The sequence below is a fragment of the Sphingomonas hankookensis genome (genome assembly GCF_022664465.1).
In the GTDB taxonomy this organism is placed as follows: Bacteria; Pseudomonadota; Alphaproteobacteria; order Sphingomonadales; family Sphingomonadaceae; genus Sphingomonas; species Sphingomonas hankookensis.
Genome location: NZ_JAKREV010000003.1, coordinates 55,538 through 111,506, shown reverse-complemented (window position 1 = coordinate 111,506; position 55,969 = coordinate 55,538). Strand labels below are relative to the sequence as shown.

The following is a 55,969-nucleotide window of genomic DNA, read 5'->3' as shown; positions in this document are numbered from 1 at the left end:
CATACCGAGGCGGCGGTCGATGTGTCGCGCTTGGCCGGACTCAATCCTTCGGGCGTGATCTGCGAGATCATGAACGAGGACGGGACCATGGCGCGGATGGACGACCTGGTCGGCTTTTCGCAGCTGCATGGCCTGAAGATCGGGACGATCCGCGACCTGATCGCCTATCGCCGTCGCCACGACCATCTGGTCGAAAAGCGCGCGGAGACGGTGTTCGAGAGCGAATGGGGCGGCGAGTGGCGCGCCATGTCGTTCTGGAACAAGGCGACGGGCAGCGAACAGGTCGCGCTGGTCAAGGGGCTGATCGATCCGCGCAAGCCGACGCTGGTGCGGATGCACGCGCTGTCGCCGTTCGCCGACCTGTTCGGCGAGGGGGGCGAGCGCGGCGGCCTGCTGCGCCAGTCGATGCGGATCATCGCCGAGGAAGGGGCGGGCGTCGTGGTGGTCATCAGCAAGCCGCGCCCCGACGCGCTGGCGCTGGCGATCCGCGCGCGCACCGGCGATGCGATCCCGGACATGGAGGAATTGCGCGACTATGGCGTCGGCGCGATGATCCTGAACGAACTGGGCGTCGAGGACATGGTGCTGCTGACCAACACCCACCACACGCTGGTCGGGCTGGATGGATATGGGCTGAAGATCGTCGGCGAACGGCCGATCGTGGAGAATTGAACATGGCGAAGGTGCTGATCGTCGAGGCGCGGTTCTACGACCATCTGAACGACCTGCTGCTCGACGGCGCGCGGGCGGCGATCGAGGCGGCGGGGCATGAACACGAGACGGTGACCGTGCCCGGCGCGCTGGAAGTGCCCGGCGCGATCGCGATCGCCGATGCCGCCGAGACGTATGACGCGTTCGTCGCGCTGGGCGTCATCATCCGTGGCGAGACCTATCATTTCGAGGTCGTCTCGAACGAGAGCGCGCGCGGGATCATGAACCTGTCGCTGGAGGGCGTGCCGGTCGGCAACGGCATCCTGACCGTCGAGAACGAGGCGCAGGCGCTGACCCGCGCCAAACGCGACGAGAAGGACAAGGGCGGCGAGGCGGCGAAGGCCGCGCTGGCGATGCTGGAATTACGCGAGCGGTTTTCGGTGTGAGCACCTAAATCCTCCCCGCGGAGCGGGGAGGATTTTAGATTGGCGCGGTTTCGCCCACCGGCCCTACCTCCGCCGGCTCTCCGCGCGAATAGACGCCGGTGAGCAGCCCGGCGGCCAGCACGCGGCCGGCCATCGCCTCGACCACCGCGCTGCGGCCCGGATTGGGATCGAGATGCGGCGCGTCTTTCAGCGCGAACAGCTGAAAGGCGTAGCGATGCTCGCCATGCCCGGTCGGCGGATCGGGCGGGAGCCAGCCTTCGCGCAGATAGCTGTTGCGGCCGACATCGCCGTGCGTCGCGTCGCCGTCGCCATCGGGGCGGATCGCGCCTTCGGCCAACTGTCCGTCGGCCGGGGCGATATCCCACAGGATCGCGTGGACGAGCGGCTGGGTCGACGGTGCGTCGGGGTCCTCGACGATCAGCGCCAGCGCCGTCGCGTCCGACGGCACGCCGCGCCAGTGGAGCGGCGGAGATACGCCCTCGCCATCGGCGGTGAAGCGGTCGGGCAGGCGCTGCCCGTCGGCAAAGGCGAGGCTGGCGAGGTCGAGGCTGTCGAAACTGCCGAGCGCCGGATCTACGATCGTCAGCTTGGAGGCACCGGCGCGGACGTTCCGCAACAGCGCACCGAGCCAGCCGGGGACATGTTCGAGCATGAGGGTCCTTTCCTTGGCCGTTGCCATCGATAACCGGCGAGCGGCGGGTCGGGGTCCGTGCGCCGTCCAATAATTCGAAAGATCGATGCAGCGAACGGGCGGGTCCGGGCGTTAACCGGTCGGGGAAAAGCAACCAATCGACAGGGTGGCGATGATCGACTGGCGGCGAAGCTATTGCGGGGAAGCCCCCGGCGCAGGCGACTGGCTGTCGCGGTGGAACGGTGATCCGGTGCTGATCGCGCTGCTGGTGGCGGCACTGGTCGCGGCGGTGCGGTTGCCCGCTGGACGGCGCGCGTTCGGGATTGCGGGCGTCGCGACGCTGGCAGTGGCGTTCGTGTCGCCGCTGTGTGCGCTCAGCGTCGCACTATTCGGTGCGCGGGCGGTGCATCATCTGTTGCTGATCGGCATCGCCGCACCGCTGCTGGCGATCGCGTGGCCGCCGAAGCTGCGGATCGGCGTCGCGTTCGCGCTGCCGCTGTCGACCGCGATCCTGTGGGCGTGGCATGTGCCGGCGCTCTACGATGCGGCACTCGGCCATGTCGGGCTGTACTGGCTGATGCAGGCCAGCCTGCTCGTCAGCGGCTGGCTCTTCTGGGCGGCGGTCCGGCGGGCGGCGCCGATGGAGGCGGTGGCGGGAATCGCCGGCGGGGCGGTGCAGATGGGGTTCCTCGGCGCGCTGCTGACCTTTGCCCCTCGGCCGCTCTATGCCACCCACCTGTCGAGTACGTTGGCGTTCGGCATCGGGCCGCTGGGCGACCAGCAACTGGCCGGATTGATCATGTGGGTGCCGGGCATGGCGCCCTATGCGATCGCCGCGGCATGGGTCGCGGCGCGGCGCTGGCGGGCGATGGATGCGCAGGTGGCGGCATGATCCTGGCGTGGGTGAAGGGGCTGCACATCGCCGCGCTGATCCTGTGGTGCGCCGGGCTGGTCGCGCTGCCGCTGGTGCTGTCGAAGCACGACGTGGCGGAAGAGCAGGCGGACTATGCCCGGCTGCGGCGGATCACCCATTATGGCTATACCCGCATCGTCACCCCGGCGGCGGTGCTGGCGATCGCCGCCGGGACCGCGCTGATCTTCCTGCGGCAGGTATTCGAACCGTGGATGTTCGCCAAGCTGGTCGCTGTCGGGCTGCTGGTCGCGCTGCATGCACTGGTCGGCCATGTCGTGGTGCTAATGAGCGAACGGCGCGGCGAATATGCCCCGCCGTCGTCCAAACCGCTGCTGGCGGTGGTGCTGGCGACGATGACCGTCGTGCTGACGCTGGTGCTGGCCAAGCCGGTGATCCCCGACCTGACCCCCGCCTGGCTCGACGGCCCGCAGAACCGTCAGCTCCCGCTGGAGGCGACCCCGACTTGATATTCGAACACCAACTTGCCGCCATGCCAGCCGGTAAAGCCCGTGAAGCCGACCGCGAACAGCGAAAGCAGGATGCCGTAGGGCAGGATCGCCTGTTCGTATCCCGCGCTCAGCCGGTAGCCCCAGTTCGCGCCGAGGATCGACAGCAGCATCACCGCGATGATGAAATGCGTCCAGCTGGATGCGCGGGCGCGGATGCCGGGCACCCACAGCAATTCGACCGTGCCGGCGATGCCCGCCAGCACGCCCAGCAGGAACCCCGCGCCCGAGGCCCACAGCGCGGCGCGGGCCCAGAAATTGTCGCCGGTCCACCAGAACAGCGCATCGGCGCCGAACGTGCAGGTGGTCAGCGCCACCGGAAAGGCGACCAGCATCGCATGGATCGGATGCCCCGCGACCGCGACCTTCGATTCGGTGCGGTGAAACGCCGGATTGGCCTCGATCGGGTCCACCAGCCGTTCGTCGACCACATTTCCACCCGGTTCGCCCATGTCGTATTCCCCCTTCGCCGCCCAGTCGGTGCAGGGATAACGGTGCTGGCGCTCGGCGGTTGCGCGGGACCGTTGTCGGTACTCGACCCCGCCGGGCCGCATGCCGCGTCGGTCGCGACCTTGTGGTGGGTGATGCTGGGCGGCGCGGTGCTGCTGGCCGGGCTGGTCTTCGCGCTGCTGGCGGTCGCGATGGTACGGCGGCACCGCGACGACCGGGTGGCCGACCGGACGTGGATCGTCGGGCTGGGCCTGGCCATGCCGAGCGTGGTGCTGCTGGCGCTGCTCGGCTATGCGCTGTTCGTCGGCGGGCGTATCCTGCCGACCCCCGCGCCCGATACGGTGACGATCGGGGTCGAGGCGCGGCGCTATGCCTGGGCATTTCGCGATCCGGCCGGGCGGGTGAGCGAGAACGTGCTGCACATCCCCGCCGGGCGCCCGGTCGACCTGGTCATCACCGCGACCGACGTGATCCACAGCTTCTGGGTACCGCGCCTCGCGGGCAAGATGGACGCGATCCCCGGCCATCCCAACCGGTTGCGCATCGTCGCCGCCCGGCCGGGACTCTATCGCGGCGAATGTGCCGAATATTGCGGGACGGGACACCGCGACCATGGGTTCACGGTGATCGCGCACGACGCTGCCGGATGGACCGCACGCGAACGGGGGGCACGATGAAGGCGCTGAGGCTCCACCGCGAACTGACCGCGATCTGGCGGACCGAGCCGGGCCTGCGCGGACAGCTGCGGTCGGTCAACCATTCGGACATGGGCCGGCGTTTCATCCTCGGCGCGTTCTTCTTCTTCGCGGTCGGCGGCGTGCTCGCCATGTTGATCCGCGCGCAGCTGGCGACGCCGCACAGCGCGTTCGTGGGACCGGCGGTCTATAACCAGCTGTTCACGATGCATGGCAGCATCATGATGTTCCTGTTCGCCATCCCGATGTTCGAAGGGCTGGCGATGTACCTGCTGCCCAAGATGCTGGGCGCGCGCGACCTTGCCTATCCGCGCCTGTCGGCGCTGGGATGGTGGTGTTACGTGTTCGGCGGCAGCATCCTGATCGCGGCGATGCTGGCCGGGGTCGCGCCCGATGCCGGCTGGTTCCTCTACCCGCCGCTGTCGGGCAAGACCTATACGCCGGGGATCAATTCCGACGTCTGGCTGCTGGGCGTCACCTTCGTCGAGATTTCGGCGATGTGCGCCGCGATCGAGATCGCGGTGTCGATCCTGAAGCTGCGTGCGCCCGGCATGCGGCTCGACCGGATGCCGCTGTTCGCATGGTATATGCTGGCGACGGCGGGAATGATGATCTTTGGCTTTCCGCCGCTGATCCTCGGATCGATCCTGCTGGAAGTCGAGCGTGCGTTCGGCTGGCCGTTCTATGCCCCCGAACTGGGCGGGTCGCCGCTGTTGTGGCAGCATCTGTTCTGGCTGTTTGGCCACCCGGAAGTCTATATCATCTTTCTGCCCGCCGCTGGCGCAGTATCGACCATCCTCCCCGTCATGGCGCGGACGAAGATCCTCGGCTACGGCGCGCTGGTCGCGGCGGTCATGGCGCTGGCGTTCCTCAGCTTCGGGCTGTGGGTCCACCACATGTTCACCACCGGCATCCCGCACATGGCACTGGGGTTCTTTTCCGCCGCATCGACGCTGGTCGCGATCCCGACCGCGGTGCAGGTGTTCGCATGGCTCGGCACGCTGTGGGCCGGGCGGCCGCAGTTGAAGCTGCCGATGCTGTACCTGATCGGCTTCTTCATCGTCTTCGTGCTGGGTGGCCTCACCGGCGTCATGCTGGCGGTGGTGCCGTTCGACGCGCAGGCGCACGATACCGCGTTCGTCACCGCGCATCTCCATTACGTGCTGGTCGGCGGGTTCGTGTTCCCGATGCTGGCCGCCGCCTATTACTGGCTGCCGCATTTCACCGGGCGGGGCCGGGTGATGCGGCTGGGCGAGGCGGCGTTCTGGCTGATCCTGATCGGGTTCAACCTCACCTTCTTCCTGATGCACCTGACCGGGTTGCTGGGCATGCCGCGGCGGATCGACACCTATCCGGAAGGGATGGGGTGGACGTGGCTGAACCTGCTGTCGTCGGTGGGCAGCTTCCTGATGGCGTTCGGCTTCGCGCTGTTCGCGATCGACGTGGCGCTGCAAATCTGGCTGGGGCGGCTGCACAAGCGCAACCCATGGGGTGCCGGTACCCTCGAATGGGCGATGGCGACGCCGGCGCCGGCCTATAATTTCGCAAGTCTTGCGGTGGTCGAGGGGCGTGATCCGCTGGAGGACCGGCCCGACCTGCCCGCGGTACTGGCGCGGGGAGACGGGTGGCTGGGCCATGCACGCCATGGCTGGCGCGAGACGATGGCGGTCGACATGGTCAGCGGCGCGCCCGATCATATCGCGATCCTGCCGACCAATAGCTGGCTGCCGATCACCACCGCCGCGACGCTGGGCGGTTTCTTCCTGTCGATGCTCGCCGGGCTGTATCCGCTGGCGCCGCTGTTCCTCGTACTGGTGGCGATGCTCGGCTGGCGCTGGGCATGGAGCAACGGCCAGCGTCGCGATTTCGGACCGCTGCCTGCCGGGCCGGGCGGGGCGATGTTGCCGATCGCTGCCGAAACGCGCGGGACGACCGGATGGTGGGGCAGCGTCTTCGCACTGACCGCCAGCGGGACGCTCTTTGCCTCGCTGCTGTTCGGCTATGCGTTTCTGTGGACGGTGGCACCGGATTGGCCGCCGCCGCAATTGATCGCGCGGGCACCGTTCGAGCTGGTGCTGGCGATCGCCGGCGCGGTCGTGGCGGCAGTGGCGGTGCGGCGGGGTCAATGGCCGGCGGCGTTGGCCGGGCAGGGGGCGATCGTAGTGGCAATGGTGCTACTGATCGCGCTGCGGCTCCCCGCACCGACCTCGCACGCCTATGCCGCGACAGGGGCGACGGTGGCGGCCTATGTCATCTTCCATGCCGCGCTGGCGGTGGTGATGCTGGCGTTCCTGCGCGCGCGGATCAGCGCCGGGTTCGTCGGCGGCCAGCGGCAGGGCGAGCCGCGCATCGTCCGGCTGTGGAGCGATCATGCCGCCGGGGCCGGGATCGTCGCCGCGCTGGTCATCGCGCTGCCGGGGTGGTTCGCATGATACAGCTGCTGCGGATGACCGCCGGGCTGTTCCATTGGGCGGTGGCGTTCGGCGTGCTGTACGGCCTGCACGGGATCGGGTGCAGTGCCGGGTGGGAACGGAGCATGGTTGCGGGGACCAGCCTGCACCGCTTGTTGTTGGTCCTCGCATGGGCAGGCGGGATCGCGGCCGGCGTGGCGCTGACGCGATGGTTGCGGCGGACCGCCGGCGCCGGCCTGCTGGACCGGATCGCCGTCCTCCTCGGCTGGGTCGGCGTCGCGGCGGTCGTCGTCGGCGGGTTGCCGATCGTGACGATCCCGGCCTGCCTGTAAGGATACGATCCCGCATTGTTGCGTTGCAACATGCGTATCCGATTCCGGTGGAGCCGTCCGATGTCGTCAACAACCCCTCGTCTCGCCCTCGCGCTGCAGGGGGGTGGTGCGCATGGTGCCTATGGCTGGGGCGTCATCGAGCGGTTGCTCGACGAGGATGTCGAGATCGTGGCGGTCAGCGGCGCGTCGGCGGGGGCGCTGAACGGCGCGGCACTGGTCAGCGGACTGGTCGCCGACGGGCGGCAGGGGGCGCGCGACGCGCTGGAGCAGCTGTGGGACAATGTGTCGCGCAATTCGCCGTTGCAGGCGTTCGACGTCGACCTGTGGACCGCGCCGCTGTTCGAGCCTTTGCTGCGCCGCTCGCTCGAATTCAGCAAGCTGGTCGGGCGGTATTTCGCGCCGCTGTCGCCGGGGTTGCGCAACATGGCGGCGCTGCGCCGGGTGGTCGGGGGCAGCCTCGACCTCTCGCTGCTGCGTGATCCCCAAGCGATCCCGCTGTCGATTGCCGCTACCCGGGTGTCGACCGGTGCGGCCCGCTTGTTCCACAATAGCGATATCACCCTCGACGCGCTGATGGCTTCGGCGTGCCTGCCCGATTTGTTCGGGCCGGTGACGATCGAGGGCAAACCCTATTGGGACGGCGGTTTTTCGGCGAACCCGGCGTTGGAGCCGCTGATCTTCGACGGCCATGGACAGACCGACCTGCTGATCGTGCAGATCACGCCGTTCGCGGCGCAGGAGACGCCCGACACGCTGGTCGAGGTGATGGGGCGGATGAGTGACATCGGCTTCAACGCGTGCCTGCTGCGCGACCTGAAGGCACTGACCGAGGTGCAGTCGATCGCGCGGCGCGCGCCGCCGATCGACGAGAAGTTCACTGCGCTGGCCGACACCAACCTGCATCTGATGGAGGCGCCGCACGCACTGGCGGCACGCGGACCGAGCGGCAAGAGCGACACGCGGCGTTCGCAGCTGGAGGCGTTGCGCGAACTCGGTCGGGTCACGGCCGATGCGTGGCTGCAGGAGCATGGCGGGAAGCTCGGGCGCAAGTCGACGCTGACCGCCTTGCCGGATACCGTCGCCGCCTAGGCGGTGACGATCGCGTCACTCTGCACCGTGACCGGCCACGGCGTCAGCGCCTGACCGGGACATGGGCCGCCGAGGCATTTGCCGTCGCGGATCGCGAACAGCGCGGCGTGCCAGCTACAGGTGATGGCGCTGCCGTCGGGCGTCAGATAGGCGTCGAGCGTCTGCGCCAGCGGCAGGCCCATATGCGGGCAGCGGTCGACATAGCCGAACACCTCTGCCCCTTGGCGCACGACGAAGCCGTGGAAGCGGCCGGCGCGCAGTTGCAGGACGTAATTGCGCGCCGCGCCGTCGGCGATGTCGGTCAGCGGGCCGATGGTGACGCCGGCGGGGGTCGCGAAGACGCGTTCGTCGCTCATCCGGGCAGCTGTGCCTTGGCAAAGCCGGTCCAGACGTCGTCGTAATCGAGCTGCATCGTCGGCGCGGCCATCGCCCAAGCGGTCGGGCGGACGACGTGGCGGGTTTCGAACATGAACGCCATCGTGTCGGCGATGCGGTGCGGTTGCAGGTCGGCGGCAACCGCCTTTTCATAGCTGGCCTGATCGGGGCCGTGGCCGTTCATCTGGTTGTGGAGCGACGCGCCGCCGGGGGCGAAGCCGCCCTCCTTCGCATCATAGGCGCCGGTCACCAGCCCCATGAATTCGCTCATGACGTTGCGGTGGAACCATGGCGGGCGGAACGTGTCCTCGGCCACCATCCAGCGCGGCGGGAAGATCACGAAGTCGCAGTTTGCGGTGCCGGGCGTCTCGCTGGGCGCGGTCAGCACGGTGAAGATCGACGGATCGGGATGGTCGAACGACACGGTGTTGATCGTGTTGAAACGGGTCAGGTCGTAGCGGCACGGCGCGAGGTTGCCGTGCCATGCCACCACGTCGAACGGCGAATGGTCCAGAATGGTGGTCCACAACCCGCCCTGGAATTTCTGGATGACCTCGCAAGGATCGTCGCGGTCCTCGAACCACGCGGAGGGCGTTTCGAAGTCGCGCGGGTTGGCGAGGCCGTTGGCGCCGATCGGCCCCAGGTCGGGCAGGCGGAACAGGCTGCCGTAATTCTCGCAGACATAGCCGCGCGCCGTTCCGTCGGGCAGTCGAATACGGAAGCGGACGCCGCGCGGGATCAGCGCGATCTGGAGCGGGGCGACGTCGATGCGACCGAGTTCGGTGTCGATCGCCAGCGCACCCTGCTGCGGCACGATCAGCAGCTCGCCATCGGCCGAGAAGAAGGCGCGGTCCATATCCTTGTTCGCGGCATAGAGATGGATGCCGACCCCGCTCTGCGCCGCCACGTCGCCGGTCGCGCCATAGGTGACGAGGCCGTCAACCCAGTCGGTCGGCTCGCCCGGCATCGGCAACGGGTCCCAGCGCATCCGGTTGGGACTGGGCGGGGTGTCGATCGGTGCGGATTTCAGGTGCGGTGCGCCGGTATAGGGCACGAATGCGCCGTGGTTGGCGGTCGGACGCAGGCGGTAGAGCCACGACCGGCGGTTCTCGGCACGCGGCGCGGTGAAGGCGGTGCCGGAGAGCTGTTCGGCGTAGAGGCCGAACGGCACGCGCTGCGGGCTGTTGCGGCCGATCGGGAGCGCGCCGGGTACGGCCTCGGTGGCGACGTGGTTGGCGAAACCGGGGTGGTAGGTGGAACCGGACAAGACCCTCTCCCTCATCACTTCGTCATTCCGGCGCAGGCCGGAATCCATGGATAGGCGACGCCGCGCTTCTTTCGATACCGGTCGTTACCATGGATCCCGGCTTGCGCCGGGATGACGGTGGTTTTTGTAGCCCGCCGGGCCGTCAGTCGCGGCGAAGCCGCGCCTTGTGTTCCGGCTCCGTCGCGCTGGCCGGTCGACGGCAGCGCCTGCGCGCTGCACCGCGACCGAAGCGTCGCTTCGGTCTGGGTCAGGCGTCGACCGTAATGACCCCGCGCCGGATCTGATCCAGCTCGATGCTCTCATACAACGCCTGGAAATTGCCGTTGCCGAAGCCCTCATTCCCCTTGCGCTGGATGATCTCGAAGAAGATCGGCCCGAACATCGGTTCGGTGAAGATCTGCAGCAGCAAGCCTTCCTCGCCAACATTGCCGTCGATCAGGATGCGGTTGCGGCGCAGGCGTTCGAGGTCCTCGCCGTGGCCGGGCACGCGCTTGTCGACCAGTTCGTAATAGGTTTCGATCGTGTCCTGCAGCTTGACGCCGCGGGCGCGCAGCTTTTCGACGGTGTCGAAGATGTCGTCGGTGGTGAAGGCGAGGTGCTGGATCCCTTCGCCATTATAGTCGCGGATGAATTCCTCGATCTGGCTCTTGTCGTCCTGGCTTTCGTTCAGCGGGATGCGGATCGCCTTGTCGGGCGCGATCATCGCCTGGCTGAACAGGCCGGTCGCCTTGCCCTTGATGTCGAAATACTTCTGCTCTTCGAAGCCGAAAATCTGGTTGTAGAAGGTCGACCAGGTCCGCATCTGCCCGCGCTTCACATTGTGGGTCAGGTGGTCGAGCAGGTCGAGCCCGACATTGTTCTGCGCTTCCGCTTCGACGGCACCCGGCACCTGTTCCCAGTCGTCGTACAGCGATCCGGCGGCACCATGTTGGTCGACCAGATACAGCAGCGACCCGCCGATCCCCTCCAGCGCATAGCCTTCGCCCAGCGCCCCGCGCGAGGAATCGGCCGGCTTGGCACCGCGTGCCACCGCCGCGTCGAACGCCGCCTTCGCATCGGCCACGCGGAACGCCATGCCGGATGCCGAGGGGCCATGCTGCGCAGCAAAGTCCGCAGCATGGCCGTCGGGAATGCGGTTCAGCAACAGGTTGATGCGGCCCTGCTTGTAGCGGACCACGTCGCGCGTGGGATGCTTCGAGGCGGCGACGAAGCCGAACTGTTCCAACTGCTGCGCCATGCGATCGAGGTCGGGCGCGGTGAATTCGCAGAATTCGAACCCGTCGAGGCCCATCGGGTTCACGTCCATATGTTCCATGACAGCATCCTCGCAAAAATCGTATCAATTGATACCAGTTTGATCCGATGCGGTCCGCGAGTCAAGCGTCTCCCATGGTGGCGGCGACCATTGCGCGATGAGGTGGTCGACGAAGGCGGTCACTGCCGGGCGCGGTGCATCGCCATGGATCGCATGGATCGCGAGATCGCTCGACCCTTCCCATTCGGGGAGCACCCGCACCAGCCGCCCGTCCGCCAGCGCATCGCCGACGTCCCAGAGCGATCGCAACGCGATGCCGACCCCCGCCAGCGTCAGTTCGCGGACGATGTCGCTGGAATTGGTGCGAACATGGCTGACCCCGGCGACCTGCGCCCGGCGCGTCGGGCGCAGCAGCGTCCAGGGCAATTGCCCCTCGGCGGCGAGCAGCCGGTGTCCGGCAAGCGCGGCGGGGGTGGCGGGCGCGCCATGGTCGGCGAGATAGGCGGGGCTGGCACACACTACCCGGCGATTGCCCGCCAGCCGCCGTGCGACATGGCCGGCCGGCGGATGCGCGGTGATGCGGATCGCGCAATCGATCCGTTCGGCGGCAAGGTCGATGCTATGGTCGGACAGAGACAGTTCGAGTTCGACCGCCGGATGGTCGCGCAGGAACTCACCGAGATGCGGTGCGATGTGCAGCCGCGCGAACGAGGTCGGCGCGGCGATGCGCAGCGGCCCGGCGGGGGTGGCCACCGCGCCGGTCACCCGCGCCTCCGCCGCCGCCAGCGCCGACAGGATCGTGGTCAGGTCGGCATGCAACTGCGCCCCGACCGGGGTCGGATGCAGCCGCCGCGTGGTGCGCTCGATCAGCCGTGCGCCTAGCCGGTTTTCCAGCCGGGCGAGGCGTTTGGACACCATGGCGGGCGAAATGCCGAGCACCCGCGCGGCGGCGGCAATGCTGCCGGTGTCGAGGATGGCGACGAACAGCGCATGGTCGGGATCGGTGGACATTCGTTCCTCGGCAGAATGACTGACGTTCGACTATGGTTGCTACCGGTGGGAAAGGCGAGGCGGTATGTTCAGTCCCGACAACCGTCGTCCCGGCCTGCGCCGGGATGACGATGGGAAGATAGGGCGTATTATGTCGCAAATGGTCGAGCGCGCCGGGCTACAGGTCGCCGCCGAACTGGCCGCCTTCCTGGAAGGCGATGCGCTGCCGAGCAGCGGCATTGCTGCCGATTCCTTCTGGGAAGGGACGGCGGCGATCTTCGCGCGGTTCGCGCCGGAAAACCGCGCGCTGCTGGCAAAGCGCGATGCGCTGCAGGCGCAGCTCGACGCATGGTTCGCCGCGCGACGGGGGCAGGGGATCGACCCGGCCGAACAGGAAGCATTCCTGCGATCGATCGGCTATCTGGTCGACGAACCCGCACCGTTCACGGTCGATCCGGCGAATGTCGATCCGGAGATCGCGACGCTGGCCGGGCCGCAACTGGTCGTGCCGATCCTCAACGCCCGCTTCCTGCTTAACGCCGCCAATGCCCGTTGGGGCAGCCTGTACGACGCGCTGTACGGCACCGACGCGATCCCCGGCGACGCGGCGCCCGGTGGCTATGATGCGGCGCGGGGGGCGGCCGTGATCGAGCGGGCGAAGGCGTTTCTCGACGACGCGGTGCCGCTGGCGAACGGCAGCTGGCGCGACTGGAGCGGTGAGGCGCCGTTGCTGGCCGATCCGGCGCAATCCGTCGGGCGCGCGGGCGACAATTTGCTGCTGCGCCATCATGGGCTGCATATCGAACTGGTCATCGACCGCACCCATCCGATCGGGCGCGGCGATCCGGCGGGGCTGGCCGATATCCTGCTCGAATCGGCGCTGACCACGATCTGCGATCTGGAAGATTCGGTCGCGGCGGTCGATGCGGAGGACAAGGTCGCCGCCTATGCGAATTGGCTGGGGCTGATGAACGGCACGCTGACTGCCAGCTTCGCCAAGGACGGGCGGAGCGTCACGCGGACGTTGGCCGAGGACCGGCGCTATACTGCGCGCGATGGGAGCGCGCTGGTACTGCCCGGCCGGTCGCTGCTGTTCGTACGCAATGTCGGTCATCTGATGACCACGCCCGCGCTGCGCCTGCTCGACGGGAGCGAAGCACCCGAAGGCATTCTCGACGCGATCGTCACCAGCCTGATCGCGTGTGCCGACGTGAACGGCGCGCGCGCCAACAGCCGCGCCGGATCGATCTACATCGTCAAGCCCAAGCAGCACGGGCCGGACGAGGTCGCCTTCACCGACCGGCTGTTCGATGCGGTCGAGGATTTGCTGCACCTGCAGCGGTACACGATCAAGGTCGGGGTGATGGACGAGGAACGGCGAACCTCGGCCAATCTGGCGGCGTGCATCCATGCCGTGCGCCACCGGATCGTGTTCATCAATACCGGCTTCCTCGACCGGACCGGCGATGAACTGCACAGCGCGATGCAGGCCGGACCCATGATCCCGAAGGGCGAGATGAAGGGCGCCGACTGGATTGCGGCCTATGAGGATCGCAACGTGCAGATCGGGCTCGCCTGCGGTCTGGGCGGGCGGGCGCAGATCGGCAAGGGCATGTGGGCCGCGCCCGACCGGATGGCCGACATGCTCGATCAGAAGATCGCGCATCCGCGGAGCGGGGCGAGCACCGCATGGGTGCCGTCGCCGACCGCCGCGACGCTGCACGCGTTGCACTATCATGCGGTCGATGTTGCGCAGCGACAGGCGGACCGGGCAGGTGAGCCGGTGGCGTCGCTCGGGCGGCTGCTGACGCTGCCGCTCGCCACCGGGCGCAACTGGGATGCCGCGGAGGTCGCGCGCGAACTCGACAACAATGCACAGGGTATCCTCGGCTATGTCGTGCGCTGGGTCGATCAGGGGATAGGCTGTTCGAAGGTGCCCGATATCCATGACGTCGCCCTGATGGAGGACCGCGCGACGCTGCGCATTTCGTCGCAGCATATCGCCAACTGGCTGTTGCACGGCGTCTGCACCCCGGCCGATGTTGACGCCGCGTTCGACCGGATGGCGGTGAAGGTCGACGCGCAGAATGCCGGTGACCCGGCGTACCGGCCGCTCGCGGGGGGCCTCGCGCTACAGGCGGCGCGGGCGCTGGTGTTCGAAGGGCTGACGCAGCCGAACGGCTACACCGAGCCGTTGCTGCATGCCTATCGGGCACGGGCTAAGGCGGCGGGGTGAGGGGTACTTGGGGTCCATTGCTCGGCCCCGCAAGTGAGGACATCCGCTCATGCCCACTTGCGGACATTCGCCATGCGGCTAGCCTACCCACATGCCTGCTGCATCCCCGCCAATCCCTGCCAGAATTCCTGCTCCGCTCCAAGACGAGGAGCGAGGGTTCATCAAAGAGGTGGTCGAGCGTTTCTACGGGTCCGATGCCGTCGTCCGAAACTATGGACCCCACCCGAACCGGTTAGAGCTTCATGTCGAAACCAACGCTGGTCCGGACATGAGGAAATATGACTGCCTTGGAGTACTGCTGACCCGCATTGATCGGCATCAAGTTAGCCTGGAAGTGACGATGCGCGGCACGAAGGCGCAGGGGAGCGCAAAACTCGCATACCGGCAAGGGGTAATCCTCTAACGTCCGCAATCTATCCAAAACGGTCACCCCGCCGTCGGCTCCAGCGCGTTGATCGCCGCGTGCACCCGCGCCTCGATCTCCTCGCGCGGCAATCCTGCCGGGATGGGATCGAGGAAGCGGATCGTAATCACCCCCGCCCGGCTCGACCCCTTGCGCGGCATGCAATGGCCGCTGTCGAGCGCGACCGGTACGACCGGCATGTTCAGCGCCTTGTACAGCCCGGCAAAGCCCGATCGCAGCGGCGGGGCCTCGCCTACCGCCACCCGCGTGCCTTCGGGAAAGATCAGCACTGACCGGTTCTCGGCACGCGCGACCGCCGCTTCCTTCAGCATCACCCGCAGCGCCTTGGACGACGCATCGCGGTCGACGCCGATCGCGCCGTACGCCCGCGCCGTTCGGCCCCAGAAGGGCATGTCGATCAGTTCGCGCTTCATCACGATCAGCGGGCCGTCGATCCGTTGCGCCATCTCCAGCGTCTCGAACATCGCCTGATGCTTGACCGCGAACAGATAGGTGCCCGGCGGCCGCGTCCCCTCCACCCGCACCCACACGCCCAATATCCAGCGCGCGAGGAAACGGTGCACCGCGATCCAGGCATGGGCATGGGTGTGCATCGCGTCGCGCCCGAACCGCGCGGACAGCGGCGCGCTCAGCACGATCGGCACCGACGCGCCATAGAACAGGATGCGGAACAGCCAGGTACGGACCCACGCGATCACAGATCGATCCCCAATCGCATCACCAGCCCACGCACGACATATTTGTTATACTCACCGAACAACAGCGCGAAACCGGGACTGCCCGCCACCGGATCGCGCACGATCTCGACCGAATTGCCCAGCGCATGGCGCAGCTCCATCGCCGCGCGCGCCATATGCCAGTTCGACGTCACCAGCCGGACCGAGCGATAGCGGTTGCGCCGCACCCAGTCGGCGGTCTCGTCGGCGTTCGATCGGGTATCGACGGCTTCGTGGCCGAGGTCGACGCAGCAGCGGAACAGCCGGCGCGGCGCGCCATTGGCGGCGGCCAGCTCGCCCGGACGCACATCGGGGTCGACGCCGGTGACCAGCATCCGCTTCGCCTCGCCGCGCTCTATCACTGCCAGCCCGCGCTCGATCCGGCCGGGACCGCCGGTCGGCACGACCACGCCGTCGGTCCGTTGCGGCTCGGCGAGCGGCGTGGGCAGCGTCACCGCGAACAGCGCGAAGCCCAGCGCATAGAGCAGCAGCAGCACCGCAAGGACCCGCCGCATCACAGCACCCGCGCCAGTCGCCGCAGCACCGCGACCCGCGCCGCCAGCATCGCCAGCAGCGTGAAGGCGAACGGCAGCACCGCGACCACCGCCCAGTCGAGCGGGGCGAGCGTGATTCCGTCGACCAGCTGCGAATCGAGCGTCGCCATGCGTTCGCCCAGTGCCGCCACGACCAGCCCGCCGGCCAGCACGCCGATCGCGCCGCCGGTCAGCGTGTCCTGTCCGATGCGGCGCTGGAACAGCCGCGCGATCTGAAGGTCGGTCGAACCCAGCATGTGCAAAATGTCGATCGTTCCGCGGTGCGTATCAAGCCCCGCCCGCGCAACGAGCAGCACGACCGCCGCGGTCGCGCTGGCCATCACCAGCACGAGGCCGAGCGCGGTCCACCCGATCGCGCCGACGAACGCGCGCACCGGGGCCAGCCAGGTGGCGTGGCGATCGACGCGGATGCCGGGGCCGACGCTCTTGGCCAGCGCCTCGACCCGCGCCACCGCGGCATCGTCGCCCGATCGCAGATCGACATCGATCATCGCCGGCATCGGCAGGTCGGCGTCGAGCCCCGCCTCGCCCAGCCATGGCCGCAGCAACTCGGCCAGCCGCGTGCGATCGACCTCGGCGGCACGCACTACATCGGCCGACGCCTTCAGCCGGGCGAGCAGCCGCACCGTCTCCGCATCGCGGGTCGCCGCGTCCCCCTCGATCACCTGCACCGTCAGCCGTGCCGCCAGCTGTCGGTCGAGCGTCGCGCCGGCATTGCGCGTCGATAGGCCCAGCGCGGCGCTGAGCGTCGTCAGGAAGATCATGATCGCCATGATCCACACCATCGCCCGCCGCCCCTGCCGGTCGTCGAGCAGCGGTTGTACCCCTGCGCGCCGCATTATGGCGTCGCCGGGGGGTAGCGCAGCATGCCGGTCGGGTCGGCCAGCCGTCCGCGCTCCAGCCGCATCAGCCGGGCGTCTGGCACGCGGTGAAGCAGATGATGGTCGTGCGTCGCCATCACTACCGTCGTACCGAGGCGGTTGAGCGACGCGAACAGCTTGAGCAACCGTTCCGCCATGTCGGGATCGACGTTGCCGGTCGGTTCGTCGGCGACGAGGATTTCGGGCCGGTTGATGACCGCACGCGCGATCGCCACCCGCTGCTGCTCGCCGCCCGACAGCGTCGGCGGACGAGCATCGGCGCGGTCGGTCAGCCCGACCCAAGCGAGCATCTCGCCCACCGGCTCGGCGATATCTTCCTCGGGCATGCCGGCGACGCGCAGGGGCAGCGCGATATTGTCGCGCGCCGACAGATGCGGGACCAGCCGGAAATCCTGGAACACCACGCCGATCCGCCGGCGAAAGCCGGGCAGCCGCCCGCGCGGCGAGGTCACCATATCCTCGCCGAACAGCCGGATCACCCCGCGGCTCGGCCGCTGCGACAGATAGAGCAGGCGCAGCAGTGACGTCTTGCCCGCACCCGATGGTCCCAGCAGGAAATGAAAGGTGCCGGCGTGCAGCGAAAAGCTGACGTCGCTCAGCGTTTCCGGCCCCTGGCCATAGCGCAGGCCGACATTTTCGAACTGAACGATGCTGGCCACGAACGCCCTTGCTTCCACCGGTCCATCGCCCATCGCACATGGCCGCGATTGTCTCAAGCGGCACGCAATCGCGCCTTGCCATCGATGCCCGGTCCGCCGTAGATTCAACGCTATTATTCGTCGCGCCCCGTTGGCCCCGCATCGGCGGCCCGGCGCGACCCATCCGGGGGGCAGGGGACGCGATGATCCTCGAATGTACGCAATGCCATATGCGCTATCTGGTCGCCGATTCGGCGATCGGACCGGCGGGGCGCACGGTGCGCTGTGCCGGATGCCGGCATAGCTGGTTCCAGCCGCCGGCGATGCTCGACCTCGGCACCACCGCCGCAGTGACGCCGCCGCCCGAACCGGCCCGCGTCGCGCAGCCGGCGATGGCCGAAGCCGACGCCCCCCGCGCCCGCCCGGCCCCGGTCGAGCCACCTGCCGACGCGCCTTATGTCGAGGCACCGCGCGCCGCCCCGCTGCGCGCCCGCACCGCCGAACCGCGCCGCTATGTCGATCCGGAGGCCGAGCGTGCCGAGCGCGGTGAACAGATCAACGCCTTTGCGCATCAGGCGCCGTTCGTGCCGCGCCGCAATCCCGCGCGCCGCCGCACCGCGATGGCGGTCGCCGCCGGCGTCGCGATGCTCGCGGCATGTGGCGGTATCCTCTACACCGGTACGCCGGGCATCGCCGAACAGCTGGGCCTGCCCGTCGCGTCGAGCGCCGACAGCGCGCTGAAATTCGCGATCAACACCCCCGAACGTCGACTGTTGTCGAGTGGCAACGAATTGTTCGCGGTGTCGGGGCGAATCCTCAACGAAACCGGCACCCGCCAGCGCATTCCCGACATCCGCGCGGTGCTGAAGGACAGCCAGAACCGCGAAGTCTATAGCTGGACGATCAAGCCGCAGACGCGGGCGATCGGCCCGAGTGGCAGTCTGACGTTCAACAGCGCGGCGCTGGACGTGCCGGCGAATGCGAAAGAGCTCGAGCTGAGTTTCGCGTCGGGGTTGTAGGGAAGGCCGCGGAGGCGACACTGCCAACGCGACACTTCTCCGGCGTACGGCGTTTCAGCAGCGTATCCCTCGAAAGCCGAAATACAGACCACGCTGGGCAGTGCCATCGCGCTGCCTACCGGTATCCCCGCGCAGGCGGAGATCCAGAGCCACGAGTGTCGCCATCCGTAACCCTGGACCCCGCCTGCGCGGGGGTACGGTCGGCGGAAGGTAATTTGCGAGTGGCCAAGCCACCACCGTACCCCGGCGAAGGCCGGGGGCCAGTTGGGAAGCGCTGTCGATGGAGTCGCCGACGTCTCCCAACTGAACCCCGCCCCACCGGGGTACGGCGTGAGTCGGCAACAGCCGCCTACGCCGCCAGCTTGAACCGCAACAACCGGTCCTCCAGCGCGATCAGCGCTTCGGCCCCGCCGCCGACCGCGCGCACGATCTCGGGATGCTGCGCATCCAGCCCGCCGGTCAGCGACCCGAACGCCGGCAGGATCAGCTTGCGTGCCGTCGCCACGAAACACCGCCGCGACACGCCACGTCCGCGCAGTTTCAGCCGCAGCTTGGGGTGGAAATGCCCCGATAGCTCGGGCCGCAGCTCCCTCGGATCGGCTTCGTGGCGCAGCACCAGCCCGTCGACCACCGCTTCATCGACCACCCGCCCGCCGCAATGATCGGCGACGACCCGATCGTGGTTGCCGGTGATCCAGGTCCAGTCGGCGCCACCGGTCAGCGCACGCAGCCGCGCCTGCGCTTCCTCCGACAGCCGATCGCACCCGCCAACGTCGTGGAAACTGTCGCCCAGACACCAGATTTCCGCCGGCTGCGTCCGCGCCACCACCGTTTCGATCCCTGCCAGCGTTTCCAGCGTGTCGTAGGGCGGCAGCATCTGCCCGAACTGGGCGTACCAGCTCGCCTTTTCGAAATGCAGGTCGGCGAGCAGCAGCGCACGTCGATCGGGCCAGTAGAGGGCACCGGCGGACAGGGCGTCGAAGACGTGGCCGGCGAACGAAAGGCGAACCATCGCCCGCCTATAGCGCAGCCGGTGCGGGGCTCAAGCCACGGGGGCGAAACGATCGAAGATGCGGCAATACACAGACTCCATCGTCACCTCGCGTCAAGCCCGGGGTGACAACCCGATTGTCGACCGCCCTTACAACCACACATCCACGACATGGATCGCCAGCCCGACCGTGCCGCCAACCAGCGTCCCGTTGATCCGGATGAACTGCAGATCGCGCCCGACCGCATTTTCCAGCCGCCCGGTGATCGTCTGCGCATCCCAGCCGCGCACCGTGTCCGACACCAGCCGGACGATGCCGTCGCCATAGTCCGCTACCGCGCCGACGACCGCACGACGGACGAAGCGGTTGACCTTGGCCTTCAACACCGGATCGGACTGGAGCGTCTGGCCGAGCTGGCGCAACGCATCGCCGATCGGCCCGGCCAGCGCCCGGTCGGGGTTGCGCGCGGCGTTCAGCATTCCGCCGCGGATCTTTTCCCACACCCCCATCCACCAGCCGGCCAGCGCGGGGTTGTCGATCAGGTCGTTCTTCAGCCGCTCGACCTTCGCCTGCATCTCGGGGGAATGCTGCAGGTCGTGTGCCAGCAGCGCGAGCCCTTCGTTGGCCTTGGCGCGCAAGGGGTGGGCGGGGTCCTCCGCCACCTCGGCCAGCATCTTGTGCAGCCCCTTCACCACCGACGTCGCCAGCGTTTCGTCCAGCCCGGTCCAGCGCAGCACCGCGCCGGCGCGCTTCTGCACCATCGCGCGGACGAGGTCGTCGTTTGCATCAAGCGTCTTGGACGTCCAGCGGATGATCGCATCGACCAGCGGCAAATGCCGGTCGTCGGCGATCGCCGCCTCCAGCGTGCGGCCGAGCGCGGGTGACACCTGCATCGCCCGCAGCCGATTGGCCAGCGCGCCGCGCACCATCGTGCCGAACTGATCGGGGTCGAGCCCTTCGAGCACGTTGACCGCGAGGCGCGACGCCCCGTGGCGCAGCCGCCCGCTGCGCGCCGCCGGATCGCTCAGCCACTTGCCCGCCGCACCGGCCGCATCGACCCGGTGCATCCGCCGGGCGACGACATGCGCGGTCAGGAAATTGTCGCGCAGGAACAGCGCCAGCGTATCGCCGATCCGATCCTTGTTGCGCGGAATGATCGCGGTATGCGGGATCGGCAGGCCCAGCGGATGGCGGAACAGCGCGGTGACCGCGAACCAGTCGGCAAGGCCGCCGACCATCGCCGCCTCGGCAAAGGCTTGCACAAAGCCCCACGCGGGATGCACCCCCTCCATCCGCCGCGACAACAGGAACAGCGCTGCCATCGCCACGAGCATGAACGTGGCGAGACGTCGCATCCGGGTAAGCCCGACGGGAACCGCATCGCTGCCGCGGACGATGCTTGGGGATAATGCCATTCCCGAAACAATCGCCGGGCGCGGGGAAAGTTCAATAGGGTGGGGGCGGGAAGTAGGCGCGGGTAAGCGAAATCGGTGACTGCGAGCGTTACCTCGCGCAGAACGTCACCTTTCAGCCTCAGCCGTCACCCCAGCGAAGGCTGGGGTCTCCTGCGGCTCCTGCCCCGCGCCATCACGGAGAGACCCCAGCCTCCGCTGGGGTGACGCTTTTGGCGTGAAGAAATACTGGCCCGCCGTTCGGTTCGAGCTTGTCGAGAACCGGCCGCCTCCAGGCACCGCATTCTCGACAGACGCTTCTCGAACCGAACGGGGTAGTTACATCACTCCGCCGCCGGCAGCGACTTCGGCCCGTCGCCCGGTGGCGGCAACGGTGCGCCCGGCTTGTGGTCGATCGCCAGCCCGTCGGCATCGCCCGGACGATAGGTGAGCAGCCGCCGCGAAAGGCGCGGGCCGACCCAGCGTTCCAGCCCGACCGCGAGGCTGAACGCGCCCGGCACGATCAGCAGCGTCAGCAGCGTCGACAGCGTCAGCCCGCCGATCACGGTGATGCCCATCGGCCCGCGGAACGACGAATCGCCCGACAGCGCCAGCGCGGTCGGCACCATGCCCGCGACCATCGCGACCGTGGTCATCACGATCGGCTGCGCACGCTTGTGCCCGGCGTCGAGGATCGCGACCTCCTTGTCGACGCCCTTGTCCATCTCCTCCAGCGCGAAGTCGATCAGCAGGATCGAGTTCTTGGCGACGATGCCGAGCAGCATCAGCAGCCCGATATAGACCGGCATCGAGATGGGATTGCCCGTCACCCACAGCGCCAGCAGCCCACCCAGCGGGGCCAGCAACAGCGACCCCATGTTCACGAACGGCGGCATCACCCGCTTGTAGAGCAACACCAGCACGCCGAAGACGAGGAAGATGCCGGAGATCACCGCGACGATGAAGTTCTGGATCATCTCGCCCTGCCACTTCGCCTGACCGACGGTCAGTTCGGTGACGCCCAGCGGCAGGTTCTTCATGGTCGGCAGGTCGTGGATCGCCTTTTGCGCGACGCCGGTCACGACGCCGGGCGCCAAATCGGCCCCGACGACGAGGCGACGCTGCTGGTTGATCCGGTCGATCTTGGTCGGGCCGGCGCCGAAGCCGATATCGGCCACCACCGACAGCGGCACCGATCCGCCGGTCGCGGTCGGCACCGGCAGGTTCTGGATCGTCGACAGCCGCGAGCGGGCATCGCGCGACAGCGCGACGCGGATCGGAATCTGCCGGTCGGACAGCGAGAAGCGCGCGCTGTTCTGGTCGATGTCACCCAGCGTCGCGATGCGGATCGCGCCCGACAGCGCGGCGGTGGTCACGCCGAGGCTGGCGGCCAGGTCGCTGCGTGGGCGGATGATGATTTCCGGCCGCTTCAGGTCGCCCGACACGCGCGGTGCGACGATCATCGGCAGCTTTTCCATCTCCTTGACCAGCTGGTTCGCGGTTTCGTTCAGCTTGACCGGATCATCACCGCCCAGCGTGACCGACAGGTCGCGGCTGCTGCCGCCCCAGCCGAACTGCGACCGGAACGACACCCGCGCATCGGGGATCGCTGCCAACTGCGGCGCGAGGCCACGTTCGAACTCGGTGCTCTTGACCGACCGCATCGCATCGTACGACGCATCGTCGAGCAGGCCGAAAGTGTGGCGCACGCGTTCGCCGAAGCTCGGCTTGTCGATTAGTTCGGCGGTCACGCGGCCATTGCCGGCATAGCTCGACGAATAGACCGACTTCACCAGCGGTTGTCCGGCGAGCAACGTCTCGACCCGCTTCACGACGGCGGCGGTCTGTTCCAGCGTGGTGCCCGGCACCATTTCGACGCTGGCGGTCACCCGTTCGCGATCCTGCGGCGGCTGGAACGTCTGCGGCAGGATCATGAACATGACGACGGTCAGCGCCAGCGCCGCGACCGCGCCGACGATCGTCGACCAGCGGTGACGCAGCGTCCAGCGCAGCACGCCCATGTAACGGTCCATCAGCCAGCCCTCGCCATGGCTGGCCGACCCGTGCGCCTTCAGGAAATAGGCGGCGATCATCGGCGTGATGAGGCGCGCGACGGCAAGGCTCATCAGCACCGATGCGACGACGGTCAGGCCGAAATTCTTGAAGAACTGGCCGGAAATGCCCGGCATCAGCCCGACCGGCAGGAAGACGGCGACGATCGCCATGGTCGTCGCCAGCACGGCGATGCCGATCTCGTCCGCCGCGTCGATCGACGCCTGATAGGCGGATTTGCCCATCCGCATGTGGCGCACGATATTCTCGATCTCCACGATCGCATCGTCGACCAGCACGCCCGCGACCAGACTGAGCGCCAGCAGCGTCATCTGGTTCAGCGTGAAGTCCATCATCTCCATGAACCAGAAGGCGGGGATCGCCGACAGCGGGATGGCGAGGGCGGAGATCAGCGTCGCGCGCCAGTCGCGCAGGAAGATGAAGACCACGATGATCGCGAGCAGCGCGCCCTCGACCATTGCGTTCATTGCCGAATGATACTGGATTTCGGTGAACTTCACCGAATTGGACAACAGCGCGAAACGGACCTGCGGGTTGCGCTTCTCAAGGTCGGCGAGGCGCTTTTCCGCCTCGTGGAACACGGTGACGTCGGACGCACCCTTGGCGCGCTTGATGTCGAACGCCAGCACCGCGCGGCCATTATATTCAGCGCGGCTCTTGGGTTCGGCATAGGCGTCACGGACATCGGCGATATCCGCCAGCCGCACCGACCGCCCGCCGGCGACCGGCACCTGCGTCTGCGACAGGGCATAGGCGGTGGCGGCATTGCCCAGCACGCGGACCGACTGCTGCGATCCGGCGATCTCCGCCTGTCCGCCCGCGGCGTTCAGATTGACCTGACGCAGCGCCTGGTTAACTTGGCTCGCGGTCAGCCCCTGCGCCTGCAACCGTGCCGGATCGAGCGTGACGCGGATTTCGCGGTCGACGCCGCCGACGCGTTCGACGGTCGCCATCCCGCTGATCGCCAGCAATTCCTTGGCAACGGTATTGTCGACGTACCAGCTGAGCTGTTCCGGGGTCATGTCGTCGGCGATCGCGGTCCATGACGCGATGTCCGAATCGGTGGTGTTGGCGCGATAGACCTGCGGTTCGAGGATGCCGTCGGGCAACTGGCTGCGAATCTGGTTCACCGCCTCGCGCACGTCGTTGACCGCGCGGTCGATCGGCGTGCCGATATCGAGCTGGATGACGGTGGTCGAGCTGCCTTCGGTGACGCTCGATTCGATCTGGTCGATGCCCTGCAAGGCGCGCACGGCGGCTTCGACCCGCTGCGTCACCTGCGTTTCGAGTTCGGTGGGGGCGGCGCCCGGCTGGCTGATGACGACGATCGCCACCGGAAATTCGATGTCCGGATCCTGGTTCACGTCCATCCGCATGAAGCTGACGATCCCCGCCAGCGTCAGCGCGAGGAACAGCACCAGTGGCGGTACCGGGTTGCGGATTGACCACGCCGATATGTTGCGGAAACCCATCGCGCTATTCCTTGCGAGCGGGACCGGCGGCGGCGCGTACCGGCACCACCTGCTGCCCCGGATTGAGGAACGCGCCGGCACTGGCCACCACGCGTTCGTCGCCCATCAGTCCCGACGCGATCAGCGCGCCTTCGTCCGATACCTCGGCTACCTTCACGTCACGGCGCACGGCCTTGTCCTGCGCATCGATGACATAGACGAAGCTGCCCTTGTCGTCGCTCAGCACCGCCGATTCGGGCAGCAGCGGCGCGGTCGACGCACCCGCGCCGATCCGCGCGCTGGCAAAGCCGCCGGGCCGCAGGGCGGGGTCGTAGCGCAGCGCGATGCGGACGATGCCCTGGCGCGTCTGCGGATCGATCACCGGCGATACCTGCCACACCTGCCCGTTGAACACGCGGGTGTCGCCGACCGGCACGACCTGTGCCGGCACGCCCGCGCGAACCGCGGCCAGATCGGCCTCGGACAGCTGCGCCCGCATCTCCATCTGCCCGCCCATGGCGATGCGGAACAGCACGCCGCTGCTACCACCGATCACCTGACCCGGTTCGACCGCGCGGGTCAGCACCAGTCCGGCGGCCGGCGCACGGATGTCGAGCCGCTGGTTGCGCGCCTGCGTTTCGGCCAGCTGCGCCTGTGCCACGCGGACGCGGGCGTTGGCGGCGTCGCGCGTCGCGGTCTTGCGATCGATATCGGCCTTCGACACGAAGCCGCGTTCGACCAGCTGGTTCGAACGATCGAGTTCGGTCTGTGCGATCTGGGCATCGGCGCGCGCGACGCGGACCTGTGCCGCCAGCGACTCGGCGGTCTGCGCCTGCACCGACCGGTCGACGGTGGCCAGCACCTGCCCCGCGCCGACCCAGCTGCCCGGTTCGACCAGCACGCGGGTGACGAGCCCGCCTTCGCCGACGACGCCGACCGGCATCTCGCGCCGTGCGGCCAGCGATCCGGTGCCGGTGACGGTGCGCGTCACCGTTTCGCGACCCGGCACCACCACGGTCACCTTGGGCAGGCTCCCCGCCGCAGCGGCGGGTGCCGCACTCTTGGCCGCGGGCGCATCGCCGCCCTTGCGTCCGAACGCCCACACGGCGCCGATCACGACCAGCAACACGATCACGATCCCGACGATCACCGCACGGCGGCGCGAACGCGGTGCCCCCTCCGGTCCGGTCAGCTGCGCGCGGTCGCCCGCGATCGTCGTCGATTCGTAATTCATCCACCCCATCCCATTGGAGGCCCCCAGCCCCATCCGTGCTGTATTACCTCAATACAGCACCCATCTCAAGCATAGACATCGCGTTTTTCGATAAGAACAACAAGTCTGGCATCGATTGCGTTCAGCCTGCGTTTTGACGCGCGTCCGTAACGACTGTCGCCGTTGCGATTGTATTCGAAAGGGAAAGCCGATGCTCCGTTCCGCCCTGATCCTGGTTGCCGCCGGGAGTGCGCTGCCTGCCGCTGCGCAACAGGTCGTGCCCGCCGCCACTCCGATCCTGACCGACGCGACGCTGCTCGACGTGGTGGCAGAGGGGAAAGCGACGCGCGTGCCCGATATCGCCACGATCCGCGCCGGCGTGGTCAGCCAATCGCCGACTGCCGCCGCGGCGCTGGCCGACAATGCGCAGCGCATGACCCGCGTCGTCGCCGCGTTGCGCAAGGCCGGCGTCGCCGACCGCGATATCCAGACCGCGCAGATCCAGCTGCAGCCGCAATATCGCTATGCCGAGAACCAGCCGCCCGCGATCACCGGCTATCAGGCGAGCAACAGCGTCTCGGTCCGCTTCCGTGACGTGGGCAAGAGCGGGACGATCCTCGACGCGCTGGTGGCGCAGGGCGCGAACCAGATCGATGGTCCGAACCTGTCGGTCGACGCCGCCGATGCCGCGCTGGACGAGGCCCGCACCGACGCGATCCGCCGCGCACGGGCCCGGGCCGAGCTCTATGCCAAGGCGGCGGGGATGCGGGTCGACCGGATCGTGTCGATCGTCGAGAATGGCGGCGAGCAACCGCCGATCGCGATGCCGATGATGGCGTCGGCCCGGGTGGCGAAGATGGCGGATTCGACGCCGCTGGCGGCCGGTGAGCAGGATTTGACGGCGACGGTGTCGGTGCGGTTTTTGTTGCGGTAAGGGAAAGGCGATTTGGATTGCTTGCAGCGTCGCCCCAGCGAAGGCTGGGGCCTCCTGCGGCGAGGCGCGCGCTCCATTACTGGGAGATCCCAGCCTTCGCTGGGATGACGCTTGATGTGGGTAGGATGGGTTCGCCTTCTACCCCAAAAACCGCTCGGCAACATCCGCCGGCACGCGCACCAGCCGCCCGGTCCGCCGGACGAGCACCGCCCAGGTCGTCCGTGCCTCGACCTTCACCCGCCCATCGGCACCGGTAAAGCGCATCAGCCGGTCGAACCGCGCACCGCGCGGCGCGTCGCCGACCCAGGTTTCGGCGGTGACCGTTTCCCCGGCGCTGACGTTGCCCCGATAATCGATCTCGTGCCGGGTGATGACCCAGACATAGGCGTCCTGTTGCTCGGGCGTCGCCACGTCGGTCCAGTGGGCAATGGCGACGTCCTGAATCCAGCGGACCCAGACCGCGTTGTTCACATGGCCCAGTTCGTCGATGTCCTCCGGTCCGGCGGTGATCGAACGGGTGAAACGAGGGCGGGTCATTGCGGGACGATCGGCTCCGATAAGGCACGCGGCTTCAGGCCGCTGTCGGAAATGCGCCATGCCCGCTGTTCGGCAGTCGCGCCATCGATATCGCCGGTCCGGTGCAGCGTGACCGGTCCGGTCAGCGACACCGGCGTGCCGTCGCGCAGGCTGCCCGTCACCCGTACCGGAATCTGGATATATCGTTGCCCGGCGCCGGCATCGATCCGGCCCGGCGCGCCGATCGTCGCACGATACTCGGCATATTTGGCGAAGGATGCCGCGAACGCCGCCTGCGTCATGCCCGACGCTTCGCCGCGTCCGCCCCACAGCCGCCACGCATCGCCATAGCGTCGTTCGCGTATCGCCGCGAAATAGTCGCGCAGCACTTGCGCCGCGACATCGGCCCCCGGCTCGGCCATGACAGCGTCCGGGGCGGGGGCGGGAACAGGCGTCGCGGCCAGCGGCGGTGCCGATACGCCGGGAATGCCCTCGCCACCGGGCAGCCGGGTCGCCGGGGTAAGCGGCGTCGGCGCGCCGGCCACCGGGGTCGGCCCCGCTGCCACCGCCTGATTGGCGTCGGCCGCGTTATCGGCGGGTTCGCTGCCGCCACAGCCGGCCAGCAGCATGGTCAGTGCGATCCCGCCCGCGGTCCTCACGGCTCGATCGCATCGCGATCGGCATCGTCGAGGTCGTCGTCCTCGGCGAGGTTGTCGTCGTCGAAATCCTCCTGCAACTCGTCCTCGGCACTGCCCTTGGCCGTCGCGGTCGCGTCGTCATCCTCTTCGGCAAGATCGTCGTCGGCCATGTCGAGTTCGTCCTCGTCCTCATCGTCGGACATGCCGAGATCGGGTTCGAGGTCGGTCAGGATCGTGCCGTCGCTCGGTCCGTCGCGTGTCGCCTCGAGGATTTCGGCGCGCTGGCTTTCGTCATAGCCGTCCTCGTCATAGCCGTCGTCGCCGGTACCCTGTCCGTTCACCTGATGGCCGCCCATGGCGCGTCTCCTGTTGGTTCAGGACGGGGAAACCCGCAGGCGACCGGGCCGGTTCCTATCCCCGGCGGAACAGGCGGCCATGTTCGGTGCGAAACACGACGAGCAGAGCGATCAGGCCCAGCCCCAGGAACCCGCCGTACAGCGGCACCGTCGTCCCATCGAACGACTGGCCGATGATCGCGCCCAGCACCGCGCCGCCCAGCATCGACACGAATCCCTGGAGCGACGACGCGGTGCCGGCGATCGACCCCATATTCTCCATCGCCATCGCCGAGAAGTTGGAGGTGGCGAGGCCGAAGCACGCCATCATGATCGCCTGCAGCACGATGAAGCTGACCAGCGATTCGATCCCCGCCAGCGTCACCGCCAGATGCACCCCGGCGACCGCGACCAGTCCCAGCAGCGCGGCGTGCGAGATCAGCCGCGTGCCGAACCGCATCACGATCCGCGAATTGAAGAACGACCCCGCCGCCATCGTGCCGGCGACGCAGGCGAAGACGACGGTCAGCAGCTTCGGGCGTTCGAACGTCACTTCCATGATCTGCTGGATCGACCCGACGAACCCGAACAGCCCGCCCGACAGCAAGGCCGCCGCGACGGTGTAGCCCACCGCATAGCGATCGCGCAGCACGGTGCGATAGCCGTTCAGGATACGCTGCGGCACCAGCGGCTGGCGTTCGGACAGGGGTAGCGTTTCGGGCATGCGCAGCACGAACCAGATCAGGATCGCGACGGTCACGATCGCGATCCCGCCGAAGATCCAGCGCCACGACCCGAACGCCAGCACCAGTTCGCCGAACGTCGGCGCGAGCACCGGTGCGGCCATGAAGAAGATGAAGGCGAGACTCATCACCCGCGCCATCGCCCGGCCCGAATAACAGTCGCGCACCAACGCCACCGTCACCACCCGCGCGCCCGCCACCGCCGCACCCGAAGCGAGGCGCGCGATCAGCAGCAGCACGAAGCTGCCCGAAATCGCCGCGACCAGATTCGTGATCGCGCTGGCGACGAGCCCGAAGATCAGCACCGGCCGCCGGCCATAGCGGTCGGCCAGCGGACCATAGGCCAGCTGCGCCACCGAAAAGCCGATCAGGAACGACGTGATGACGAACTGGCGGCTATTGGGTTCGGCAACGTCCAATGCCGCACCGATCGCCGGCAGTGCGGGCAGCATCGAATCGATGCCCAGCGCGGTCAGCGCCATCAGCGCCGCGATCAGCGTGACGAACTCGCCGAACGGCAGCGGCGAACGATCGGCGGAAACGGGCGGGGCGGCGGTGACGGATTCGGGGGTCTGCGACATGACCGGGCCTCCATGGCGCATGTCGTCCGCCGGGTCACGCAAAGGATGGCCCTGTTCGTCCGGGCGCCGCACGTCTATCTTCATCGCTTGTTCCGGTACTTTGCAGGATTTTGAGACCCATGGCCGACACGCCGCTTTCGCAGGTTCCGCTGATTTCGATGGCGCAGGCAGAGCAGGACCCCGACGGCTTCGCCCGCGATTTCGGCGGCTCGTTCCAACGCTTCGGTTTCGCGATGGTGTCCGACCATGGCGTCGACCAAGGCGTGATCGACCGCGCCTGGGCGATGACCAAGGCGTTCTTCGACCTGCCCGAAGCGGAAAAGCGCGGCTATTTCGTCGAAGGCGGCGGCGGTGCGCGCGGCTATACCCCGTTCAAGACCGAGATCGCCAAGGGGGCCACCCATGTCGACCTCAAGGAATTCTGGCATGTCGGCCGCGAGCTCGCCGCCGGGCATCGCTATGGCGACGTCATGCCCGCCAATGTCTGGCCCGACCGGCCGGAGGGGTTCCGGCAGGCGTTCCTCGACCTGTTCGCAGCACTCGATGCCGCCGGCGATCGGTTGCTCTCGGCGATCGCACGCTATCTGGGGCTGGAGCCGAACTGGTTCGACCGCGCGGTCAAGGACGGCAATTCGGTCCTGCGCCTGCTCCATTATCCGCCGGTCCCCGCCCACGCCCCGGAAGTCCGCGCGGGCGCGCATGAGGACATCAACCTCATCACCCTGTTGCTGGGTGCCGAAGAAGCCGGCCTCGAACTGCTCGACCGCGACGGACGCTGGCTGCCGGTCGCCCCGCCGCCCGGCGCGATGGTCGTCAATGTCGGCGACATGCTGCAACGGCTGACCAACCACGTCCTGCCCTCGACCACCCACCGCGTCGTCAATCCGGCACCGGAACGTCGCGGCCATTCGCGCTATTCGATGCCGTTCTTCCTTCACCCCGCGCCCGATTTTCTGATCGAGACGCTGCCCGGCTGCGTGAGCGAAGAGCGTCCCAACCGCTACGAAACCCCGATCACCGCACATGACTATCTGTACCAGCGGCTGGTCGAGATCGGCCTGATCAAGAAATAACCTTGCCAACCCCATCCGTTCGGTTCGAGCAGCTTCGAGCGAAGTCGAGAAGCGTCCGTCGAGAACGCCCCGCCCAGCGGAGCCGAGTTCCCGACAAGCTCGAACCAAACGGGGAGGGGCCAACACCCTTCCCCTCCCGCTCCGCACCCACTAGAGACACAAAACCGGTCGGAGCGCTGCTCTGGCCGCAATATTGTTACGTCTGAAATTAGAGGAAGATATGACCGAACCGCTCCGCGTCGCCATCGCCGGCCTTGGAACCGTGGGCGCGGGGGTCATTCGGCTGATCGAGACCAATGGCGAGCTGATCGCCCGCCGCGCCGGGCGTCCGATCGAAGTGGTCGCCGTGTCGGCACGCGACCGGACGCGCGACCGCGGCATCGACCTGTCGCGCTATCCATGGGTCGACGATACCGCCGCACTGGTCCACACCGGCGATGCCGATGTCGTGGTCGAGCTGATCGGCGGATCGGATGGCCCGGCACTGACGCTGGCGCGCGCCACGCTGGCGGCGGGCAAGAGCTTCGTCACCGCGAACAAGGCGATGATCGCACACCACGGCCTCGAACTCGCCGAACTGGCCGAGGACAAGGGCGTCGCGCTGAAGTTCGAAGCAGCGGTCGCAGGCGGCGTGCCGGTCATCAAGGGTCTGCGCGAAGGTGCAGCCGCCAACGAAATCTCGCAGGTGTTCGGCATCCTCAACGGCACCTGCAACTTCATCCTGTCGAAGATGGAAGCCGAGGGCCGCGACTTTGCCGAGGTGCTGGCCGAGGCGCAGGCGCTGGGCTTTGCCGAAGCCGATCCCAGCTTCGATATCGACGGCGTCGACGCCGCGCACAAGCTGTCGATCCTCGCCAGCCTCGCCTTTGGCACAAAACCGGCGTTCGACGCGGTCGCGATCACCGGCATTCGCCATGTGCTTGCCGCCGATATCGCCGAGGCGGCGGCGCTGGGCTATCGTATCCGGCTGGTCGGCGTGGGCGAGGCGGGGCCGCGCGGGTTGTTCCAGCGGGTGCATCCGCATCTCGTACCGCTCGACCATCCGCTGGCGCATGTCACCGGATCGCTCAACGCGGTGGTGGCTGAGGGGAATTTCGTCGGGCGCCTGCTCTTTCAGGGGCGTGGCGCGGGGGACGGTCCGACCGCCAGCGCGGTGGTCGCCGACCTGATCGATATCGCCCGCGGTGAATTTGGCCCCCCCTATGCCATGCCCGCCGCATCGCTCACCGCCGCGGCACCCGAAGCCGCCGGCGAACGCCGCGGCCGGGCCTATGTCCGGTTGCAGGTCGCCGACAAGGTCGGGGTGCTGGCTGAAATCGCCGCGGCGATGCGCGATGCCGGGGTGTCAATCGAAAGCCTGATGCAGCGCGGCGCCAATCCAGATGGCAGCGTGCTGGTGGCGATCGTCACCCACGAAGGGCCGGAACGCTGCGTGGAACACGCGCTGGAGAAGCTGGCGAGTTCGGCCAGCGTGCTGGGCCAGCCGATGTGGATGCACGTACTGGGCGGGTGAGCGTGTCGCCCTGCGTAGAAACGTCGCCCTAGCGAAGGCTGGGGTCTCCAACGGTGAGGAGCGCTCTCATAACGGGGAGATCCCAGCCTTCGCTGGGATGACGCTTGTAGCCCCGCGAGCGAGCAAACGACCCGTACCCCGCGCGCGGAAACTCTGGCACCGCGGACCTCGCGCTGGTCTCCTGTCTGCGCGTATCCCCGCGCAGGCGGGGATCCAGGGTTACGAACGCAGGTCGTTCGACTTGGCTCTGGACACCCGCCTTCGCGGGGGTACGGTTGTGTCGGACAACTAAAATCGGCCCTGCAGTCTGGCGTCCCCTAAGCAGGGGCCCCCAGCGCTCAACCCGATCAAGGCAGCGGAATCGCCGATTCCGCCTGCTGCCGCGCGCGACGTTCCGCCCGCGCCGCGTTGGCGCGCTGGATGAAGCAGCCGGTCTGGCCGCCGGCGCCGGCGGTCGAACAGCTGCCGATGCCGCTCGACCCGGCGTTCAGATTGTCCTCGACCCGGGTCGCCCAGCTTTCGCCGTCGCGCGTCGGTTCGGCGTTGCGCAGTTCCTGCGGGATGCGAAAACGCTCGCGCTCGCTGCGACGGACGCAGACGACGATTTCCTCACCGCTGGCATTGGTCGGGCATTTGTCGTTGCCATAAATGACCAGCGTCCCGTTCTGCACCTGCGCGGCGGCGGGTTCGGCGGGCAGGGTGAAGGCGGCGATCGCGGCGGCACCGGCCAGAAGAAAGCGGGTCATAAAATCCTCCTGCACGGGTAACGCCCGGTCGGTCAAATGCGTTTCGAAACTTCGATGGCGAGGCGACATCCGGCGCGGATCGTCGCCGACAGCAGCGGATAGGCCGGCGCCCGTTCGGCACCATGCGCCAGCGCCGCTTCCTTGTGTTCCAGCTCTTCGGCCTGAAACTTGCGGATCGCCGCGCCCAGTTCGGGGTCGTCGTCGCCTAGCTCGGTCAGCTGGTCCTCATAATGCTTGTCGATCTCGGTCTCGACCGCCGCGGTACAGGCCATCGCCGCTTCCGGCCCGATCGCCGCCGTCGCTGCGCCCAGCGCGAAGCCGGCCACGTCCCACAGCGGCTGGATCAGTGTCGGGCGCACGCCGCGTTCGGCGATCAGCGCGTCGAAATAGGCGCGGTGCTCGGCCTCCTGCAACGCCATGCCCTGGATCGCCGCCGACATCGGGCTGCGATCGCCCATCACCGCCAGCTGTCCGGCATAGATGCGCGTGGCACCATATTCACCAGCCTGATCGACGCGGATCATCGACCGGATGCCGCCGGGCCTGCGGTCGCCGGGCCGCCACTTGCTCATGTCCGCCTCCGTGTCGCGAGCACCAGTACCGCCAACGCACCACCGATCGAAAGGATCGCATTGAACCCGGCGAGCGAAATTCCGAACAGCGTCCATTGCGGCACGTCGCAGCGCACGACCGGTTGCGCCACGATCGCCGCCAGCAGGTCGCCGCCAGTCGCGTGCAGCGTGTTGGCGCAGGCGGTCACCCCCTGCCACCAATGATATTCTACCCCGGCATGGAATGCGCCGATCAGCCCGCTGACGAGGATCGCGATCCCGGCAAGAACGATCAGCACCCGTTTGCCCGAGGTGCGCGGCACCACGAACGACAGGCCGGCCAGCGCGATCGCGGCATAATGCGGCCAGCGCTGCCAATGGCACATCTCGCACGGGTACAGCCCGCCCAGATATTGTGACGCCAGCGCCCCCAGGATCAGCGTGAGCGGCAGCAACAGCGCGATCCAGCGCGCGAGCGGTAGGTCGTTGGCCCGCATGGGATCAGCGCTTGGCCGGCTTGGCCGCGGGGGCAGCCGCCATGCGGGTGGTGGGACCGACCCGCCCCATCGTCTGCAACGCGTAATAGAGCTGGAAATCGTCGATGCCGCGCTTCTTCAACGCCTCTGCGCTTTCCGCGAACCGTGGATCGTCCTTGGTGTCCTCGGTCAGCGTCTTGTCGTCGACACCCGCCTCGTTGACCAGGTGGCGGCGCAGATCGGCCTCGCGATAGACCGGGCGGCTCTTGTAATCGGGATCGGAAATCTGCGGCACCTTCAAATCGGGATCGATGCCCCCTTCCTGCACCGACCGGCCCGACGGCGTGTGGTAGCGCGCGGTGGTCAGGCGGACGGCGGTGTTTTTCGACAGGTCGAAGATCGACTGGACCGATCCCTTGCCGAAGCTGCGTTCGCCCATCACGATCGCGCGGTGATGGTCCTGCAGCGCGCCGGCGACGATCTCCGACGCCGATGCGGTGCCCGGATTGGTCAGCACGATGATCGGCAGGCCCTGTGCGAGGTCGCCCGGCACCATTTCCTCGGCGAAATAGCGTTCGGTATCGGCCTTGTCGCGCCCGCGCTGCGACACGATCTCGCCGCGCGCCAGGAAGGTGTCGGACACTTCGATCGCCTGCGTCAGCAAGCCGCCGCCATTGTCGCGCAGGTCGATGACATAGCCCTTGGGCTTGTGGCCCAGCGCCTTGTCGATCCCGGCGATCGCGGCGCGGGTGTCGGCGCCGGTCGTCTCGCTGAAGGTGTTGATGTTGATGACGCCGATGCCGTCCTTCACTTCCCACTTCACCGGCTTCTGCACGATCGTGCTGCGTACCAGCGTCAGCTCGATCGGCTTGTCGCGGCCGGGACGGACGATGGTGAGCGACACCTTCGACCCCGTCGGGCCCCGCATCTGCGCGACCGCTTCGTCCAGCGTACCGCCGACGATCAGCTTGCCGTCGACATGGGTGATGTAATCGCCCGACTTGATCCCCGCGCGTGCCGCCGGCGTATCCTCTGTCGGGGTGATGACCTTGACCGCGCCGTCCTCCAGCGTGACCGACAGGCCAAGACCGGAATAATTGCCGGTGGTGGCGATGCGCAGATTCTCGAAATCCTTCGCATCCAGATAGCTTGAATGCGGGTCGAGCGCGGACAACATGCCGCGCATCGCGCCTTCCATCAGCGTCTTGTCGTCGACCTTGTCGACGTACGACGCCTTCACGCGATTATATACATCCATAAAATTGTCGAGTTCGCGAAAACTGCCGGCATCGGCCTGTGCCATCGCACCGGTTGCGACGGGAACCAGCGCCAGCGCGCCGACGATGGCGGTGGCCTGAAAAAACGAACGGGACATACGCATAAAGGCTTTCGACTGCGGTACGCTTGCCACACTAGCGGTAAATCGTGGCGCGATCAAAGCGGTGTGTGGGGCACTGGCCTTTCCATCTCGCCCTCCGTTTGCTTCGGGCGCAGGTTCGAGCCTGTCGAGAACCGAAGTCGAGAAGGGGCTGCCCCAAGCGACCGCGTTCTCGACGTACGCTTCTCGACAAGCTCGAAGCTGCTCGAACCGAACGTGGTGGGAAGGAATCCCCTACAGCATCGCCGCCAGATCGACCGGCACGCCGCGCCGCCGCAGCTCGATCGTCACAGGCGCCGCATCCCCCCCCGGCGCCCGCCCGATCGGCGTACCCGCGACCACCCGCCCCCCGACCGGCCCGACGCTGGTGGCCAGCCCGGTGACGGTCGTCGTCCAGCCGTCGCCATGGTCGAGGATCACGATCCGGCGATACCCGCGGAACCGCTTGCTGAACGCGATTCGCCCCGGCGCTGGCGCAACGACGATCGCTCCCGGCGCGACGGTCAGCGTCAGCCCGCGCGCGCGTACGCCGCTGTCGCTGATCTCGCCGAAGCCGGTGGCGACCGCGCCGCGGATCGGGAGGCGATAGGCGGGCGGGGGCAGGGGGGCGGTGCGGCTGTCGGGACGTGGTAACGGTCCCGGCAGCGCAGCCAGCGCTGCGCGCGTGTCGCTCGCCTCACCCAACTGATCGAGTTGGTCGACGATGTCGCGCGCCCGTTCGCCCAGCGCGATCGCCCGGTCCGATTCGACCATCGCTCCCCGCGCCAGCGCGCGCGATCGCAACCGCTGCGCCGCTTCGGCCCGCACCAGCGCCAGCCGCTCGGTCTCCAGCCGCGCATTGTTGGCGGCCAGCGCCGACAGTGCGACGCCCGCCTGCGCGCGCAGCCGTGCGGCGTCGGCGACATCGGCGCGGATCGCGGCGGTGCGCCGCTGCATCGCCGGCACGACCGTCCCCAGCACCGCGCGGACATGGACCAGATCGTCGGTCGATCCCGGCTGCGCCACGGCCAGCCACGGTGGCCGTGTAGCGAGCGACTGGAGCGCGCCGACCAGCCGGGCGGCAGGGGCCTGTCGCGCCGCGAGGTTCGCCCGTCGGCGATTGAGCAGTTCACCGATCAATGCGACGCGCGCCTGTGCCGCCTGCCGCCCCGCCTCGGCCGCGGCGATGCGCGCCGCCAGCGCCGCCTGCGCTGCGCGCGTCCGCTCCACTCCAGCCCGTGCCGCGCGCGCCGCCTGCTCCAGCCGGGTCGATCGCGCCGTCGCCTCGGCCGCCGCGCGCCGCGCGGTGCCCAGCCGTTCGCGCCCTGCCGCGACCGGATCGTCCTGCGCCCATGCCGCTGCCCCCGCCAGCGCGGCCAGGCCGGCAATCAGGGCGAGCGCGTGCCTCATCCCTCGCGGTGATAGGGGTGGCCGGCGAGGATGCTCGTCGCGCGCCACAATTGTTCGGCCAGCATCGCCCGCGCCATCAAATGCGGCCACGTCGCCCGCCCGAACGCCAGCAGCAGATCGGCCTGCTCGCGCTGGGCATCATCGAAGCCGTCGGCGGCGCCCAGCAGGAACCGCGTCTCGCGCACGCCATCGTCGCGCCACCGCCCAAGCTGGGTGGCGAATGCCATCGACGGCAGGTCGCGGCCCTTTTCGTCGAGCATGACGATGCGCGTGCCCGGATCGACCGCCGGCACCTTGCCCCCGATATCGGGCAGTTCGGTAATCTTCGTGGGCCAGCCGATGCGCTTGAAATAGCGGTCGATCAGCTCGCCCTCGGGACTACGCCCGATCCGCCCGCGCGCGACGATATGCAGCAGCACGGGCGGTACGCTTTACGCGTGTGCGGTCGGGTTCAGCGTGTCGCCGAACGCCCACATCCGCTCCAGATTGTAGAAGGTGCGGACTTCGGGGCGGAACAGGTGGACGATCACGTCGCCGGTGTCGATCAGCACCCAGTCAGCGGTCGGCAGCCCTTCGATGCGCGATGGGCGGCCGAACTCGGCCTTGACCCGTTCGGCCAGTTTTTGCGCCATCGATGCCACCTGCCGGCTCGACCGGCCGCTGGCGATCACCATGTAGTCGGCGATGCTCGATTTGCCGGCGAGCGGGATCGACACCGTCTCCACCGCCTGGTCGTCGTCGAGGCTGGCCAGCACCATGCGGTGCAGCGCTTCGGTTTCGGTCATGGCGTCGGTCGGGTCGGTAGGGGTGGGCAAGGTCATCAGCTTTCAGGGGCCTGTGCGCCGGACCGGTCGGGCGGAATTGCCCGAAGGTGCCAGGCGGGATCAGCGGCGCGGATCGCGGTCGCCGACGTCGGATCGGGGCGGAAGCGCAAACGGACCAGTGCCGGCAAACTCCACATCGTCCATCGTTTCGCCTGGCCTGCGGGCCGCGCATGGCGCCGCAACCAGCCCATCGCAGGACTAGCGAGGGCACGCCCGTCATAGCCCGGACGCGCGACGACCGCAATCGCCACCGTCCGCGCGATCCCGCGCCAGTCGCGCCACCGGTGAAAGTCCGCCAGATTGTCGGCACCCATCAACCAGATGAAGCGATGTTGTGGGTACAAACGCACCAGTTTGCGCAACGTATCGACGGTATAGCGCGTGCCGAGCCGGCGTTCGATCGCGGTCGGCCGGATCGGTGCATGCCGCGCGACCCTGCGCGCCGACGCCAGCCGTGCGGCCAGCGGCGCCATGCCGGTGGCGGGCTTCAACGGATTGCCCGGCGACACCAGCCACCACACTTCATCGAGCGCCAGCGCGCGCTTGGCGGCGAGCGACACCCGCCGGTGCCCGCAATGCGCCGGATTGAACGATCCGCCGAGCAGGCCGATGCGACTCATGCGTCCCAATCCTCGCGATCATGGCGGATGCGCAGGATTTCGATCCGATCGGCCAAGGGGCGGTAGAGCAACAGATAGGGCGTACCGCGCACGCGCCATTTGCGAACGGCGCCCGACAAAATGGTCGAACCCGCCATCGGATGTTCACGAAGGAAGCTACCGGCCCCCTCGATCCGATCGATCATCCGGTCGGCAAGCGCCAGATCGATGATGGACAGCGTGTCGTCGATCGCTTCGAGATCGGCGCGGGCAGGCCCAGACCAATTGAGAGCAATCATCCGCCCGGAAGACGCTTCCGTCGTTCCCGCAATTCGGCGAATACGACATCGTGCGGGATCACGTCACCCCGGTCGGCCGCGTCGATCCCGACCTGAACGAATGCCGCCAGCTTCTCATCCGCTCGCACCGCGCGGCGGAGCGCGTCAGCCGCGAACGCGTCGCGAGTGATGCCGCGCTCGGCAGCGATCCGGCTGATCGCGTCGTCGGTCGCAGCATCGATGGCGGTGGTGATCGGTCGCATCTCCATGCCCTCAACCTATGCCGCCCGCCACCCGCCATCAAGGCCGCGTCTGTCCCGTCCCCCGGACGATCCACTTGTACGTCGTCAGCCCCTCCAGCGCGACCGGCCCTCGCGCATGCAGCCGCCCGGTGGCGATGCCGATCTCCGAGCCCAGCCCGAACTCGCCGCCATCGGCGAACTGGGTGGAGGCGTTCCACATCACGATCGCCGAATCGACCCGCGCCAGGAAATGCTCGGCGGTCGCCGCATCCGACGTGATGATCGCATCGGTATGGTGCGATCCATGGGCGGCGATATGCGCGATCGCATCATCGACGCCGTCCACCAGCTTTACCGACAGGATCGCATCGAGATATTCGGTGTCCCAGTCGTCGTCATTGGCCTCGAGGATATCGGGATGCAGCGCCCGCACCTCGGCATCGCCGCGCAATTCGCACCCGGCGGCGATCAGTCCGGTCAGGATCGGCAGCGGATCGGCATAGGCGCGGTCGATCAGCAGCGTCTCGGTCGCGCCGCACACGCCGGTGCGCCGCAGCTTCGCGTTGACCACCACGTCTCGCGCCATCGCCGGATCGGCTGCGCGGTCGACATAGCTGTGGTTCAACCCGTCGAGATGCGCCAGCACCGGCACCCGCGCCTCCGCCTGTACCCGCGCGACCAGGCTCTTGCCCCCCCTGGGGATGATAAGGTCGATCATCCCTTCCGCCCTGAGCATTTCCCCGACGGCCGCACGATCGGTGGTCTGGACCAGTTGCACCGCCCCCTCGGGTAGCCCCGCCTCCGTCAGCCCGCGCGCCATCGCCGCATGGATCGCGCGGTTGCTATGGATCGCCTCGCTCCCGCCGCGCAGGATCGCGGCATTGCCCGCCATCACCGCCAGTGCGCCCGCGTCCGCGGTAACGTTGGGCCGGCTTTCATAGATGATCCCGATTACCCCGATCGGCACGCGCACCCGGGTCAGCGTCAGCCCATTGGGCCGTTCGCTGCGGTCGATCACGTCGCCCACCGGATCGGGCAGCGCGGCGACCGCTTCGACGCCGGACGCCATCGCCCCCAGCCGCGTCGGATCAAGCCGCAGCCGGTCGAGCATCGCGCCGGACAGGCCGTTTGCCTCCGCCGCAGCGAGATCCTGCGCGTTGGCGGCAAGGATCGCCGGCCCCTCCGCCCGGATCACGGCGGCGGCGGCGCGAAGGGCCCCGGCCTTTGTGTCGGTTGGCGTGGTGGCGAGAATCGGAGCGACCAAGCGCGCCGTCGCGGCCATCGTTGCAAATCGTGTCGCCAAATCCCGATCGTCCATGTCCGCCGTCTCCCGATAGGTGGAAACGCTCGTTCGGCCGGGATCGGCAAGTCGTCAAATGAAAAGGGGCCACCGGAAACGGCGACCCCTTTCGATATCGGACGATACTGACTTCAGAACGAGAAGCGCGTGCCGCCGTAGAAGGTGCGTCCTTGCACTCCGTAGATGCCGCTGCCGGCACCGGTGCCGGTAAGGCCATAGGGCGGAAGCGTATCGAGGAGGTTGTCGACACCGAAGTAGAAGCGGAACTTGTCGTTTGCGCGCAGCCCGATCTGGATATCGTGGGTAAACTGATCCGGATAATCTTTGAAGGGAAACGCATCGAGATTAGTCGGACCACGACCCTGATGGGTGTGCTGGACTTCCCACGACGTAATCGCCTGCGATCCAGTCCAGTTGAGATCATAGCTGATGTCGAACGCGCTGGTCGCGGCGCTTAGGTTGAAACGACCGCGCCATTCGGGATCGCCTAGCACGCCGTTCACGCGCAACGACTGATCGGGTGCGGTGATGTAGATGAACTGTTCGCGTTCATCCAGCCAGCTCACGATCGCGCGTGCGACCAGCGTGACGTCCTTGATCTTGCGACGGTAGGACAGGTCCACGTCGATACCCGATGTCTTAAGGGCGGCATAGTTAAATGGCTGGTTCAGGAACGACGGGCCGACACGGCCGAGGTTCACAGGCGTGGCGACACCCTGCAACACACGGTCAGCCTGACCGGCGAGCGTGCCGTTGGTTAACGGATTGGTGGTAGTACGACGGAAGGTCGCGGCGCAGAATGGGTTGTCGATGCCAACCGGGTCGTCATAGCAACGATCGATGATCGCCTGCCCGCTTAACCCGGAAATCACGTTCTTCACTTCGATGTCGTAATAATCGACGGTGAGGGCGAGGCCCGGAAAGAACCGTGGCTCGAACACCGCGCCCAGTGTGAAGCTGTTGCTGGTTTCTGGTGATAGGTTCAGGTTGCCCTGATTGAAGCCCGACAGACCGCTGCCTGCGGTGTTCTCCCACGGCACCGTTACGGTCTGGCCGTTGTCCTGCGTATAGGTGATCTGGGTCGGCACCCCTGCTGCGGCGCAGTTGCGTGCGCGGTTGGGGTTCACGCCACGCTGGCTGACACCGCACGGATCGACGAAGCCGTTGGCAAAGGTTTCCGACCGAGTGGCATATAGATCACCCAGATTGGGCGCGCGAACGGCGCGGGCGTAGGTCAGGCGTAAGCGGATGTCGCGAACCGGAGCAAAGATACCACCGACGTTATAGGCCCATACACCGTCGTCCGACGTCGAATATTTAGAATAGCGCGCGGCACCCTCGACCGTCAGTTCATGAATGAACTGATCCTTAAGAATCGGAATGCGAAGTTCGCCGAAGCCTTCGTACACTTCGACAGCCTTAGGGTCGAAGGCCGAGATCGAGTTCAGGAAAGTCGCACCCGACTGGGTAAAATCGTCATAGTCCGAGAAGGCGTCTTCCCGACGATATTCACCGCCCAGCGAGAAGCCGATATTGCCACCGGGTAGGGTGAATAGGCCGCTTGTGTCACCAGAGATAAAGCCGACTGCGTTGATCTGTTCCGCCCACTGCTTGCGCGACGAGGTGAACAGGACGTAGTCGAGCGCAGCCTGCGACGACTGACCAATGCCGAACAGGTTGAGCGGGACGCAGCCTGGCATGTCGTTGGTCGTGACAGTATCGTTGTTGACCGCGCAAACGATCTGGCCCGAAGCGTTACGGACGGCACGGCTGGCGGCATTGAACTTTGCAACGTCTACGTTGCCACCCGTTTCGTAATAGGTGTCGGTGCGGCCGTAGTTACCCGAGACTTCGTAGGTCAGGTTGCCGGTGGTGCTCAGCGAGCCGCGCAGACCCGCGACGACTCGATACGTGTCACGCTTGTGGTCCTCGGCGCGCGTTCCGATGTCATTGTTGAACCGGTTCATCGTGAACGACGTCGCGCCCGGTGCGAGGATGCTGCGCAGCGTCGCGACGTTCGCAGCCGACAGGTAGGGGTTGTCGAGGAAGAAGACGTTGGTCAGCAGGCTGCCGTTGAAAGTCGGCTGGGTCGATGTCTGGTTCGCGGTGACGTGAACATACTTCGCCTCAACGAAAGCCTGCGCTGCCGGCGAGAATTCATAGTTGAAGAGAAGGTTGGTGTTGATGCGGTCCAGCCCGGGCAGGAGCATCGCGCCTTCCAAACCGGTCGCCGTCTGTCCGCCATAGATGCTGCCGCCGATCGGACGGTTATCGATGTCGAAGCGATTGCGCACGAGCACGCCTGCATCGTTGAACAGATAGACGTCGGAAAGTTCGGCGCCGGTCCCGGGACCGAAGACTGCCGTTGGGTTCGCAGGGTTCGGAGCAAGTGCCCCACGACCGCCGGAGCAGACCAGCCCCCGCCGGGCTGCGTTGGCAGCGGTGTTTGCCGGGCAGCTCGTCAGCACCGTGCCGCCAATCGAACGGTTCGAGAAACGCGAACCGGGACGCGCGAAGAACGTCGTATCGGGGATGCCGTCGCTGCCGTTGGGCAGGTTCACTTCATCGAGCGTATATTCGGATGTGCCAAAGGTCGGCGTGCCCGAATAGGCACCGGTCTGATAGTCCCGATCGGTGAAATAAACGGGTTGCGAGCGGGCATATTCGGCTGAAATCGCGATGTTGCCGCGATCGTCGCTGAAGTTCTTGCCGCCGACAATCGACGCGATGTACGAACCACGATCGCCGCGATCGGTCACGCCGGCCTGTACCCGCGCGTCAATACCTTCGAAATCACGCTTCAACACGAAGTTGACGACGCCTGCGATCGCGTCCGAACCGTACACTGCCGACTGGCCGCCGGTCAGAACGTCGACGCGTTCGAGCAGCGCGTTCGGGATGGTGTTGATGTCGACTTCGTACGATCCGGGCGAAGACGTGACGTGGCGACGGTTGTTGACCAGCACAAGCGTGCGTTCGGTACCGAGGCCGCGCAGATCAAGATAGTTTACGCCGGCGGTACCAATGAACCGGGTCGAGTTCGCCTGGCTGAACGTCGAGCGCAGCGCTGGCAGCTGGTTCAGTGCGTCGCCGAGCGACGTATCAGCGGTATTGGTCAATAGTTCCGCAGAAACCGACGTTACCGGCGATGCCGAATCAAGGTTCGGACGGGCGATGCGCGACCCAGTGACGGTAATGATCTCGTCCGGGTTTTCGGTACGGCATTCCGGACGTACGTCGCTCGGCGCACACTCTTGCGGAGGCTCGCTGGTCGCATTGACGGTCGATGCTTGTGCGAATGCGGCATGCGGCAGCAGTGCCGCGCTGGCGAGCGCGGAAGCGCCCAGCAAGCGGTAAAAGTTCATGTTGGTGTGCCCCGTTTTACAACCCGGTTGACCCGGTGTGGAGGCAGGAAATGATAAACGTGCCGGGCTGACAAGCAGCCGCGACGCATTATTTCAATTTCAATGCACTTCTGTTGCATGAATGCAACATTAACAGAGCGACACCGTACGCAACGGGTTCGATAATGTTTTGATTGATACGCTCTACCTAATAATACTACGCGGCAACCTTTTGTCACACAAAGCGAATCACCGCTCGACGCACATCGCGATGCCCATGCCACCGCCGATGCATAGGGTGGCGAGCCCCTTCTTAACATCGCGGCGCTTCATTTCGTGCAACAGGGTGGTCAGCACGCGGGCACCCGACGCTCCGATCGGGTGGCCGATCGCGATCGCGCCGCCGTTCACGTTCACCTTGTCGGCGGTCCAGCCCATGTCCTTGCCGACCGCCAGCGCCTGTGCGGCAAAGGCTTCGTTGGCTTCGACCAGGTCGAGATCGTCGACGCTCCAGCCGGCCTTTTGGAGGGCACGGCGCGAGGCGGGGACGGGGCCGATGCCCATGATCGACGGGTCGACGCCGGCCGTCGCCCAGCTCTTGATCGTGGCAAGCGGTTCGAGCCCGCGCTTGGCGGCTTCGTCGGCCGACATCACGACCAGCGCGGCGGCGCCGTCGTTCAGGCCCGATGCGTTGGCGGCGGTGACCGATCCGTCCTTCTTGAACGCCGGGCGGAGGCCCGACACGCCGTCGATCGTCGCGCCGGCGCGGATGTATTCGTCCTGGTCGACGATGGTCTCCCCTTTGCGGCCCTTGATCGTGACCGGCACGATTTCGTCAGCGAAGCGGCCTTCGCTGCGGGCGGCCTCGGCGCGGTTCTGCGAGCGGACGGCGAATTCGTCCTGGTCGGCGCGGGTCACCTGATATTGCTCGGCGAGGTTTTCGGCGGTGATGCCCATGTGATAACCGTTGAAGACGTCGGTCAGGCCGTCCTTGATCATGGTGTCGACCATCGTGCCGTCACCCATCTTGGTGCCCGCACGCAGCTGTACCGCATGCGCCGACAGCGACATGCTTTCCTGTCCACCCGCCACGACGATCGTCGCATCGCCGGTCTGGATCGCCTGTGCCGCCAGCGCGACCGCGCGCAGCCCCGACCCGCAGACCTGGTTGAGGCCCCATGCCGGCACTTCCTTCGGCACGCCCGCCGCCATCGACGCCTGGCGCGCCGGGTTCTGGCCATGCCCGGCGGTCAGCACCTGTCCGAGGATCACTTCCGATACGTCCTCCGGCGCGACGCCGGCTTCGCTCAGCGCGGCGGCGATCGCCTGCCGGCCGAGTTCATGCGCAGGCACGGCGGCAAAGGCGCCGAGAAAGCTTCCGACCGGGGTACGCTTGGCGGCAACGATGACGACGTCGGACATGGGCAATCCTTCTTCCAGAACGGTTCGGGCGTTATCTAGTATGCGGAACGTCGCTTAGCCAGCGGGCAAGCGGTTCCCACAACAGCGCCCGTCCGCGACTGCCGACGATCATCCCGACATGGCCCGCGCCGACGATCCGCCGGTCGGGCAGGCCGATCGCGCTGGCGGCGGGCACGATCCGGTCGCTCGCCGCGACGAATTCGACCATCGGCACGCCGGGGTGTGCCGGTACGATCCGGTCACCCACCTGCCAGAGTCCGCGGCCCGGCAGATCGGCATCGAACAGGTCGTCGAACAGTTCGCGCCCTGCCGCATAGGGGATCGGCGCACCGCCATTGGCCCAGTCCTCCAGCGCAATGAACGCCTGTGCCGCATCCGATGCCGGGTCGAGGTCGGCGAAGCGCACGAACTTGTCGACGGTGCGCGCCGGATCGATCTGCCAAAACATCGACTGGAGCAGTTCCATCGGCAACAGACCCAGATGCTCGGCGGTCGGCTGCGCCGCGGTCCAGAGGTCGGCGATCGCCGCGCGGCCCTCCTCGCCGAACCCAGCGAAATGCCACGGCGTCGCGATCAGCGCGATGCCGGCGACCGCCGCATGGCTCGCCGCAGCCAGCGCGATCGTCCCGCCGAGGCAGTATCCGACGACGATCGGCGGCTGGTCGAGCGTCGCCAGCAATCGCGCCGCAACTTGCGCATGATCACCCAGGTCCATCGCGCGATCGCCGGGGCCGGGCGTTCCCCAATCGACCATCAGTACGCGCATGCCTTGCCCGGCCAGCCAGCGCAGCAGCGAATTGTCCGGCGCCAAGTCGAGCACGAACGGCGGATTGATCAGCGACGGAATGACCACCACCGGCCGTCCCGCGCCGCCATAGTCGCGTAGCAGGACCCGTCCGTCGCGTGCGACCGCAGCCGGTGCGGGCGCACGGGGCAGGCGCGGGGCGTCCTGATACAGCCGCAACCCCCGCAGCGCCTGCACCCGCCGCGTGGGGTCTGCCGCGGTTTCGCTGCGCAGCATCGACAGAAACAACGGCAGAGGGCGTGGGCCGTGTTGCGGCGCGGTATCGATCGGTGTACCCATCGTCATATCTTTCGCGCAAGGATTTCGCATGAAGAAGGCAGCGGCCGACGGCAGCCCCGTCATCATCAAGAAATACGCCAACCGCCGTCTCTATAACACCGAGACGTCGTCCTACATCACGCTCGAACACCTCGCGGCGATGACGCGCGAACATCGCGACTTCAAGGTCGTCGATGCCAAGACCGACGACGACATCACGCACAACGTGCTGACGCAGATCATTATGGAAGAGGAGAGCCGGGGGCAGACGCTGCTGCCGGTCAGCTTCCTGCGTCAACTCATCACGCTGTACGGCGATTCGATGCAGGCGATGGTGCCCGGCTATCTGGAGGCGTCGATGGACAGCTTCCGCCGCAACCAAGAACAGTTCAAGACCGCGGTCGAAGGTGCCTTCGCCCACTCGCCCTTCGCCGAGATCGCCAAGCGCAACCTGGCGATGTTCGAGGCGGCCGCGACGGCGTTCAAGCCCGGCGCCAACGGTGCCGCACCCGGTACCGCCGCGCCGACCGCCGGTGGCACGGCGGAAGCACCGCCCGCCAAGACCGACGAAATGGCGGCGCTGCGCGCGGAACTGGCGCGGTTGCAGGACAAGGTCGACAAGCTGGGGTGAGGGGGGCGGGTTGCGTTTTGCCCCGGCCCTTTTCAACGTTCCGCTCCTTCATTCCGTTTGGTTCGAGCCTGTCGAGAACCGGATGGCTCGCGGCGAAGTGTTCTCGACAGACGCTTCTCGACAAGCTCGAAGCTGCTCGAACCAAACGGGGTAGGGCGGGTTGAGCCGGTCCGCCCGGTGACCATCATCAACCCGGACTTGATCCGGGGTCTCGCTTCTTCTCGGTCGCACGCGCAGACGCGACACTCAGCGAAAACCAAGAATTGTCGTCATTCCCGCGAAGGCGGGAATCCATAGACGCCGACGTTTCGGCTGGATGCGCGACGCTCGCGTATATGGACTCCCGCCTGCGCGGGAGTGACGGTAGAGTATGGCACGATCGTCTTGCGTCCAGCGAAATGCCGGTCGATGACGTAATATGGATGTGGCCATCGAGAACGCCGATTATCGTTTTCGGACACTTGTACGTCGCCCGATCCCGGCCTTCGCCGCCATGACCTGTACGGCGGAACAGGAGCAACCGCCACCCGTCCCGCCCGCCGCCTTACCGGGGCTTCACGAACCGCAGCGTCATCCGGTCACTCTCACCGATCGCGGCGTATTTCGCGCGGTCGACATCCTTCAGCCGGTACGTCGGCGGCAGCGTCCACACGCCCTCCGGCCAATCCGCCGTGTCCTTTGGATTGGCGTTCACGTTCGACCGCGCGGCCAGCTTGAACCCGGCCTTGGTGGCAAAGGCGATGACCGAGCTTTCCTTCATATAGCCCGACTTCTCTTCGGCGCCTGCATCGCGCTGTTCGGGCAGGCGATGCTCGACGACGCCCAGCACGCCGCCGGGCTTCAGCATGCGGAACATCGCGGCGAACGCCGCCTGCGCCCGGTCCGCGCCGCCGAAGCGCCAGTTGTGGACGTTGCGGAAGGTCAGCACCTTGTCCGCCACCCCGTCGGGCACGGCGGTCTGGCCCGCTTCGGCCGGGAAGGCCGCCAGCTGGACCTTGCCGAAGGCGGCGGCATCGCGTGCCTGCAGCCGGGCGATCGCCTCGCCGCCGCGCGGCATCGGCGCGGCGGCGACATAGCGGCCCTTGTCGCGCAGCATGGGGGCGAGGATTTCGGTGTACCAGCCGCCGCCCGGCCAGATCTCGACCACCGTGTCGGTCGGCTTAACGCCAAAGAACGCCAGCGTTTCCGCCGGGTGGCGATAGCGGTCGCGCGCGACGTTGGCGGGGGTGCGCGCCGGCGATGCGACCGCAGCGGCGATCGGCCCGCGCGGGGCCTGCGCCGGGGCAGGGGTCAGCGCGACGAGCGCGGCACTTAGGGCTGGCAGCAACAGGGCGGTTCGACGCATGGAAAAACTCCTGACGGGAGGAACGAGTGGACGATACGCGAACGCTGTTATGGACCATCGCCGGCGTGGCGGCGATGCTGTTTGCGCTGTCGGTCTTCGCAGAACGGCGGCGTACGCTGCGCCGCGATCCCGACCGCGTCGGCTGGATGCCATGGACACTGATGCAGCTGATCGCGGTACTGGCGATGGTGTTCGCGGTCGCGATGGCATTGAAATAGATTTGGGTCCGAATTTAAGGATTAGCGGGGCCGGATGATGCCATCAGGGACCGGACGCTTTGCTCCAGCGATGCCAAGGTCGCTTGGAAATCCGCCTTGCCCGTGTCGATCACGAGATCGCTGAAGGAGCGGTTTCCGTATCCCTCCGCGATCATGGCCTTGATACGATCATGTTCTGCGGTGCTGAACGCCCTTCCGCGGCGATCGTCCGTGATCGCGGCATAGGAAGCATGCAGGCTGACGAACACGGGCGTTACGCCGATGTCGGCAAAGTGCCGTCGGAAATAAATCCAGTTCATGCAGCTGAGCGGATAGGCGACGACAACCACCCCGGCACCCTGCAGCCGCATCGAAGCATGATGCACGATCGACCGGCTGGTTTGCAGGATAGAACAATACCATGGCTTGGCCGGATCGGAAAAATCATCGCCATCGATGAAACCGCCCGAGAGCCGGGCCGCGAGACCGCGTCCGAGCGTCGTTTTCCCCGTGCCGATCGGGCCGCTCAGAAAGATCGCATGTCGGTCCATGACGCAAACTTAATGGAGCGCTCGACACAGCGATAGTCGGAGGGTGTGACCCCTTGCCCAAACCCCCGATACCGGCTGCTCAATAAAAATTCGCCAGCGTCAGCGACCGCTCGGCCCCGTCGCACAGCGCCAGCTTGACCACGCGCCCCGGCGTATCGGTGCCCCAGCGCACGTCGATCGTGCCCCCGGACGTCAGCGCGATCGGCTGGCCGTCGACGGTGCAGATCAGCTCGTTCGCCTTCCACCCCGCCTTCGCCGCCGGGCCGCCCGCCATGACGTGCAGCACGCGCAGCCGCGCACGGTCGTAGCCGAGCAGCAGCCCGCTGGTCGATTTGAGCGGCGGCGGCGGGGAATCCGGGTTGGGCGCGATCACCATCTGCCCGGCGGTCGGGTCGAGCAGCACGCGGTAGCGCAGCAACAGCCCGGTGCCGACCCGCCCGGCGACGCGCACCTGTTTGGTAAAGCCGCCATCGCCCTCGATGCGGAGCTCGATCGGGCCGGTCGCCCGGCCGCCCAGCGTCACCGCGTCGGTGACGGTCAGTCCGGCATCGACGACACCGCCCGCGCCGAAGGCGATGGTCGAGGTGACGCGCGCGCCCCTGATCGCTGCCGCGCGCCACTGGCTGCGCGCGATGCTGAGCGAGCCACCGTCGCCGGTATCGACCAGTAGCGGGCGGACGCGATGCTTTCCCAGCATCGCTTCGGTCAGATACAGACCGCTGCCGTTCTGCAGGGTCATCAGCACCTTCGTACCGGCAAAGGGCATCCGCCCGCTGGGCAGCAGCCGGAACCGGCGATTGGCAAAATCGATGTCGAGCGCGTGGCCACCGATCAGGTCGGTGCCGACCAGTACCTCGGCATCGCCCGATGCGCTGGCCAGCAGTTGCGGCAGTTCGATCACCGCGACGCGCCCGCCGCTGCGGCTGAGCGCGCCGAACGCGATCGACTTCGTCCCCGCCCAGTTGACGCGGATCGCACCTCCCAGCGCCACGCCCGACGCTGCGCCGTTCGGATCGATCGTCAGCTTCGCGCGGCGGGCGAATTCGCGGCTGACCGCGCTGTGGTTCAATCCGGTATCGAGCAGCGCCTGTGCCGGCACGCCATCGATCGTCATTGCGAAGCGCAGATGGTTGGCCGACGTCAGCGTGAACGGCACCCAGCGCGCCTCGGCATCCGCCGACAGGGTTTGCGCGTGGGCGGCGGGTGCGGCAAGTAGCAGCAGCGCAAGGAAAAATCGGGCGATCACCGCGCGAACGTAGGGCGCTTCGTGCGCGTGCGCTACAGGCAAGCCTCGAGCAGCGCCTGGTCGAAGCCATATTGCTTGGCCTTGTCCAGCGTATAGGGGCGCATCCCCATCGAGCGGTATTCGCCGATGATCTTGCCGTCGGCGCTCTCGTCCAGATATTCGAACTTGAAGAGTTCCTGCGTGACGATCACCGGGCCTTCCATCCCGATCACCTCGGTAATGTTGGTGACGCGGCGCGAGCCGTCGCGCAGGCGCTTCACCTGTACGATCAGGTCGACCGAATCGGCGATCTGACGACTGATCGCTTCCTTCGGCACCTTGATGTCCGACATCATCACCATGTTCTCCATCCGCGCGAGGCATTCGCGCGGGGAGTTGGAGTGGAGCGTCGCCATCGATCCGTCATGGCCGGTGTTCATCGCCGCCAGCAGGTCGAAACACTCGCTGCCGCGGATTTCGCCCAGGATGATCCGGTCCGGACGCATACGCAGTGCGTTCTTGACCAGATCGCGGATGGTGATCTCGCCTTGCCCCTCCAGGTTCGGCGGGCGGGTTTCGAGCGGGAGCCAGTGCGGCTGTTGCAGGCGCAGTTCGGCGGCGTCCTCGATCGTCAGCACGCGCTCGCCGGGGTCGATCATCTTCGACAGGGCGTTGAGCATCGTGGTCTTGCCCGAACCGGTACCGCCCGAAATGACGATGTTGAAGCGGCTGGCTCCGGCGACCTTCAGCGCGGTCGCCATCTTGGTGCTCATCGACCCGAAGCCGGCCATCATGTCGATGGTGATCGGCTTTGCCGAGAATTTACGGATCGAGATCGCCGTCCCTTTGAGCGAGAGCGGCGGCACGATCACGTTGACGCGGCTGCCGTCCTTCAACCGGGCGTCGGCCAGCGGCGTGGTCTGGTCGACGCGGCGGCCGACCGAGTTGCAGATGCGCTGCGCGATCTGGAACAGATGCTCCTCGTCGCGGAACTGGATCGTCGCCAGCTCCAGCTTGCCCTTGCGTTCGACGAACGTCTGTTCGGGGCCGTTGACCATGATGTCGCTGATCGCCGGATCGGCCAGCAATTCCTCGAGCGGGCCCAAGCCCAGCAGTTCGTCGACCAGCACTTTTTCCAGCGCGAACTGCTCGCGCCGGTTGAGCGTCAGTTTCAGCTCGGCGAGCACTTCGCCTACGATCGGGCGGAATTCCTCGGCCAGTTCGTCCTTGCTCAGCGTCGCGGCGGCTTCGGGATCGACGCGTTCGAGCAGGCGGGGGAGGACCTGTTCCTTGATGCGGTGGATCGAGCTTTCGAAACCCTCGACGCGGCTGTTGCCGGCCTCACCCGACAGCGCCTGACGATCGGCGAGCCGCTGCATCGCGTCGCCCACGCCTTGCGGCAACGCGCCGCCCTGTTCGCCGGGCATCGGTTCGATCTCGCCACCGGGCAGCGATACCTGGCCCAGCGGCGGAAATTGCTGCGCGAGGTCGAGGTCCGCGGGCCGCGCGGGGCCCGATCCCTGCATCGGCCGGGCCACCCCGAAGGACGGCCTGCCGCCACTCGATCCGCCCAAACCGCTCCGCCGCCCGAATGCGTTCACGCTCGCCACCCCGTCCACTGTTCGCAGGCAGCCTAGGCGACAAGCTTTTACAACTTCCTAACCACCGTCCGCGGCGCAGGGTGCGGGGGCAAGGGGCGGCACGCCGTTGCAACGGGACGTCATTCCAGCGAAGGCTGGGTTCTTCCCGTGGCAGCACGCGGCAAGAGCCGCCTGAGACCCCAGCCTTCGCTGGGTGACGTTTCATTCAAGGCTTTTGGGGGGAGCTCGAACGCAAACGGGGCGGGCCATGTCGTCATGCCCGCCCCGTCCGTGTCAGCTTTGCGTTCCGATCAGATGTGGATCGGCTTGCCCTGTACCGCCATCGCCGCTTCCTTCAGCGCCTCGGCATGGGTCGGGTGCGCGTGGCAGGTGTAGGCGATGTCCTCACTGGTCGCGCCGAACTCCATCGCCTGCGCCGCTTGTGCGATCATCGTCCCCGCGAGCGACGAGACGATCCATACGCCGAGCACCTTGTCGCTCTTGGCATCGGCGATGACCTTCACGAAGCCGTCGGTGTCGCGGTTGGTCTTGGCGCGGCTGTTGGCGGCGAAGGGGAACTTGCCGACCTTGATCTCGCCCTTTTCCTTGGCGGCTTCCTCGGTCAGGCCGACGCCGGCGATTTCGGGCATGGTGTAGACGACCGACGGGATCACGTCGTGGTTCACGATACCGGTCTGGCCGGCGATGAACTCGGCCGCGGCGACGCCCTCGTCCTCGGCCTTGTGCGCCAGCATGGGGCCGTGGACCACGTCGCCGATCGCCCAGATGCCGTCGACCTTGGTACGGAATTCGTCGTCGATCTCGACCTGACCACGCTGGTTGACCGACAGGCCCGCCTTGTCGAGCGCGAGGCCTTCGGTGTTCGCGCGGCGGCCGATCGACACCAGTACCGCGTCCGCGGTGATCGTCGTCGCCTCGCCACCCGCCGCCGGTTCGACCGTCAGCGTGGCGGTGCCGCCATCGACGCTCGCGCCGGTGACCTTGGTCGAGGTCTTGAGGTCGAAGCCCTGCTTCTTGAACAGCTTGGCCGATTCCTTGCGGACCTCGCCATCGAAGCCGGGCAGGATCTGGTCGGCATACTCGACCACGGTGACCTTGGCACCGAGGCGCCGCCACACGCTGCCGAGTTCGAGGCCGATCACGCCGCCGCCGATCACCACCAGATGCTCGGGCACCTTGGGCAGCGCCAGCGCGCCGGTCGAATCGACGATGATCGCGGCGTCGTTGTCGACATCGACCCCCGGCAGCGGCATCACCGACGAGCCCGTAGCGATCACGATATCGCGCGCGGTGACGGTGCGGTCGCCGACCTTGACGCTATGGTCGTTCTCGAACGCGGCATAGCCCTTGAGCCATTCGACCTTGTTCTTCTTGAACAGATATTCGATGCCGCCGGTCAGCTCGCCGACCGCCTTCTTCTTTTCGGCATGCATCTGCTCGAGGTTGAGCGACGCGCCCTGGATGTCGACGCCGAACTTGGCGAGGTGGCCGCCGGTGGCCTCCTCGTACAGTTCCGACGCGTGCAGCAGCGCCTTGGACGGGATGCACCCGACGTTCAGGCAGGTGCCGCCCAGCGTCTCGCGCCCTTCGGCGCAGGCGGTCTTGAGCCCGAGCTGTGCCGCGCGGATCGCCGCGACATAGCCGCCGGGCCCGGCACCGATCACGAGGACGTCGAAGTCATAGTCAGCCATTGTCTCTATCCCGTCCTAGTCGTTGTGGGCGATCACGCGGATCGCGCCGTCGCCGGTACGGCGGCATTGTGCCGCAAAGTTGCGCAGGGCCGGAATGCCCCGCATCACATAATCGAGCGCGTCGGCGCCGAAACTATCCGCCATATAGACATCGGCCTTCGCCATCGCACGCGGATCGAAGCGGCGGGCGAGGGTCGCGTCGTCCTGTCGGTCGAGCGCATCGGCGAACGCCCGCATCAGCGGCGGCGCGATCAGGCCGATCCCGCCCTCGCCATTCTCGTCGGCGCCCAGTTCAGGGAGCGCGGCGATGATGATGCCCAGCGTATGCCCGACATCGTCGGCCGATCCGGTCAGCAGGTAATGCAGCGCATGCCACGCTTCGCCGAGGTCGAGAAAGTCGAGATCCTCGACCCCTTCCTCGAACAGGAAATCCTCGAACACCGATGGGTCGGCGACCAGCCGGTCGATGTCGGCATCGCCGGCCCGACGCAGATAGATCACCATGCCCATCGGTGTTCGTCCCGTCCCTTACAGGTCGATCAGCAGGCGCGTCGGGTCCTCGATCGCGTTCTTGAGCGCGACGAGGAAGGTCACCGCCTCGCGACCGTCGATCAGGCGATGGTCGTAGCTGAGCGCGAGATACATCATCGGGCGCACCACGACCTGTCCGTCACGGACGACCGGGCGTTCCTCGATGCGGTGCAGGCCCAGCACCGCCGACTGCGGCGGGTTGATGATCGGGGTCGACATCAGCGACCCGAACACGCCGCCGTTCGAGATCGTGAAGGTACCGCCCTTCATCTCGTCCATCTTGAGGGTGCCGTCCTTGGCGCGCTTGCCGAAGTCGCCGATCGTCTTTTCGACGCCCGCGACCGACAGCTTGTCGGCGTCGCGGATGACGGGGACGACGAGGCCGCCCGGCGCCGACACGGCGACCGAGATATCGGCATAGTCGCGATAGACGATCTCATCGCCCTCGATCGATGCGTTGACCGAAGGAATATCCTTCAGCGCCATCGTCGCGGCCTTCACGAAGAAGCCCATGAAGCCGAGGCGAACACCGTGCTTCTTTTCGAACAGGTCCTTGTACTTCGCGCGCGCCTCGATCACCGCCGTCATGTCGACGTCGTTGAAGGTGGTGAGCAGCGCGGCAGTGTCCTGCGCTTCCTTCAGGCGGCGAGCGATCGTCTGGCGCAGGCGCGTCATCTTCACGCGCTCTTCGCCACGGGTCGGCGCAGCGGCAGCGGCCGGGGCGGCGGCAGGCGCGGCAGCGGCAGGCGCGGCAGCAGCCGACTTGTCACCGGCGGCGGCGACGACGTCTTCCTTGGTGATGCGACCGTCGCGGCCGGTGCCCTTGACCTTGGCCGGATCGACGCCGTGTTCGAGGATCGCGCGGCGCACCGACGGCGACAGCGCGGCGGCGTCGACATTGCTGTCTCCGCCGGCCGGCGCCTGCTGCGCAGCGGCGGGGGCAGGAGCGGGAGCGGCGTCCGCCTTCGGGGCATCGGCCTTGGGCGCTTCGGCCTTCGGCGCAGCGGCGGCGCCGTCGCCCGATTCGATCGTCGCGATCATCGCGCCGACCGATACGGTGTCGCCCGGCTGCACGGCGTGGGCGCCCATGACGCCGGCGACCGGTGCGGGCACCTCGACCGACACCTTGTCGGTTTCGAGGCTCGCGATCGGTTCGTCGGCGGCGACCGCCTCACCGGGCTTCTTCAACCATTCGCCCAGCGTCGCTTCGGTAATCGATTCGCCCAGCGTGGGGACCAGAACTTCGGTTGCCATCGGATCTTCCTCATCTCCCCCGTGGGGGCAAATAACACGGTTAGGATGCGGCCTTGCCGGTGGCGCGTTCGCCCTCGGCCTGACGGGTGCGGCGGATTTCGTCGCGGACATTGTGGCCGAGCGCATCGGCGACCAGCGCGCCCTGTTCGGCCTGGTGACGCTTCATCAGCCCGGTGGCGGGCGATGCCGCCGCCGTACGACCGGCATAGCGGGCGCGCGGGACCGACGAACCGGCCTCGGCCAGCGCTTCCTCGATCAGCGGTTCGACGAGGAACCACGAACCGTTGTTCTTCGGCTCCTCCTGCGCCCAGACCACGTCGGTCAGGTTCGGCAGGTTCTGCAGCCGCGCGACCAGCGCGTCCGACGGGAACGGATAGATCTGTTCCACGCGCACGATCTGCGTCGCGGTATCGCCCGCCGCGTCGCGTGCCTCGATCAGGTCGAACGCGACCTTGCCCGAACACAGCACCAGCCGCGTCGTCGCCTCGTTCGCCGGGGCCGACGGATCGGACAGCAGCCGCTTGAAATGGGTGCCCGGCAGGAAGTCCTCGGTCTTCGACACCGCCATCTTGTGCCGCAGCAGCGACTTGGGCGTCATGATGACGAGGGGCTTGCGGAAGTTGCGATGCATCTGCCGCCGCAGCAGGTGGAACAGGTTGGCCGGCGAAGTGACGTTCGCGACCTGCATATTGTCGCCCGCGCACAGCTGCAGGAAGCGTTCGAGCCGCGCCGAGCTATGCTCCGGACCCTGGCCTTCATAGCCGTGCGGCAGCATCATCACGAGGCCGTTGGCGCGCAGCCACTTGGCTTCGCCCGCGGCGATGAACTGGTCGATCATGATCTGCGCACCGTTGGCGAAATCGCCGAACTGCGCTTCCCAGATCACCAGCGCCTTCGGATCGGCCAGTGCATAGCCATATTCGAAGCCGAGCACGCCGTACTCGGACAGCGGGCTGTCGAGCACTTCGAAACTGCCATGCTCGATCGTCTGGAGCGGCACGAACTTGTGTTCGTCGCTCTGGTCGACCCACACCGCATGACGCTGCGAGAAGGTGCCGCGACCCGAATCCTGCCCCGACAGGCGGACGCCGAACCCTTCGGACAGCAGCGAACCGAACGCCAGCGCCTCAGCAGTCGCCCAGTCGAAGCCTTCGCCGCCGGTGAACATGCCGCGCTTGGCGTCCAGCACCCGAGTCAGCGTCTTGTGGACCTGCAGGTCGTCGGGAACCGTGGTCAGCGTGCGGCCGAGCGAATCGAACAGCTTCTGCTCGATCCCCGTATCGACCGAGCGGCGTGACCCTTCCGGGTCCATCGGCGCGTGCAGCCCCGACCAGCGACCGGCGAACCAGTCGGCACGGTTGGGCTTGTAGCTCTTGGCGTTCTCGAACTCGCCTTCCAG

55 protein-coding genes (2 of these 55 cut by a window edge) are annotated in these 55,969 nt (G+C 67.2%); 15 read left to right on the top strand and 40 right to left on the bottom strand.

Going from position 1 to position 55,969, the window contains the following annotated elements; genetic code table 11:
* Positions 1-672, top strand: partial view of a 3,4-dihydroxy-2-butanone-4-phosphate synthase gene (ribB, locus tag MF610_RS09885; RefSeq protein ID WP_242195677.1) — the 3' portion only. It extends 459 nt beyond the left edge of the window; 672 of the gene's 1,131 nt are visible here — the last part of the coding sequence; its start codon lies off the left edge, out of view; the stop codon is at positions 670-672.
* A 2-nt stretch (positions 673-674) separates the two neighbouring features.
* Positions 675-1,097 carry a 6,7-dimethyl-8-ribityllumazine synthase gene (ribH, locus tag MF610_RS09880; RefSeq protein ID WP_242195672.1) on the top strand — a complete coding sequence of 141 codons (423 nt, stop codon included), beginning with the start codon at positions 675-677 and terminating at the stop codon, positions 1,095-1,097.
* 34 nt (positions 1,098-1,131) lie between these two features.
* On the opposite strand, the gene MF610_RS09875 is transcribed toward ribH, so the two are convergent.
* Positions 1,132-1,749 (bottom strand): YbhB/YbcL family Raf kinase inhibitor-like protein, encoded by a 618-nt coding sequence (locus tag MF610_RS09875; RefSeq protein WP_242195669.1) that lies wholly within the window; start codon positions 1,747-1,749, stop codon positions 1,132-1,134.
* Between the two features lie 151 nt (positions 1,750-1,900).
* Between MF610_RS09875 and MF610_RS09870 the strand changes: the two genes are divergently transcribed.
* Together MF610_RS09870 and MF610_RS09865 are read left to right on the top strand one after the other, a co-directional pair.
* Positions 1,901-2,620, top strand: coding sequence for a cytochrome c oxidase assembly protein (locus MF610_RS09870; RefSeq protein ID WP_242195667.1), 720 nt, complete (start codon positions 1,901-1,903; stop codon positions 2,618-2,620).
* On the top strand, positions 2,617-3,108 hold the full coding sequence (locus MF610_RS09865; RefSeq protein WP_242195664.1) for a CopD family protein: 492 nt from the start codon (positions 2,617-2,619) through the stop codon (positions 3,106-3,108). Before MF610_RS09870 ends, MF610_RS09865 begins: the two co-directional genes overlap by 4 nt.
* Here the strand turns inward: MF610_RS09865 and MF610_RS09860 are convergent.
* The gene (locus MF610_RS09860) at positions 3,078-3,599 is read right to left on the bottom strand and encodes a DUF2231 domain-containing protein (RefSeq protein WP_242195662.1); all 522 of its coding nucleotides are present in this window, start codon (positions 3,597-3,599) and stop codon (positions 3,078-3,080) included. The genes MF610_RS09865 and MF610_RS09860 overlap by 31 nt on opposite strands.
* A gap of 42 nt (positions 3,600-3,641) precedes the next feature.
* On the opposite strand from MF610_RS09860, the gene MF610_RS09855 reads away from it, so the two are divergent.
* From MF610_RS09855 to MF610_RS09840, 4 genes are read left to right on the top strand one after another with little or no spacing between them, the layout of a single operon-like run.
* Positions 3,642-4,274 carry a cytochrome c oxidase subunit II gene (locus tag MF610_RS09855; RefSeq protein ID WP_242195660.1) on the top strand — a complete coding sequence of 211 codons (633 nt, stop codon included), beginning with the start codon at positions 3,642-3,644 and terminating at the stop codon, positions 4,272-4,274.
* Positions 4,271-6,724 (top strand): cytochrome c oxidase subunit I, encoded by a 2,454-nt coding sequence (ctaD, locus tag MF610_RS09850; RefSeq protein WP_242195658.1) that lies wholly within the window; start codon positions 4,271-4,273, stop codon positions 6,722-6,724. Before MF610_RS09855 ends, ctaD begins: the two co-directional genes overlap by 4 nt.
* Positions 6,721-7,035, top strand: a complete 315-nt coding sequence (locus tag MF610_RS09845) for a hypothetical protein (protein WP_242195656.1) — start codon at positions 6,721-6,723, stop codon at positions 7,033-7,035. Before ctaD ends, MF610_RS09845 begins: the two co-directional genes overlap by 4 nt.
* 60 nt (positions 7,036-7,095) lie before the next feature.
* Positions 7,096-8,124 carry a patatin-like phospholipase family protein gene (locus tag MF610_RS09840; RefSeq protein WP_242195654.1) on the top strand — a complete coding sequence of 343 codons (1,029 nt, stop codon included), beginning with the start codon at positions 7,096-7,098 and terminating at the stop codon, positions 8,122-8,124.
* On the opposite strand, the gene MF610_RS09835 is transcribed toward MF610_RS09840, so the two are convergent.
* The 4 genes from MF610_RS09835 to MF610_RS09820 all read right to left on the bottom strand — a co-directional run bounded on the left by MF610_RS09835 (position 8,121) and on the right by MF610_RS09820 (position 12,032).
* Positions 8,121-8,480, bottom strand: a complete 360-nt coding sequence (locus MF610_RS09835) for a Rieske (2Fe-2S) protein (RefSeq protein WP_242195652.1) — start codon at positions 8,478-8,480, stop codon at positions 8,121-8,123. The genes MF610_RS09840 and MF610_RS09835 overlap by 4 nt on opposite strands.
* Entirely contained in the window at positions 8,477-9,766 is a 1,290-nt protein-coding gene (gene hmgA / locus MF610_RS09830; protein WP_242195650.1) for a homogentisate 1,2-dioxygenase, read from the bottom strand. Before hmgA ends, MF610_RS09835 begins: the two co-directional genes overlap by 4 nt.
* Positions 9,767-10,013: 247 nt before the next feature.
* The gene (hppD, locus tag MF610_RS09825) at positions 10,014-11,081 is read right to left on the bottom strand and encodes a 4-hydroxyphenylpyruvate dioxygenase (RefSeq protein WP_242195647.1); all 1,068 of its coding nucleotides are present in this window, start codon (positions 11,079-11,081) and stop codon (positions 10,014-10,016) included.
* 24 nt (positions 11,082-11,105) lie between these two features.
* Positions 11,106-12,032, bottom strand: a complete 927-nt coding sequence (locus tag MF610_RS09820) for a LysR family transcriptional regulator (protein WP_242195644.1) — start codon at positions 12,030-12,032, stop codon at positions 11,106-11,108.
* Positions 12,033-12,171: 139 nt separating this feature from the next.
* On the opposite strand from MF610_RS09820, the gene MF610_RS09815 reads away from it, so the two are divergent.
* On the top strand, positions 12,172-14,247 hold the full coding sequence (locus MF610_RS09815; protein WP_242196530.1) for a malate synthase G: 2,076 nt from the start codon (positions 12,172-12,174) through the stop codon (positions 14,245-14,247).
* Positions 14,248-14,673: 426 nt separating this feature from the next.
* Here the strand turns inward: MF610_RS09815 and MF610_RS09810 are convergent, their stop codons facing one another.
* Genes MF610_RS09810 through ftsE form a run of 4 tightly spaced genes read right to left on the bottom strand, consistent with a single transcriptional unit; the run spans position 14,674 to position 17,481 of the window.
* Positions 14,674-15,369 carry a lysophospholipid acyltransferase family protein gene (locus MF610_RS09810; protein ID WP_339328519.1) on the bottom strand — a complete coding sequence of 232 codons (696 nt, stop codon included), beginning with the start codon at positions 15,367-15,369 and terminating at the stop codon, positions 14,674-14,676.
* Positions 15,366-15,905, bottom strand: coding sequence for a YdcF family protein (locus MF610_RS09805; RefSeq protein WP_242195641.1), 540 nt, complete (start codon positions 15,903-15,905; stop codon positions 15,366-15,368). The genes MF610_RS09810 and MF610_RS09805 overlap by 4 nt, the downstream gene beginning before the upstream one ends.
* A complete protein-coding gene (locus MF610_RS09800) occupies positions 15,902-16,780 on the bottom strand; it encodes a cell division protein FtsX (RefSeq protein ID WP_242195638.1) in 879 nt (292 codons plus the stop codon). The genes MF610_RS09805 and MF610_RS09800 overlap by 4 nt, the downstream gene beginning before the upstream one ends.
* On the bottom strand, positions 16,780-17,481 hold the full coding sequence (gene ftsE, locus MF610_RS09795; protein WP_242195635.1) for a cell division ATP-binding protein FtsE: 702 nt from the start codon (positions 17,479-17,481) through the stop codon (positions 16,780-16,782). Before ftsE ends, MF610_RS09800 begins: the two co-directional genes overlap by 1 nt.
* A 182-nt stretch (positions 17,482-17,663) precedes the next feature.
* On the opposite strand from ftsE, the gene MF610_RS09790 reads away from it, so the two are divergent.
* Positions 17,664-18,479, top strand: coding sequence for a zinc-ribbon domain-containing protein (locus MF610_RS09790; protein ID WP_242195633.1), 816 nt, complete (start codon positions 17,664-17,666; stop codon positions 18,477-18,479).
* A 349-nt stretch (positions 18,480-18,828) separates the two neighbouring features.
* Here the strand turns inward: MF610_RS09790 and pdeM are convergent, their stop codons facing one another.
* The 4 genes from pdeM to MF610_RS09770 all read right to left on the bottom strand — a co-directional run bounded on the left by pdeM (position 18,829) and on the right by MF610_RS09770 (position 25,620).
* Positions 18,829-19,491 carry a ligase-associated DNA damage response endonuclease PdeM gene (gene pdeM / locus MF610_RS09785; RefSeq protein WP_242195630.1) on the bottom strand — a complete coding sequence of 221 codons (663 nt, stop codon included), beginning with the start codon at positions 19,489-19,491 and terminating at the stop codon, positions 18,829-18,831.
* A gap of 129 nt (positions 19,492-19,620) precedes the next feature.
* Positions 19,621-20,886 (bottom strand): DUF445 domain-containing protein, encoded by a 1,266-nt coding sequence (locus MF610_RS09780; protein WP_242195627.1) that lies wholly within the window; start codon positions 20,884-20,886, stop codon positions 19,621-19,623.
* A gap of 320 nt (positions 20,887-21,206) precedes the next feature.
* Positions 21,207-24,407, bottom strand: a complete 3,201-nt coding sequence (locus MF610_RS09775; protein WP_242195624.1) for an efflux RND transporter permease subunit — start codon at positions 24,405-24,407, stop codon at positions 21,207-21,209.
* 4 nt (positions 24,408-24,411) lie between these two features.
* Positions 24,412-25,620 (bottom strand): efflux RND transporter periplasmic adaptor subunit, encoded by a 1,209-nt coding sequence (locus tag MF610_RS09770; protein ID WP_242195621.1) that lies wholly within the window; start codon positions 25,618-25,620, stop codon positions 24,412-24,414.
* A 190-nt stretch (positions 25,621-25,810) separates the two neighbouring features.
* Here MF610_RS09770 and MF610_RS09765 point away from each other — a divergent pair, with 190 nt between their 5' ends.
* Complete coding sequence (locus MF610_RS09765) at positions 25,811-26,533, top strand: SIMPL domain-containing protein (protein WP_242195618.1); 723 nt, start codon at positions 25,811-25,813, stop codon at positions 26,531-26,533.
* A gap of 138 nt (positions 26,534-26,671) precedes the next feature.
* Here MF610_RS09765 and MF610_RS09760 read toward each other — a convergent pair whose 3' ends face one another.
* From MF610_RS09760 to MF610_RS09745, 4 genes are read right to left on the bottom strand one after another with little or no spacing between them, the layout of a single operon-like run.
* Complete coding sequence (locus MF610_RS09760) at positions 26,672-27,070, bottom strand: acyl-CoA thioesterase (protein ID WP_242195615.1); 399 nt, start codon at positions 27,068-27,070, stop codon at positions 26,672-26,674.
* On the bottom strand, positions 27,067-27,708 hold the full coding sequence (locus tag MF610_RS09755; RefSeq protein WP_242195612.1) for a hypothetical protein: 642 nt from the start codon (positions 27,706-27,708) through the stop codon (positions 27,067-27,069). The genes MF610_RS09760 and MF610_RS09755 overlap by 4 nt, the downstream gene beginning before the upstream one ends.
* On the bottom strand, positions 27,705-28,043 hold the full coding sequence (locus tag MF610_RS09750; RefSeq protein ID WP_242195609.1) for a DNA primase: 339 nt from the start codon (positions 28,041-28,043) through the stop codon (positions 27,705-27,707). Before MF610_RS09750 ends, MF610_RS09755 begins: the two co-directional genes overlap by 4 nt.
* A 55-nt stretch (positions 28,044-28,098) precedes the next feature.
* Positions 28,099-29,346 carry a multidrug effflux MFS transporter gene (locus MF610_RS09745; RefSeq protein WP_242195607.1) on the bottom strand — a complete coding sequence of 416 codons (1,248 nt, stop codon included), beginning with the start codon at positions 29,344-29,346 and terminating at the stop codon, positions 28,099-28,101.
* Positions 29,347-29,465: 119 nt separating this feature from the next.
* Here MF610_RS09745 and MF610_RS09740 point away from each other — a divergent pair, with 119 nt between their 5' ends.
* Positions 29,466-30,419, top strand: a complete 954-nt coding sequence (locus tag MF610_RS09740; RefSeq protein WP_242195605.1) for an isopenicillin N synthase family dioxygenase — start codon at positions 29,466-29,468, stop codon at positions 30,417-30,419.
* A 220-nt stretch (positions 30,420-30,639) separates the two neighbouring features.
* Positions 30,640-31,932, top strand: a complete 1,293-nt coding sequence (locus tag MF610_RS09735) for a homoserine dehydrogenase (RefSeq protein ID WP_242195602.1) — start codon at positions 30,640-30,642, stop codon at positions 31,930-31,932.
* Between the two features lie 347 nt (positions 31,933-32,279).
* Here MF610_RS09735 and MF610_RS09730 read toward each other — a convergent pair whose 3' ends face one another.
* The 14 genes from MF610_RS09730 to MF610_RS09665 all read right to left on the bottom strand — a co-directional run bounded on the left by MF610_RS09730 (position 32,280) and on the right by MF610_RS09665 (position 45,565).
* Positions 32,280-32,678 carry a hypothetical protein gene (locus tag MF610_RS09730; protein ID WP_242195600.1) on the bottom strand — a complete coding sequence of 133 codons (399 nt, stop codon included), beginning with the start codon at positions 32,676-32,678 and terminating at the stop codon, positions 32,280-32,282.
* Positions 32,679-32,710: 32 nt separating this feature from the next.
* Entirely contained in the window at positions 32,711-33,250 is a 540-nt protein-coding gene (locus MF610_RS09725; RefSeq protein WP_242195597.1) for a demethoxyubiquinone hydroxylase family protein, read from the bottom strand.
* Positions 33,247-33,726 (bottom strand): disulfide bond formation protein B, encoded by a 480-nt coding sequence (locus MF610_RS09720; RefSeq protein WP_242195594.1) that lies wholly within the window; start codon positions 33,724-33,726, stop codon positions 33,247-33,249. Before MF610_RS09720 ends, MF610_RS09725 begins: the two co-directional genes overlap by 4 nt.
* Positions 33,727-33,730: 4 nt before the next feature.
* Entirely contained in the window at positions 33,731-35,080 is a 1,350-nt protein-coding gene (locus tag MF610_RS09715) for a S41 family peptidase (protein WP_242195591.1), read from the bottom strand.
* Between the two features lie 237 nt (positions 35,081-35,317).
* Positions 35,318-36,472 carry a murein hydrolase activator EnvC family protein gene (locus MF610_RS19065; RefSeq protein WP_277924028.1) on the bottom strand — a complete coding sequence of 385 codons (1,155 nt, stop codon included), beginning with the start codon at positions 36,470-36,472 and terminating at the stop codon, positions 35,318-35,320.
* Positions 36,469-36,891, bottom strand: coding sequence for a 23S rRNA (pseudouridine(1915)-N(3))-methyltransferase RlmH (locus MF610_RS09705; protein ID WP_242195588.1), 423 nt, complete (start codon positions 36,889-36,891; stop codon positions 36,469-36,471). The genes MF610_RS19065 and MF610_RS09705 overlap by 4 nt, the downstream gene beginning before the upstream one ends.
* A gap of 12 nt (positions 36,892-36,903) precedes the next feature.
* The gene (gene rsfS, locus MF610_RS09700; protein ID WP_242195585.1) at positions 36,904-37,293 is read right to left on the bottom strand and encodes a ribosome silencing factor; all 390 of its coding nucleotides are present in this window, start codon (positions 37,291-37,293) and stop codon (positions 36,904-36,906) included.
* The gene (locus MF610_RS09695; protein ID WP_242195582.1) at positions 37,293-37,916 is read right to left on the bottom strand and encodes a nicotinate-nucleotide adenylyltransferase; all 624 of its coding nucleotides are present in this window, start codon (positions 37,914-37,916) and stop codon (positions 37,293-37,295) included. Before MF610_RS09695 ends, rsfS begins: the two co-directional genes overlap by 1 nt.
* Positions 37,913-38,194, bottom strand: coding sequence for a type II toxin-antitoxin system RelE/ParE family toxin (locus MF610_RS09690; protein WP_242195578.1), 282 nt, complete (start codon positions 38,192-38,194; stop codon positions 37,913-37,915). Before MF610_RS09690 ends, MF610_RS09695 begins: the two co-directional genes overlap by 4 nt.
* A complete protein-coding gene (locus MF610_RS09685) occupies positions 38,191-38,442 on the bottom strand; it encodes a CopG family ribbon-helix-helix protein (protein WP_242195575.1) in 252 nt (83 codons plus the stop codon). Before MF610_RS09685 ends, MF610_RS09690 begins: the two co-directional genes overlap by 4 nt.
* Before the next feature lie 31 nt (positions 38,443-38,473).
* The gene (locus MF610_RS09680) at positions 38,474-39,733 is read right to left on the bottom strand and encodes a glutamate-5-semialdehyde dehydrogenase (RefSeq protein ID WP_277924027.1); all 1,260 of its coding nucleotides are present in this window, start codon (positions 39,731-39,733) and stop codon (positions 38,474-38,476) included.
* A 113-nt stretch (positions 39,734-39,846) separates the two neighbouring features.
* Positions 39,847-43,080, bottom strand: coding sequence for a TonB-dependent receptor domain-containing protein (locus tag MF610_RS09675; protein WP_242195569.1), 3,234 nt, complete (start codon positions 43,078-43,080; stop codon positions 39,847-39,849).
* A 228-nt stretch (positions 43,081-43,308) separates the two neighbouring features.
* Positions 43,309-44,481 (bottom strand): acetyl-CoA C-acetyltransferase, encoded by a 1,173-nt coding sequence (locus tag MF610_RS09670; RefSeq protein ID WP_242195566.1) that lies wholly within the window; start codon positions 44,479-44,481, stop codon positions 43,309-43,311.
* Positions 44,482-44,512: 31 nt separating this feature from the next.
* Entirely contained in the window at positions 44,513-45,565 is a 1,053-nt protein-coding gene (locus MF610_RS09665) for an alpha/beta fold hydrolase (protein ID WP_242195563.1), read from the bottom strand.
* Positions 45,566-45,593: 28 nt separating this feature from the next.
* Between MF610_RS09665 and phaR the strand changes: the two genes are divergently transcribed.
* Positions 45,594-46,175, top strand: a complete 582-nt coding sequence (gene phaR, locus MF610_RS09660) for a polyhydroxyalkanoate synthesis repressor PhaR (protein ID WP_242195560.1) — start codon at positions 45,594-45,596, stop codon at positions 46,173-46,175.
* Between the two features lie 544 nt (positions 46,176-46,719).
* On the opposite strand, the gene MF610_RS09655 is transcribed toward phaR, so the two are convergent.
* The gene (locus MF610_RS09655; protein WP_242195557.1) at positions 46,720-47,520 is read right to left on the bottom strand and encodes a class I SAM-dependent methyltransferase; all 801 of its coding nucleotides are present in this window, start codon (positions 47,518-47,520) and stop codon (positions 46,720-46,722) included.
* 26 nt (positions 47,521-47,546) lie between these two features.
* Here MF610_RS09655 and MF610_RS09650 point away from each other — a divergent pair, with 26 nt between their 5' ends.
* Positions 47,547-47,738, top strand: a complete 192-nt coding sequence (locus tag MF610_RS09650) for a hypothetical protein (protein WP_242195554.1) — start codon at positions 47,547-47,549, stop codon at positions 47,736-47,738.
* 14 nt (positions 47,739-47,752) lie between these two features.
* Here the strand turns inward: MF610_RS09650 and MF610_RS09645 are convergent, their stop codons facing one another.
* From MF610_RS09645 to MF610_RS09615, 7 genes are all read right to left on the bottom strand, one after another.
* The gene (locus tag MF610_RS09645; protein ID WP_242195551.1) at positions 47,753-48,268 is read right to left on the bottom strand and encodes a hypothetical protein; all 516 of its coding nucleotides are present in this window, start codon (positions 48,266-48,268) and stop codon (positions 47,753-47,755) included.
* Between the two features lie 79 nt (positions 48,269-48,347).
* A complete protein-coding gene (locus tag MF610_RS09640) occupies positions 48,348-49,514 on the bottom strand; it encodes an aspartyl protease family protein (protein WP_242195548.1) in 1,167 nt (388 codons plus the stop codon).
* Positions 49,515-49,546: 32 nt separating this feature from the next.
* Entirely contained in the window at positions 49,547-51,019 is a 1,473-nt protein-coding gene (locus MF610_RS09635) for a TadA family conjugal transfer-associated ATPase (RefSeq protein WP_277924026.1), read from the bottom strand.
* A gap of 365 nt (positions 51,020-51,384) precedes the next feature.
* Entirely contained in the window at positions 51,385-52,785 is a 1,401-nt protein-coding gene (lpdA, locus tag MF610_RS09630) for a dihydrolipoyl dehydrogenase (RefSeq protein ID WP_242195543.1), read from the bottom strand.
* Between the two features lie 15 nt (positions 52,786-52,800).
* Positions 52,801-53,289 (bottom strand): YfbM family protein, encoded by a 489-nt coding sequence (locus tag MF610_RS09625; RefSeq protein ID WP_242195540.1) that lies wholly within the window; start codon positions 53,287-53,289, stop codon positions 52,801-52,803.
* A 24-nt stretch (positions 53,290-53,313) separates the two neighbouring features.
* The gene (gene odhB / locus MF610_RS09620; protein WP_242195537.1) at positions 53,314-54,570 is read right to left on the bottom strand and encodes a 2-oxoglutarate dehydrogenase complex dihydrolipoyllysine-residue succinyltransferase; all 1,257 of its coding nucleotides are present in this window, start codon (positions 54,568-54,570) and stop codon (positions 53,314-53,316) included.
* A gap of 40 nt (positions 54,571-54,610) precedes the next feature.
* Positions 54,611-55,969, bottom strand: partial view of a 2-oxoglutarate dehydrogenase E1 component gene (locus tag MF610_RS09615; RefSeq protein WP_242195534.1) — the end only. The gene runs 1,602 nt beyond the window's last position; only the last 1,359 of its 2,961 coding nucleotides appear in the window; the start codon falls outside the window, past its right edge — the gene reads right to left on this strand; its stop codon occupies positions 54,611-54,613.

Bases quoted from the DNA above. Each gene is read 5' to 3' on its own strand.
- ribH (WP_242195672.1), top strand. From the start codon at position 675: ATGGCGAAGGTGCTGATCGTCGAGGCGCGGTTCTACGACCATCTGAAC.
- MF610_RS09875 (WP_242195669.1), bottom strand. From the start codon at position 1,749: ATGCTCGAACATGTCCCCGGCTGGCTCGGTGCGCTGTTGCGGAACGTC.
- MF610_RS09870 (WP_242195667.1), top strand. From the start codon at position 1,901: ATGATCGACTGGCGGCGAAGCTATTGCGGGGAAGCCCCCGGCGCAGGC.
- MF610_RS09865 (WP_242195664.1), top strand. From the start codon at position 2,617: ATGATCCTGGCGTGGGTGAAGGGGCTGCACATCGCCGCGCTGATCCTG.
- MF610_RS09860 (WP_242195662.1), bottom strand. From the start codon at position 3,599: ATGGGCGAACCGGGTGGAAATGTGGTCGACGAACGGCTGGTGGACCCG.
- ctaD (WP_242195658.1), top strand. From the start codon at position 4,271: ATGAAGGCGCTGAGGCTCCACCGCGAACTGACCGCGATCTGGCGGACC.
- MF610_RS09845 (WP_242195656.1), top strand. From the start codon at position 6,721: ATGATACAGCTGCTGCGGATGACCGCCGGGCTGTTCCATTGGGCGGTG.
- MF610_RS09840 (WP_242195654.1), top strand. From the start codon at position 7,096: ATGTCGTCAACAACCCCTCGTCTCGCCCTCGCGCTGCAGGGGGGTGGT.
- MF610_RS09835 (WP_242195652.1), bottom strand. From the start codon at position 8,480: ATGAGCGACGAACGCGTCTTCGCGACCCCCGCCGGCGTCACCATCGGC.
- hppD (WP_242195647.1), bottom strand. From the start codon at position 11,081: ATGGAACATATGGACGTGAACCCGATGGGCCTCGACGGGTTCGAATTC.
- MF610_RS09820 (WP_242195644.1), bottom strand. From the start codon at position 12,032: ATGTCCACCGATCCCGACCATGCGCTGTTCGTCGCCATCCTCGACACC.
- MF610_RS09815 (WP_242196530.1), top strand. From the start codon at position 12,172: ATGGTCGAGCGCGCCGGGCTACAGGTCGCCGCCGAACTGGCCGCCTTC.
- MF610_RS09800 (WP_242195638.1), bottom strand. From the start codon at position 16,780: ATGCGGCGCGCAGGGGTACAACCGCTGCTCGACGACCGGCAGGGGCGG.
- MF610_RS09790 (WP_242195633.1), top strand. From the start codon at position 17,664: ATGATCCTCGAATGTACGCAATGCCATATGCGCTATCTGGTCGCCGAT.
- pdeM (WP_242195630.1), bottom strand. From the start codon at position 19,491: ATGGTTCGCCTTTCGTTCGCCGGCCACGTCTTCGACGCCCTGTCCGCC.
- MF610_RS09780 (WP_242195627.1), bottom strand. From the start codon at position 20,886: ATGGCATTATCCCCAAGCATCGTCCGCGGCAGCGATGCGGTTCCCGTC.
- MF610_RS09775 (WP_242195624.1), bottom strand. From the start codon at position 24,407: ATGGGTTTCCGCAACATATCGGCGTGGTCAATCCGCAACCCGGTACCG.
- MF610_RS09770 (WP_242195621.1), bottom strand. From the start codon at position 25,620: ATGAATTACGAATCGACGACGATCGCGGGCGACCGCGCGCAGCTGACC.
- MF610_RS09765 (WP_242195618.1), top strand. From the start codon at position 25,811: ATGCTCCGTTCCGCCCTGATCCTGGTTGCCGCCGGGAGTGCGCTGCCT.
- MF610_RS09760 (WP_242195615.1), bottom strand. From the start codon at position 27,070: ATGACCCGCCCTCGTTTCACCCGTTCGATCACCGCCGGACCGGAGGAC.
- MF610_RS09750 (WP_242195609.1), bottom strand. From the start codon at position 28,043: ATGGGCGGCCATCAGGTGAACGGACAGGGTACCGGCGACGACGGCTAT.
- MF610_RS09745 (WP_242195607.1), bottom strand. From the start codon at position 29,346: ATGTCGCAGACCCCCGAATCCGTCACCGCCGCCCCGCCCGTTTCCGCC.
- MF610_RS09740 (WP_242195605.1), top strand. From the start codon at position 29,466: ATGGCCGACACGCCGCTTTCGCAGGTTCCGCTGATTTCGATGGCGCAG.
- MF610_RS09735 (WP_242195602.1), top strand. From the start codon at position 30,640: ATGACCGAACCGCTCCGCGTCGCCATCGCCGGCCTTGGAACCGTGGGC.
- MF610_RS09730 (WP_242195600.1), bottom strand. From the start codon at position 32,678: ATGACCCGCTTTCTTCTGGCCGGTGCCGCCGCGATCGCCGCCTTCACC.
- MF610_RS09725 (WP_242195597.1), bottom strand. From the start codon at position 33,250: ATGAGCAAGTGGCGGCCCGGCGACCGCAGGCCCGGCGGCATCCGGTCG.
- MF610_RS09720 (WP_242195594.1), bottom strand. From the start codon at position 33,726: ATGCGGGCCAACGACCTACCGCTCGCGCGCTGGATCGCGCTGTTGCTG.
- MF610_RS09715 (WP_242195591.1), bottom strand. From the start codon at position 35,080: ATGTCCCGTTCGTTTTTTCAGGCCACCGCCATCGTCGGCGCGCTGGCG.
- MF610_RS19065 (WP_277924028.1), bottom strand. From the start codon at position 36,472: ATGAGGCACGCGCTCGCCCTGATTGCCGGCCTGGCCGCGCTGGCGGGG.
- rsfS (WP_242195585.1), bottom strand. From the start codon at position 37,293: ATGACCTTGCCCACCCCTACCGACCCGACCGACGCCATGACCGAAACC.
- MF610_RS09695 (WP_242195582.1), bottom strand. From the start codon at position 37,916: ATGAGTCGCATCGGCCTGCTCGGCGGATCGTTCAATCCGGCGCATTGC.
- MF610_RS09690 (WP_242195578.1), bottom strand. From the start codon at position 38,194: ATGATTGCTCTCAATTGGTCTGGGCCTGCCCGCGCCGATCTCGAAGCG.
- MF610_RS09685 (WP_242195575.1), bottom strand. From the start codon at position 38,442: ATGGAGATGCGACCGATCACCACCGCCATCGATGCTGCGACCGACGAC.
- MF610_RS09680 (WP_277924027.1), bottom strand. From the start codon at position 39,733: ATGGACGATCGGGATTTGGCGACACGATTTGCAACGATGGCCGCGACG.
- MF610_RS09675 (WP_242195569.1), bottom strand. From the start codon at position 43,080: ATGAACTTTTACCGCTTGCTGGGCGCTTCCGCGCTCGCCAGCGCGGCA.
- MF610_RS09670 (WP_242195566.1), bottom strand. From the start codon at position 44,481: ATGTCCGACGTCGTCATCGTTGCCGCCAAGCGTACCCCGGTCGGAAGC.
- MF610_RS09665 (WP_242195563.1), bottom strand. From the start codon at position 45,565: ATGGGTACACCGATCGATACCGCGCCGCAACACGGCCCACGCCCTCTG.
- phaR (WP_242195560.1), top strand. From the start codon at position 45,594: ATGAAGAAGGCAGCGGCCGACGGCAGCCCCGTCATCATCAAGAAATAC.
- MF610_RS09655 (WP_242195557.1), bottom strand. From the start codon at position 47,520: ATGCGTCGAACCGCCCTGTTGCTGCCAGCCCTAAGTGCCGCGCTCGTC.
- MF610_RS09645 (WP_242195551.1), bottom strand. From the start codon at position 48,268: ATGGACCGACATGCGATCTTTCTGAGCGGCCCGATCGGCACGGGGAAA.
- MF610_RS09635 (WP_277924026.1), bottom strand. From the start codon at position 51,019: ATGCAGGGATCGGGCCCCGCGCGGCCCGCGGACCTCGACCTCGCGCAG.
- lpdA (WP_242195543.1), bottom strand. From the start codon at position 52,785: ATGGCTGACTATGACTTCGACGTCCTCGTGATCGGTGCCGGGCCCGGC.
- MF610_RS09625 (WP_242195540.1), bottom strand. From the start codon at position 53,289: ATGGTGATCTATCTGCGTCGGGCCGGCGATGCCGACATCGACCGGCTG.
- odhB (WP_242195537.1), bottom strand. From the start codon at position 54,570: ATGGCAACCGAAGTTCTGGTCCCCACGCTGGGCGAATCGATTACCGAA.